The sequence below is a fragment of the Streptomyces sp. NPDC002640 genome (assembly GCF_053592575.1).
The window spans coordinates 57,672-113,976 of the sequence record NZ_JBSFVZ010000004.1 but is presented as its reverse complement, the minus strand read 5'-3'; the positions used below and the strand labels follow the sequence as shown (position 1 = coordinate 113,976).

General features: G+C 73.4%; 52 protein-coding genes, 1 tRNA gene and 1 pseudogene (2 of these 54 only partly in view). 39 read left to right on the top strand and 15 right to left on the bottom strand.

Annotated elements, in window-relative coordinates; genetic code table 11:
- On the top strand, nt 1–2,037 hold the 3' portion of the coding sequence (locus tag ACWD3O_RS07140) for a [protein-PII] uridylyltransferase (RefSeq protein WP_451415102.1). It extends 447 nt beyond the left edge of the window; 2,037 of the gene's 2,484 nt are visible here — the last part of the coding sequence; the start codon falls outside the window, past its left edge; it ends in the stop codon at nt 2,035–2,037.
- A 174-nt stretch (nt 2,038–2,211) separates the two neighbouring features.
- Nucleotides 2,212–3,768 carry a signal recognition particle protein gene (gene ffh, locus ACWD3O_RS07135; RefSeq protein ID WP_451412080.1) on the top strand — a complete coding sequence of 519 codons (1,557 nt, stop codon included), beginning with the start codon at nt 2,212–2,214 and terminating at the stop codon, nt 3,766–3,768.
- 77 nt (nt 3,769–3,845) lie between these two features.
- Here the strand turns inward: ffh and ACWD3O_RS07130 are convergent, their stop codons facing one another.
- Nucleotides 3,846–4,682: an SAM-dependent methyltransferase gene (locus ACWD3O_RS07130; protein WP_451415101.1), complete on the bottom strand. Its 837-nt coding sequence runs from the start codon at nt 4,680–4,682 to the stop codon at nt 3,846–3,848.
- A 588-nt stretch (nt 4,683–5,270) separates the two neighbouring features.
- Between ACWD3O_RS07130 and ACWD3O_RS07125 the strand changes: the two genes are divergently transcribed.
- The 16 genes and pseudogenes from ACWD3O_RS07125 (at nt 5,271) to ACWD3O_RS07050 (ending at nt 18,463) form a co-directional block, all read left to right on the top strand.
- On the top strand, nt 5,271–5,870 hold the full coding sequence (locus ACWD3O_RS07125) for a hypothetical protein (RefSeq protein ID WP_451412078.1): 600 nt from the start codon (nt 5,271–5,273) through the stop codon (nt 5,868–5,870).
- Between the two features lie 234 nt (nt 5,871–6,104).
- Entirely contained in the window at nt 6,105–6,533 is a 429-nt protein-coding gene (gene rpsP / locus ACWD3O_RS07120) for a 30S ribosomal protein S16 (RefSeq protein WP_151775467.1), read from the top strand.
- A 2-nt stretch (nt 6,534–6,535) separates the two neighbouring features.
- Nucleotides 6,536–6,775, top strand: a complete 240-nt coding sequence (locus ACWD3O_RS07115) for an RNA-binding protein (RefSeq protein WP_108954184.1) — start codon at nt 6,536–6,538, stop codon at nt 6,773–6,775.
- A 148-nt stretch (nt 6,776–6,923) separates the two neighbouring features.
- Entirely contained in the window at nt 6,924–7,508 is a 585-nt protein-coding gene (gene rimM, locus ACWD3O_RS07110; RefSeq protein ID WP_451415100.1) for a ribosome maturation factor RimM, read from the top strand.
- Nucleotides 7,508–8,341 (top strand): tRNA (guanosine(37)-N1)-methyltransferase TrmD, encoded by an 834-nt coding sequence (gene trmD / locus ACWD3O_RS07105; RefSeq protein WP_451415099.1) that lies wholly within the window; start codon nt 7,508–7,510, stop codon nt 8,339–8,341. Before rimM ends, trmD begins: the two co-directional genes overlap by 1 nt.
- A 136-nt stretch (nt 8,342–8,477) precedes the next feature.
- A complete protein-coding gene (gene rplS, locus ACWD3O_RS07100) occupies nt 8,478–8,828 on the top strand; it encodes a 50S ribosomal protein L19 (protein WP_020138756.1) in 351 nt (116 codons plus the stop codon).
- Between the two features lie 45 nt (nt 8,829–8,873).
- Entirely contained in the window at nt 8,874–9,680 is an 807-nt protein-coding gene (gene lepB / locus ACWD3O_RS07095; RefSeq protein WP_451415098.1) for a signal peptidase I, read from the top strand.
- Nucleotides 9,673–10,805 (top strand): annotated as a pseudogene (lepB, locus tag ACWD3O_RS07090) (signal peptidase I); the annotation flags it as partial. The gene lepB (ACWD3O_RS07095) and the pseudogene lepB (ACWD3O_RS07090), both read left to right, overlap by 8 nt.
- Complete coding sequence (gene lepB, locus ACWD3O_RS07085; protein WP_451412074.1) at nt 10,696–11,550, top strand: signal peptidase I; 855 nt, start codon at nt 10,696–10,698, stop codon at nt 11,548–11,550. The pseudogene lepB (ACWD3O_RS07090) and the gene lepB (ACWD3O_RS07085), both read left to right, overlap by 110 nt.
- Nucleotides 11,551–11,682: 132 nt before the next feature.
- The gene (gene lepB, locus ACWD3O_RS07080) at nt 11,683–12,468 is read left to right on the top strand and encodes a signal peptidase I (protein WP_451412073.1); all 786 of its coding nucleotides are present in this window, start codon (nt 11,683–11,685) and stop codon (nt 12,466–12,468) included.
- A 277-nt stretch (nt 12,469–12,745) separates the two neighbouring features.
- Nucleotides 12,746–13,054 (top strand): DUF2469 domain-containing protein, encoded by a 309-nt coding sequence (locus ACWD3O_RS07075; protein ID WP_451412072.1) that lies wholly within the window; start codon nt 12,746–12,748, stop codon nt 13,052–13,054.
- Nucleotides 13,055–13,191: 137 nt separating this feature from the next.
- Nucleotides 13,192–13,677 (top strand): YraN family protein, encoded by a 486-nt coding sequence (locus ACWD3O_RS07070; RefSeq protein ID WP_451415097.1) that lies wholly within the window; start codon nt 13,192–13,194, stop codon nt 13,675–13,677.
- Between the two features lies 1 nt (nt 13,678).
- Nucleotides 13,679–15,298 (top strand): YifB family Mg chelatase-like AAA ATPase, encoded by a 1,620-nt coding sequence (locus ACWD3O_RS07065; protein WP_451415096.1) that lies wholly within the window; start codon nt 13,679–13,681, stop codon nt 15,296–15,298.
- Nucleotides 15,299–15,546: 248 nt separating this feature from the next.
- Nucleotides 15,547–16,704: a DNA-processing protein DprA gene (gene dprA / locus ACWD3O_RS07060; RefSeq protein ID WP_451415222.1), complete on the top strand. Its 1,158-nt coding sequence runs from the start codon at nt 15,547–15,549 to the stop codon at nt 16,702–16,704.
- Between the two features lie 260 nt (nt 16,705–16,964).
- Nucleotides 16,965–17,804 carry an RNA polymerase sigma factor WhiG gene (gene whiG, locus ACWD3O_RS07055; RefSeq protein ID WP_451412069.1) on the top strand — a complete coding sequence of 280 codons (840 nt, stop codon included), beginning with the start codon at nt 16,965–16,967 and terminating at the stop codon, nt 17,802–17,804.
- A gap of 80 nt (nt 17,805–17,884) precedes the next feature.
- Nucleotides 17,885–18,463, top strand: a complete 579-nt coding sequence (locus ACWD3O_RS07050) for a TetR/AcrR family transcriptional regulator (RefSeq protein WP_451415221.1) — start codon at nt 17,885–17,887, stop codon at nt 18,461–18,463.
- 148 nt (nt 18,464–18,611) lie between these two features.
- Here ACWD3O_RS07050 and ACWD3O_RS07045 read toward each other — a convergent pair whose 3' ends face one another.
- Nucleotides 18,612–19,244 (bottom strand): peptidoglycan DD-metalloendopeptidase family protein, encoded by a 633-nt coding sequence (locus ACWD3O_RS07045; RefSeq protein ID WP_451415220.1) that lies wholly within the window; start codon nt 19,242–19,244, stop codon nt 18,612–18,614.
- A 446-nt stretch (nt 19,245–19,690) separates the two neighbouring features.
- Between ACWD3O_RS07045 and rpsB the strand changes: the two genes are divergently transcribed.
- The 12 genes from rpsB (at nt 19,691) to ACWD3O_RS06985 (ending at nt 31,755) form a co-directional block, all read left to right on the top strand.
- Nucleotides 19,691–20,590, top strand: coding sequence for a 30S ribosomal protein S2 (gene rpsB, locus ACWD3O_RS07040; RefSeq protein ID WP_451412067.1), 900 nt, complete (start codon nt 19,691–19,693; stop codon nt 20,588–20,590).
- Between the two features lie 169 nt (nt 20,591–20,759).
- A complete protein-coding gene (gene tsf, locus ACWD3O_RS07035; RefSeq protein WP_451412066.1) occupies nt 20,760–21,596 on the top strand; it encodes a translation elongation factor Ts in 837 nt (278 codons plus the stop codon).
- Between the two features lie 191 nt (nt 21,597–21,787).
- A complete protein-coding gene (pyrH, locus tag ACWD3O_RS07030; RefSeq protein WP_451412065.1) occupies nt 21,788–22,552 on the top strand; it encodes a UMP kinase in 765 nt (254 codons plus the stop codon).
- Between the two features lie 189 nt (nt 22,553–22,741).
- Nucleotides 22,742–23,299 (top strand): ribosome recycling factor, encoded by a 558-nt coding sequence (gene frr / locus ACWD3O_RS07025; RefSeq protein ID WP_166020979.1) that lies wholly within the window; start codon nt 22,742–22,744, stop codon nt 23,297–23,299.
- Nucleotides 23,299–24,552, top strand: a complete 1,254-nt coding sequence (locus tag ACWD3O_RS07020) for a phosphatidate cytidylyltransferase (RefSeq protein ID WP_451415095.1) — start codon at nt 23,299–23,301, stop codon at nt 24,550–24,552. The genes frr and ACWD3O_RS07020 overlap by 1 nt, the downstream gene beginning before the upstream one ends.
- A gap of 123 nt (nt 24,553–24,675) precedes the next feature.
- Nucleotides 24,676–25,299 (top strand): hypothetical protein, encoded by a 624-nt coding sequence (locus ACWD3O_RS07015; RefSeq protein ID WP_451415094.1) that lies wholly within the window; start codon nt 24,676–24,678, stop codon nt 25,297–25,299.
- 248 nt (nt 25,300–25,547) lie between these two features.
- Nucleotides 25,548–25,622: transfer RNA gene (locus ACWD3O_RS07010), tRNA-Trp, on the top strand.
- A gap of 192 nt (nt 25,623–25,814) precedes the next feature.
- On the top strand, nt 25,815–26,921 hold the full coding sequence (rlmN, locus tag ACWD3O_RS07005) for a 23S rRNA (adenine(2503)-C(2))-methyltransferase RlmN (RefSeq protein WP_451415093.1): 1,107 nt from the start codon (nt 25,815–25,817) through the stop codon (nt 26,919–26,921).
- Between the two features lie 210 nt (nt 26,922–27,131).
- Nucleotides 27,132–28,214 (top strand): thiamine ABC transporter substrate-binding protein, encoded by a 1,083-nt coding sequence (locus tag ACWD3O_RS07000; protein ID WP_451415092.1) that lies wholly within the window; start codon nt 27,132–27,134, stop codon nt 28,212–28,214.
- Nucleotides 28,215–28,303: 89 nt separating this feature from the next.
- Entirely contained in the window at nt 28,304–29,905 is a 1,602-nt protein-coding gene (locus tag ACWD3O_RS06995) for an ABC transporter permease (protein WP_451415219.1), read from the top strand.
- A 2-nt stretch (nt 29,906–29,907) separates the two neighbouring features.
- Nucleotides 29,908–30,948, top strand: a complete 1,041-nt coding sequence (locus tag ACWD3O_RS06990; RefSeq protein WP_451415091.1) for an ABC transporter ATP-binding protein — start codon at nt 29,908–29,910, stop codon at nt 30,946–30,948.
- Between the two features lie 9 nt (nt 30,949–30,957).
- Complete coding sequence (locus ACWD3O_RS06985) at nt 30,958–31,755, top strand: maleylpyruvate isomerase N-terminal domain-containing protein (RefSeq protein ID WP_451415090.1); 798 nt, start codon at nt 30,958–30,960, stop codon at nt 31,753–31,755.
- Nucleotides 31,756–31,770: 15 nt separating this feature from the next.
- Here ACWD3O_RS06985 and ACWD3O_RS06980 read toward each other — a convergent pair whose 3' ends face one another.
- From ACWD3O_RS06980 to ACWD3O_RS06960, 5 genes are all read right to left on the bottom strand, one after another.
- On the bottom strand, nt 31,771–32,178 hold the full coding sequence (locus tag ACWD3O_RS06980) for a VOC family protein (RefSeq protein WP_451415089.1): 408 nt from the start codon (nt 32,176–32,178) through the stop codon (nt 31,771–31,773).
- Between the two features lie 131 nt (nt 32,179–32,309).
- On the bottom strand, nt 32,310–33,590 hold the full coding sequence (locus tag ACWD3O_RS06975; protein WP_451415088.1) for a hypothetical protein: 1,281 nt from the start codon (nt 33,588–33,590) through the stop codon (nt 32,310–32,312).
- Entirely contained in the window at nt 33,572–34,312 is a 741-nt protein-coding gene (locus tag ACWD3O_RS06970; protein WP_451415087.1) for an ABC transporter ATP-binding protein, read from the bottom strand. The genes ACWD3O_RS06975 and ACWD3O_RS06970 overlap by 19 nt, the downstream gene beginning before the upstream one ends.
- 264 nt (nt 34,313–34,576) lie before the next feature.
- Nucleotides 34,577–35,974 (bottom strand): aspartate aminotransferase family protein, encoded by a 1,398-nt coding sequence (locus ACWD3O_RS06965; protein ID WP_451412051.1) that lies wholly within the window; start codon nt 35,972–35,974, stop codon nt 34,577–34,579.
- Nucleotides 35,959–36,456: an Lrp/AsnC family transcriptional regulator gene (locus ACWD3O_RS06960; protein ID WP_451412050.1), complete on the bottom strand. Its 498-nt coding sequence runs from the start codon at nt 36,454–36,456 to the stop codon at nt 35,959–35,961. The genes ACWD3O_RS06965 and ACWD3O_RS06960 overlap by 16 nt, the downstream gene beginning before the upstream one ends.
- A 194-nt stretch (nt 36,457–36,650) precedes the next feature.
- Between ACWD3O_RS06960 and ACWD3O_RS06955 the strand changes: the two genes are divergently transcribed.
- Both ACWD3O_RS06955 and ACWD3O_RS06950 read left to right on the top strand, forming a co-directional pair.
- Nucleotides 36,651–38,090, top strand: a complete 1,440-nt coding sequence (locus ACWD3O_RS06955; RefSeq protein ID WP_451415086.1) for a gamma-aminobutyraldehyde dehydrogenase — start codon at nt 36,651–36,653, stop codon at nt 38,088–38,090.
- Nucleotides 38,091–38,226: 136 nt separating this feature from the next.
- Complete coding sequence (locus ACWD3O_RS06950; protein ID WP_451412048.1) at nt 38,227–38,769, top strand: hypothetical protein; 543 nt, start codon at nt 38,227–38,229, stop codon at nt 38,767–38,769.
- Here ACWD3O_RS06950 and ACWD3O_RS06945 read toward each other — a convergent pair.
- From ACWD3O_RS06945 to ACWD3O_RS06935, 3 genes are all read right to left on the bottom strand, one after another.
- Nucleotides 38,759–39,934, bottom strand: coding sequence for a serine hydrolase domain-containing protein (locus tag ACWD3O_RS06945; protein WP_451415085.1), 1,176 nt, complete (start codon nt 39,932–39,934; stop codon nt 38,759–38,761). The genes ACWD3O_RS06950 and ACWD3O_RS06945 overlap by 11 nt on opposite strands.
- A gap of 152 nt (nt 39,935–40,086) precedes the next feature.
- Complete coding sequence (locus tag ACWD3O_RS06940; RefSeq protein ID WP_451415084.1) at nt 40,087–40,794, bottom strand: glycerophosphodiester phosphodiesterase; 708 nt, start codon at nt 40,792–40,794, stop codon at nt 40,087–40,089.
- Entirely contained in the window at nt 40,779–41,855 is a 1,077-nt protein-coding gene (locus ACWD3O_RS06935) for an adenosine deaminase (RefSeq protein ID WP_451415083.1), read from the bottom strand. The genes ACWD3O_RS06940 and ACWD3O_RS06935 overlap by 16 nt, the downstream gene beginning before the upstream one ends.
- A gap of 122 nt (nt 41,856–41,977) precedes the next feature.
- Here ACWD3O_RS06935 and ACWD3O_RS06930 point away from each other — a divergent pair, with 122 nt between their 5' ends.
- Nucleotides 41,978–42,457: a DUF4190 domain-containing protein gene (locus ACWD3O_RS06930; protein WP_451412044.1), complete on the top strand. Its 480-nt coding sequence runs from the start codon at nt 41,978–41,980 to the stop codon at nt 42,455–42,457.
- Nucleotides 42,458–42,892: 435 nt separating this feature from the next.
- Here ACWD3O_RS06930 and ACWD3O_RS06925 read toward each other — a convergent pair whose 3' ends face one another.
- Nucleotides 42,893–43,453 (bottom strand): NADAR family protein, encoded by a 561-nt coding sequence (locus ACWD3O_RS06925; protein WP_451415082.1) that lies wholly within the window; start codon nt 43,451–43,453, stop codon nt 42,893–42,895.
- 296 nt (nt 43,454–43,749) lie between these two features.
- Between ACWD3O_RS06925 and ACWD3O_RS06920 the strand changes: the two genes are divergently transcribed.
- The 6 genes from ACWD3O_RS06920 to ACWD3O_RS06895 all read left to right on the top strand — a co-directional run bounded on the left by ACWD3O_RS06920 (nt 43,750) and on the right by ACWD3O_RS06895 (nt 50,013).
- Nucleotides 43,750–44,964, top strand: a complete 1,215-nt coding sequence (locus ACWD3O_RS06920) for an ABC transporter substrate-binding protein (protein ID WP_451415081.1) — start codon at nt 43,750–43,752, stop codon at nt 44,962–44,964.
- Between the two features lie 5 nt (nt 44,965–44,969).
- On the top strand, nt 44,970–46,214 hold the full coding sequence (locus ACWD3O_RS06915) for an ABC transporter ATP-binding protein (RefSeq protein WP_451415218.1): 1,245 nt from the start codon (nt 44,970–44,972) through the stop codon (nt 46,212–46,214).
- Complete coding sequence (locus ACWD3O_RS06910; RefSeq protein WP_451415080.1) at nt 46,211–47,158, top strand: ABC transporter permease; 948 nt, start codon at nt 46,211–46,213, stop codon at nt 47,156–47,158. Before ACWD3O_RS06915 ends, ACWD3O_RS06910 begins: the two co-directional genes overlap by 4 nt.
- A complete protein-coding gene (locus tag ACWD3O_RS06905) occupies nt 47,158–47,958 on the top strand; it encodes an ABC transporter permease (protein WP_451415079.1) in 801 nt (266 codons plus the stop codon). The genes ACWD3O_RS06910 and ACWD3O_RS06905 overlap by 1 nt, the downstream gene beginning before the upstream one ends.
- Before the next feature lie 30 nt (nt 47,959–47,988).
- Entirely contained in the window at nt 47,989–49,407 is a 1,419-nt protein-coding gene (locus ACWD3O_RS06900; RefSeq protein WP_451415078.1) for an NAD(P)/FAD-dependent oxidoreductase, read from the top strand.
- Between the two features lie 150 nt (nt 49,408–49,557).
- On the top strand, nt 49,558–50,013 hold the full coding sequence (locus tag ACWD3O_RS06895) for a hypothetical protein (protein ID WP_451415077.1): 456 nt from the start codon (nt 49,558–49,560) through the stop codon (nt 50,011–50,013).
- On the opposite strand, the gene ACWD3O_RS06890 is transcribed toward ACWD3O_RS06895, so the two are convergent.
- The 4 genes from ACWD3O_RS06890 to ACWD3O_RS06875 form a co-directional block, all read right to left on the bottom strand.
- Complete coding sequence (locus tag ACWD3O_RS06890; protein WP_451415076.1) at nt 50,000–50,662, bottom strand: phosphatase PAP2 family protein; 663 nt, start codon at nt 50,660–50,662, stop codon at nt 50,000–50,002. The two genes, ACWD3O_RS06895 and ACWD3O_RS06890, sit on opposite strands and share 14 nt — an antisense overlap.
- 403 nt (nt 50,663–51,065) lie before the next feature.
- The gene (gene gabT, locus ACWD3O_RS06885; RefSeq protein ID WP_451415075.1) at nt 51,066–52,406 is read right to left on the bottom strand and encodes a 4-aminobutyrate--2-oxoglutarate transaminase; all 1,341 of its coding nucleotides are present in this window, start codon (nt 52,404–52,406) and stop codon (nt 51,066–51,068) included.
- A 257-nt stretch (nt 52,407–52,663) separates the two neighbouring features.
- Nucleotides 52,664–54,436, bottom strand: a complete 1,773-nt coding sequence (locus ACWD3O_RS06880) for a PucR family transcriptional regulator (RefSeq protein ID WP_451415074.1) — start codon at nt 54,434–54,436, stop codon at nt 52,664–52,666.
- Between the two features lie 121 nt (nt 54,437–54,557).
- Nucleotides 54,558–56,305, bottom strand: partial view of an ATP-binding protein gene (locus ACWD3O_RS06875; RefSeq protein WP_451415073.1) — the 3' portion only. The gene runs 373 nt beyond the window's last position; the window shows 1,748 of its 2,121 coding nt (coding positions 374–2,121); its start codon lies beyond the right edge, outside the window — the gene reads right to left on this strand; it ends in the stop codon at nt 54,558–54,560.

The following is a 56,305-nucleotide window of genomic DNA, read 5'->3' as shown; positions in this document are numbered from 1 at the left end:
ACCACCGGCCTGCGCACCACCGTCCTCGCCGACTGGCGCAACCAGGCCCCCCGGCGCCTCCCGGAACTCCGCGAGCTCTGCGCTGAGCGGGCCGCACGCTCCGGCGAGCTCCGGTTCCTCCTGGAGCCCGACCTCAAGGAGGCCCACGGAGGCCTCCGCGACGCCACCGCGCTGCGCGCCGTCGCCGCCTCCTGGCTGGCCGACGCCCCCCGCGAGGGCCTCGACGCCGCCCGCCGCACCCTCCTCGACGTCCGCGACGCCCTCCACCTGACCACCGGGCGCGCCACCGACCGACTCTCCCTCCAGGAGCAGGACCAGGTCGCCGAACGCCTCGGACTCCTCGACGCCGACATCCTGCTGCGCCAGGTCTACGAGGCCGCCCGCGTCATCTCCTACGCCGGCGACGTCACCTGGCGCGAGGTCGGCCGGGTGCTGCGGGCCCGCTCCACCCGCCCCAGGCTCCGCGCCCTCCTGGGCGGCGGCCGGCCCGCACCCGAGCGCAGCCCGCTCGCCGAGGGCGTGGTGGAACAGGACGGCGAGGTCGGCCTCGCCCGTGCCGCCCGCCCCGACCGCGACCCCGTCCTGCCGCTGCGCGCCGCCGCTGCCGCCGCCGAGGCGGGGCTGCCGCTGTCCCGGCACGCGGTGCGCCGGCTCGCCGCCGACACCGCGCCCATGCCGGTGCCCTGGCCCGCCGAGGCCCGCGAACAGCTCGTCACCCTGCTCGGCTCCGGACCCGCCACCGTGGGCGTCTGGGACGCGCTGGAGGCCGAGGGGCTCGTCACCCGGCTGCTGCCCGACTGGGAACGCGTCCGCTGCCGGCCGCAGCGCAACGCCGTCCACGTCTGGACCGTCGACCGCCACCTCATCGAGACCGCGGTCCGCGCCTCCCGGAACATCCGCCGCGTCGGCCGGCCCGACCTGCTGCTGGTCGCCGCGCTCCTCCACGACCTCGGCAAGGGCTGGCCCGGCGACCACTCGGTGGCGGGGGAGACCATCGTGCGGGACGTCGCCGCACGGATCGGGTTCGACCGGCAGGACGTCGCCGTGCTGGCCACCCTGGTCCGGCACCACCTGCTGCTCGTCGAGACCGCCACCCGGCGCGACCTCGACGACCCGGCCACCATCCAGCTCGTCGCCGACGCCGTCGGCTCGCAGAACACGCTGGAGCTGCTGCACGCCCTTACTGAGGCCGACGCGCTGGCCACCGGGCCTGCCGCCTGGTCGTCCTGGCGGGCCTCCCTCGTCGCCGACCTGGTCGCGCGGGTCGCCGCGGTGCTGGCCGGCGGCACCCCGGCCGAGCCGGAGGACGCCGCACCCACCACCGAGCAGGAACGGCTCGCGGTCGAGGCGGTCGTCACGGACGGCCCCGTGCTGACCCTGCGGGCCCAGGCCGAGACCGGCGGGACCGGCGAGGACGGCGCGGGGCCCGACGCCGCCGCGGAAGACGCGGAGCAGCCGGAACCGCTGGGGGTCGAGCTGCGGATCGCGGTGCCGGACCGCGGCGGGGTGCTGCCCGCGGTGGCCGGGGTGCTCGCCCTGCACCGGCTGACCGTGCGCACCGCGGAACTGCGGACGCTGGAACTGCCGGACGTCGCGGCGGGGGCGTCCGTGCTGCTGCTCGACTGGCGGGTGGCCGCCGAGTACGGCTCGCTGCCGCAGGCCGCCCGGCTCCGGGCCGACCTGGTGCGGGCGCTGGACGGCTCGCTGGACATCGCGGCGCGGCTCGCCGAGCGGGACGCGGCGTACCCGCGCCGCCGCGGGGCCGTGCCGGCGCCGCCACGGGTGACGGTCGCGGCCGCGGCGTCCCGGCACGCGACGGTGATCGAGGTCCGGGCGCACGACGCGCCGGGACTGCTGCACCGGATCGGGCGGGCCCTGGAGGAGGCGGAGGTGCGGGTGAGGAGCGCGCACGTCAGCACGCTCGGCGCCAACGTCGTCGACAGCTTCTACGTCACCGACACCAAGGGCGCCCCCCTCGCGCCCGCGACCGCCACCACCGTGGCCCGCCACCTCGAAGCGGCCCTGCGCACCGCCTGAGCCCGGCGCGCGGGAACCCGCACGACGACCGCGCCCGGGCGGGAGACACCCGGCAGGGCACGGTAAGGGACCCGCAGGGTCCGGTACGGGACCGGCAGGGACCGGTACGGGTTCGGGGCGGATACCCTGGACACCACATTCATCCGCCCCCGACACCGAGGACCGACGAGCGCCGTGTTCGATACCCTCTCCGACCGCCTCAGCGCGACTTTCAAAAACCTCCGCGGGAAAGGCCGGCTCTCCGAGGCGGACATCGACGCCACGGCACGCGAGATCCGCATCGCGCTCCTCGAGGCGGACGTCGCCCTGCCGGTGGTCCGGGCGTTCATCAAGAGCGTCAAGGAGCGCGCCCTCGGCTCCGAGGTCTCGAAGGCGCTGAACCCCGCCCAGCAGGTCATCAAGATCGTCAACGACGAGCTGGTGACCATCCTCGGTGGTGAGACCCGCCGCCTGCGGTTCGCGAAGACCTCGCCGACCGTGATCATGCTCGCCGGTCTCCAGGGTGCCGGTAAGACCACCCTCGCCGGCAAGCTCGGCAAGTGGCTGAAGGACCAGGGCCACTCCCCGCTCCTCGTCGCCGCCGACCTCCAGCGCCCCAACGCCGTGAACCAGCTCAGCGTGGTGGCCGAGCGCGCCGGCGTCGCGGTGTACGCCCCGGAGCCGGGCAACGGCGTCGGCGACCCGGTCAAGGTCGCCGAGGACTCCATCGACTTCGCGCGCGCCAAGGTCCACGACATCGTCATCGTGGACACCGCCGGCCGCCTCGGCATCGACGCCGAGATGATGCAGCAGGCCGCCGACATCCGGGACGCGGTGAGCCCGGACGAGATCCTCTTCGTCGTCGACGCGATGATTGGTCAGGACGCGGTCAACACCGCCGAGGCCTTCCGCGACGGCGTCGGCTTCGACGGCGTCGTGCTCTCCAAGCTGGACGGCGACGCCCGCGGTGGCGCTGCCCTGTCGATCGCGTCGATCACCGGCAAGCCGATCATGTTCGCGTCGAACGGTGAGAAGCTGGACGACTTCGACGCCTTCCACCCGGACCGGATGGCCTCCCGCATCCTCGACATGGGTGACCTGCTCACCCTGATCGAGCAGGCGGAGAAGACCTTCGACCAGGCCGAGGCCGAGAAGATGGCCTCCAAGCTGGCCTCCAAGAAGGGCCAGGAGTTCACCCTCGACGACTTCCTGTCCCAGATGGAGCAGGTCAGGAAGATGGGGTCGATCTCCAAGCTCCTCGGCATGCTGCCGGGGATGGGCCAGATCAAGGACCAGATCAACAACCTGGACGAGCGCGACGTCGACCGGACCGCGGCGATCATCAAGTCGATGACGCCCGGCGAGCGCACCGACCCGCTGATCATCAACGGCTCCCGCCGGGCCCGCATCGCCAAGGGTTCCGGTGTCGAGGTCAGCGCGGTCAAGAACCTGATCGAGCGGTTCCTCGAGGCCCGCAAGATGATGTCCCGGATGGCCCAGGGCGGCGGCGTCCCGGGCATGCCGGGGATGCCGGGCATGGGCGGCGGAGCGGGCGCCGGCCGGCAGAAGAAGCAGCAGAAGAAGGCCAAGGGCAAGCAGCGCTCCGGCAACCCGATGAAGCGCAAGCAGCAGGAGCTGGAGGAGGCCCAGCGCCGCGAGGCCGCGGCGCAGGGCGGCAACGCCTTCGGCCTGCCGCAGCAGGGCGCCCAGGACTTCGAGCTCCCGGACGAGTTCAAGAAGTTCATGGGCTGACCGGCCGGACAGGCCGCACGGCGGCGCGGAAGCCGGGCGTTCCCCTCAGGGGACCGCCCGGCTTCCGCGTTTCCGGGCTACCGGGTGCGGGCCACCAGGTAACGGAAGACGTTGGGCATCCAGACCGTGCCGTCCGCCCGGCGGTAGGGGTGCAGGGCCTCGCGGAGCTCCTTGTCGACCTGCGAGCGGTCGGGGGCGGCGGCCGCGTCGAACAGGCCGGTGGACCACAGTCCGCGCACCGCGCTGTCGACGCCGGCGTAGCCGAACGGGCAGGACACCCGGCCGGAGCCGTCCGGGACCAGACCGGCCCGCCGCGCCACCTCCTCCAGGTCGTCCCGGCCGGTCGGCCGCCAGTTCCCCGGCGCGGGGGACTCCGCCGCTCGCGCCGCGGCCCGCAGCACCCCGTTGGTCGCGCACCGCTCCGGCGGCCCCCAGCCGGTCAGGACCACCGCGGCGCCCCGTTCGGCCAGCGGGGCGGCCTCGCGCAGCCGGGCCACCAGGACGTCGGCGTCACCGGCGCGGCAGCCGATCGGGGCCAGCGCGGTCACCACGGTGTACGCGTCCGGGCGGGCCGGCGCGCGGTCCGTCAGCCGCGCCCCGGGCCCGCCGGAGGCGTTCCCGGCGTCGGCCGTCAGCCGTTCCCGCGCCAGGTTGAGCCGTTCGGGTGAGTCGGGTTCCACGCCGGTGACGTCGGCGCCGCGGCCCGCGGCCATCAGCAGCGCCAGGCCGGATCCGCAGCCCAGCCCCAGGAGCCGGGTGCCGGGTCCCACGCCCAGCCGCTCGTGGACGGCCTCGTAGAGGGGGACCAGCATGCGTTCCTGGATCTCGGACCAGTCCCGGGCCCGGCTCCCCGGATCGGCGCCCGTGGTCCGGGCCGCATGGGGAGGGTGACGTCGTACGAGAGTGGATGTCATGTAGCGCCCCTGTCGCCGAAAGGTTGCCGCCTGTCTGTCCGGCCGCGCGTGCGCGGCCGTCGTGTGCGCCGCGCCCCCGTGGTGTGCCCCGGCTTCCCCCCGTATGCCAGGTAACTGCGCCGAGGCCGTGGCGTCCAGGGCATGTGGACACCGCAATGCCGGATGCGGGCGTATACGGCGAGATTTCACATACCGGTAACCCGCGGGGCAACCGGAGGGGGCCCTGACGCGTCGGTAAGGACGGGGAGTGCCCGGCGTACCGTCGGTGAATCCCCAGGAAGGCCGCGGGCGGCCCGTGAACCGGGACCCGGCGGCGGGCTCCGGCACTACGGGTAGTAACCTCCCGTCACGTCGGAATCGCGCCAAGATGATGCGCGCGCGGGGGCGTACGGGGACCGTTCGTGCGCCGGTACCGCCCGGTGCGTACAGGTGGCTACGTACCGCCTTGTGGCGAGACGTCAGGCTTCTGCGCAGATCAGCGCACCCGTCCTCGTCCGGACGCATCAGGGTTGACTGACGGGTACGTGCAAAATTATTTGAGATGCCCCGGAATAGGAACACTGAGGGCTCCGGCGTCGTTGTCATTACGTGAGCACGACACCACCTGTTCTCGCCGCCGAGCTGGCGCAGGCATGGGCCGACATTCAGCGGCACCATCCCGAGCTGCCGGACTTGGCCGCGCCCGAATCCCTGATCGGGGAGTCGTCGTCCGCCTGCGGACACGAACTCTCCTTCGAGCGACTCCTCCATGAGGCAGTCCACGGCATCGCCGCCGCCCGCGGAATCCGCGACACCTCGCGGGCCGGCCGCTACCACAACCGCAGGTTCCTGGCGATCGCCGAGGAGCTCGGGCTCGACCACTCCGAGGAGCCGCATCCCAGCAGCGGCTTCTCGCTGGTCACGCTCAAGCCCGAGGCGAAGCGCCGGTACCGGCCCACGATCGAGCGACTGCAGCGTGCCCTCAAGGCGCACAACGCTGCCGTGGCGTCGGACACGGCCGGCACCTTCCGGGGACCCGCGGCCCGGCACGGATCCTCGGGGGGAGGTGTGCGGGTCAAGGCCGTCTGCGACTGCGGCCGGAACGTGCGCGTCGTTCCCTCCGTCCTGGCGCAGGCGCCCATCGTGTGCGGGGGCTGCCAGAAGCCCTTCAGGATCCCCGAGCCCGAGCCGCTGGCCGCGGCGAGCTGAGGCGCGCGCGGGGCCCGCGCGGAGCCGGCGCGTCGTGGACGCCGGACCCGCGCGGGCCTCGTATGCCCCCATTCGGAGGCAGGCCCGGTCGTGTGGCAGAATGGCCAGCTGTACTCGACAGTCGCACAGGACCCCTCTCTCCTCCGGCTGACGCGTCCATCGGGCACTCGGTGCCGCAACCCCACGCGGCTTTCCGTCGCGCCCACCACGTCAAATCCAGGAGATTCCACTCCCGTGGCAGTCAAGATCAAGCTGAAGCGTCTGGGCAAGATCCGTTCGCCTCACTACCGCATCGTCGTCGCCGACAGCCGCACCCGCCGTGACGGCCGTGCGATCGAGGAGATCGGCAAGTACCACCCGACGTACAACCCGTCGGTGATGGAGGTCGACGCCGAGCGTGTCGCCTACTGGCTGTCCGTCGGCGCCCAGCCGACCGAGCCGGTTCTCGCCATCCTCAAGAAGACCGGCGACTGGCAGAAGTTCAAGGGCGAGCCCGCCCCGGCGCCGCTGCTGCAGCGTGCCGAGAAGCCGGCGCGTCCGTCCTTCGAGGCCCTCGGTGGCGACGACGAGGGCAAGGGCGAGGCCATCACCCAGAAGAAGAAGGCCGAGAAGAAGGACGAGGCCGCCGCCGAGTCCGCTCCGGCTGAGTCGACCGAGGCCTGAGCATGCTCGAGGAGGCTCTCGAGCACCTCGTGAAGGGCATCGTCGACAACCCTGACGATGTGCAGGTCGCCTCGCGCGACCTGCGTCGCGGTCGCGTGCTCGAGGTCCGGGTCCACCCGGACGACCTCGGCAAGGTGATCGGCCGCAACGGCCGCACCGCACGCGCCCTGCGTACCGTCGTGGGCGCCATCGGCGGTCGCGGCGTCCGTGTCGACCTGGTCGACGTGGACGACGTCCGCTGACACACGCAACACCGGCTCGGGCCGGGGAAGGCCTTCGGGTCCTTCCCCGGCCCGACGTCGTTCCCGCCCGGCGGTCCGCATCCGCGGTCCCGCCCGCGGTCCGCGCCGCAGTCCTCACCCGCAGTCCCGACCCAGGAGAGCAAGCACAGTGCAGCTGGTAGTCGCACGGATCGGCCGCGCCCACGGCATCAAGGGCGAGGTCACCGTCGAGGTACGTACCGACGAGCCGGAGCTGCGGCTCGCGCCCGGCGCCGTCCTGGCCACCGACCCGGCCTCGGCCGGTCCCCTGACCATCGAGACGGGCCGGGTGCACAGCGGCCGGCTGCTGCTGCGCTTCGAGGGCGTACGGGACCGCACCGGCGCCGAGGCCCTGCGCAACATCCTCCTCATCGCGGACGTCGACCCCGACGAACTGCCGAAGGAGGAGGACGAGTACTACGACCACCAGCTCATGGACCTGGACGTGGTGACCGTGGACGGCGAGGCGGTGGGGCGGATCACCGAGATCTCCCACCTGCCCTCCCAGGACCTCTTCGTGGTCGAGCGCGAGGACGGCAGCGAGGTCTACGTGCCGTTCGTCCAGGAGATCGTGGTGGAGATCGACCTGGAGGAGCAGCGGGCGGTCATCGACCCGCCGCCCGGCCTGATCGACGACCGGGCCGAGGTCGCCTCCGCCCGGGACGCGGAGGCGGGCGAGGCGTCCGCCGAGGAGCGGAAGCGGGACGAGGCCTGATGCGTCTCGACGTCGTCACCATCTTCCCGGAGTACCTGGAACCGCTGAACGTCTCCCTGGTCGGCAAGGCCCGGGCCCGCGGACGGCTCCAGGTCGGCGTCCACGACCTGAGGAACTGGACGTACGACCGGCACAACACCGTCGACGACACCCCCTACGGCGGCGGTCCGGGCATGGTCATGAAGACCGAGCCATGGGGCGATGCGCTGGACCAGATCGTCGCCGACGGGTACGAGGCCGGTGCCTCCGGTCCGGTGCTGGTCGTGCCCACGCCCAGTGGCCGGCCGTTCACCCAGGAAGTGGCCGTGGAACTGTCCGAGCGGCCCTGGCTGATCTTCACCCCGGCCCGCTACGAGGGCATCGACCGCCGGGTGATCGACGAGTACGCCACCCGCATGCCCGTGTACGAGGTCTCCATCGGCGACTACGTGCTGGCCGGCGGTGAGGCGGCGGTGCTGGTGGTCACCGAGGCCGTGGCCCGGCTGCTGCCCGGCGTGCTGGGGAACGCCGAGTCGCACCGCGACGACTCCTTCGCCCCGGGCGCCATGGCCAACCTGCTGGAGGGCCCGGTCCACACCAAGCCGCCCGAGTGGCGCGGCCGCGGCATCCCCGACGTGCTGCTCAGCGGCCACCACGGGAAGATCGCCCGCTGGCGGCGCGACGAGGCGCTGCGCCGCACCACCACGCACCGGCCCGACCTGATCGAGCGCACCCGCCCCGAGGCCTTCGACAAGAAGGACCGGGAGATGCTCTCCATCCTGGGCTGGGCACCCGACCCCCAGGGTCTGCCGTACGGGCGGTTTTGGCGCCGCGTCGAAGACGTGGAAGAATAGGCGGCTGTTGTGCGTGGCCCGGCGCGCGCCCCTGCCACAGGGGGACACGGCGCGGCGTTCCGGTCACGACGACGCTCTTCCGATGAAAACTAGCTCCCGTTGGTGACCTGTGGCATCAGCGAAGAAGGCAGACGAAATGTCTCACCTGCTCGACTCCGTCGACGCCGCGTCGCTGCGCAGCGACATCCCGGCCTTCCGCCCGGGTGACACCGTCAACGTCCACGTCCGCGTCATCGAGGGCAACCGCTCTCGTGTGCAGCAGTTCAAGGGCGTCGTCATCCGCCGCCAGGGCGCCGGTGTCCGCGAGACCTTCACGGTCCGCAAGGTCTCGTTCTCCGTCGGCGTCGAGCGCACCTTCCCGGTGCACACCCCGATCGTCGAGAAGATCGAGCTGGTCACCCGCGGTGACGTCCGTCGCGCGAAGCTGTACTACCTCCGTGAGCTGCGCGGCAAGGCCGCGAAGATCAAGGAGAAGCGCGACAACTGATCTCGCGCGGGTGTCGTCCCGGGGGCCGGATAGCATCTGCCCCCTATGGACACCGAAGCACAGCACCTGGAGCGCGACCGCTCCTCCCCGCACGTGCCCGAGGAATCCCCTCGGCCACGGTCCGGGGAGGCGCGGTCGCGCTTCGCTGTTCCCGGGCACGCCCGGCGGGACGCGGACGCCGACGCCCGGCCCGACGTCGACGCCCGGCCCGACGCGGACGCCGCGCCGGAGGAGGGCGAGGGCGGTGGGGGCCGGCTCCGGGACTGGCTGCCGGGCGGCAGCCTCACCCTCACGGCGGGGTCCTGCCTGGTCTTCCTGCTGCTGGTGACCCTGTTCGTGGCCCAGCCGTTCACCATTCCCAGCACCTCGATGGAGCCCGGACTGCGGACCGGCGACCGGGTGCTGGTGAACAAACTGGCCTACCGCTTCGGCGACGGACCCGCCCGCGGGGACGTGGTGGTCTTCCAGGACGCCGAGGGCTTCGGCGACGGCCACTTCGTCAAGCGGGTGGTGGGCGTCGGCGGCGACCGCGTGGTCTGCTGCGACCGGGACGGGCGCCTGCGGATCAACGGGCGGGCGGTGGACGAGTCCGCGTTCCTCGGCGGCGACGCGCCGTCTGCGGTGCGGTTCGACGTGGTGGTGCCGGACGGCAGGCTGTTCGTCCTGGGCGACCACCGGGCCGCCTCCAGCGACTCCCGGGACCACCTGGGCTCGCCGGGCGGCGGCATGGTGTCCGTGGAGGACGTCACCGGGCGGGCCGACTGGATCGTCTGGCCGGCCGGGCGGTGGACACGCGTCGAACCCTCCCGCGCCTACACCGGCGTCCCCGCGCCGGACGGGGCCCATGGGTAGGCGCGGACGCCCGCAAGGGGCGGGAGGGGGAGGGGAGGCGGCGCCTTTGCCGGGGCGCGCGGAACGGCGCCGGCTGCGCCGCAAGGTGCAGCGCCGCCGGCGGCGGGCGGTGCTCAAGGAGATACCCCTGCTGGGCGGCGTGGCGCTGGCGATCGCGCTGCTGCTCAAGACCTTCCTGTTCCAGGCGTTCGTGATTCCCTCCGGCTCCATGGAGCAGACCATCCGGATCGGCGACCGGGTGATCGTGGACAAGCTCACCCCGTGGTTCGGCGCGAAGCCGGAGCGGGGCGACGTGGTGGTGTTCCGGGACCCCGGCGGCTGGCTGCGGGCGGAGGAGGTCGCCGAGATCACCGACGAGTCCGCGGTGACCCGCCGGATCAAGGAGGGCCTGGCCTTCGTGGGCGTGATGCCCTCGGCCGACGAGCAGGACCTGATCAAGCGCGTGGTCGGCGTCGGCGGCGACCGGGTGGTCTGCTGCGACGACGCGGGCAGGATGACGGTGAACGGCACGCCCCTCGACGAGGACTACCTGTTCCCGGGCGACGAGCCCTCCGTGAAGCACTTCGAGGTGACGGTGCCGGAGGGCAGCCTGTGGGTGATGGGCGACCACCGCTCGCACTCCGCGGACTCCCGGGTCCACCTGGACGGGCCCCACGGCGGCGCCGTGTCCGAGGACCTGGTCGTGGGCCGGGCCGTGGCGGTGGCCTGGCCGATCGGGCACTGGACGCGGCTGACCAGGCCGGAGACGTTCGCGTCCGTCGGGCCCTCCGCCGGGTCCTCCGCCGGGCCGTCTACCGGGTCGTCCACCGGGTCGTCCACCGGGTCGTCCGACGGGGGGTAGGCGTCCCGGGGCCCGGCTCGCATAGGGTGGCAGCACCCGCGGGCCGGCAGGCCGGGCGACACGGACCAACGGATTCCGGCGACCACCGAGCCCTGGGGAACTCCCGCTCGTTAAGGGAGTGGTGGGCCCGCGCCGGGCAGCGGGCGGGCGGCGGTACGGAGTGAGGAGTTCGGTGTGGGGGATGCGGCGGTTGGCGCACGTTCCGGTGGCGGCGACGGGTGGCGGAGGCGTTCCCCGGAACCCGACCCGCAGGACCGGAGCGAGGGCGTGACGCCCGGCAGCGACCCCGAGGGCCCGGGCGGTCCGGCGGACGCCCACAGCGAGGGCGAGGGCAGGCGCCCACGGCGCGGCGGCTCGAACCAGCAGATGCGGTCGTTCTGGAAGGAACTGCCCCTGCTCGTCGTGATCGCGCTGGTGCTGGCGCTGCTGATCAAGACGTTCCTGCTGCAGGCGTTCTCCATCCCCTCGGACTCCATGCAGAACACCCTGCAGCGCGGTGACCGGGTACTGGTGGACAAGCTCACCCCGTGGTTCGGCTCGGAGCCGGAGCGCGGCGAGGTGGTCGTATTCCACGACCCGGACAACTGGCTGGCCGGCCAGCCGGTGGAGCAGCCCAACGCCTTCCAGCAGGTCCTCACCTGGGTGGGCCTGATGCCCTCCGCCGAGGAGCGGGACCTCATCAAGCGCGTCGTCGGCGTCGGCGGGGACACCGTCGAGTGCCGGGGCAACGGACCCCTGGTGGTCAACGGCGTCGCACTCGACGAGCCGTACGTCTTCCCGGGCAACACCCCCTGCAGCAACGACGACGCCGGCCAGTTCAAGGTCAAGGTGCCCGAGGGCTACCTGTGGGTGATGGGCGACCACCGCCAGAACAGCAAGGACTCCCGTTACAACCAGGACGACGCCAACAACGGCATGGTCCCGGTCGAGGACGTCGTGGGGCGGGCCGTGGTGAAGGCCTGGCCGATCGACCGCTGGGGCACGCTGCCGGTGCCGGACACCTTCGACCAGCCGGCGCTCGACAAGTAGCGCGAGGCGAACGACCGCGCGGCCCGCCCCTCCGGCTCCGGAGCGGCGGGCCTTGTCGTCGCGGGGGTGGTTCGCCGGGGCGGTTCGCCGGGGGGTGCCCAGGCCGCGTACCGCCGGGTAGGGTGCGGGGCCATGAGCAGCGAGAGCGGCACGAGCGGTACCGGCACGGCCGTGGCGAGGCGCGGCGGAGGCGCCGGGAGCGGCTCGCCCGCGGGGGGACGGCTGGGGCAGCGGCTCTCGGGCCTGGTGGTCGCCCTGGGAACCGTCCTGTTCCTCGGCGGCTTCGGCTGGGCCGCGCTGGTCTACATGCCGTTCACCGTGCCCACCGCCTCGATGCACCCCACCATCGCCGCCGGCGACCGCGTGCTGGCCGAGCGGGTGGACGGTTCCGAGGTGCGCCGCGGTGACGTGGTGGTGTTCGAGCAGGAGGAGTGGGCGGATGCCCCGCTGATCAAGCGCGTGGTCGCGGTCGGCGGCGACACCGTCGCCTGCTGCGCCGAGGGCGGGCTCACGGTGAACGGCGAGCGGATCGAGGAGCCGTACGTGGGCGACGACCCGTTCGCCGCGGCGGCCTCCTTCTCGGAGGTCACCGTCCCCGAAGGCCGGCTGTTCCTGCTGGGCGACGACCGCACGGGCTCCCTGGACTCCACCGCACACCTCGCCGAGAAGGCCGCCGGCACGGTCTCCCGGGAGGCCGTGAAGGGACGGGTGGACGCCGTGGTGTGGCCCATGGACGGCATGATCGAGCCCGCCCCCGGCTTCCGCGCGCTGGGCGACGAGCCCTCCCCGCAGGGACCGCTGCCCCTTCAGACGACCATGGCGGTGGCCGGCGCGGTGATGATCTTCGCCGGGGCCGCCTACGGACCGGTGGCGGGGGCGCTGGCCCGGCGCCGGGGCACGGGCGCTGCCGGCGACTGACCGGCCGGCGGCCGCGGCGAGCGGTACTGCCTGGTCAGGCCCGATACGACCCGGATCATCCCGGACGGTGCGACTTTCGCGCACGCGCGGTGCTGGACGTGTGGGGAACTCGGGCGGTCACATGAGACGGTGTATCCCACGGGACTCGCCGGGCTGCCGAGCAGGCCGCTCGACGAAGATCCCCCGCCGGGCCGGAGACCCTTGAGCCGGAAATCGCCTAGGGGCTCGTGGGACTGACGCACAATGGTGGGACCGCACGGCTGAAGGGGAACATGCCATGAGCGCCGAGGACCTCGAGAAGTACGAGACCGAGATGGAGCTGAAGCTCTACCGGGAGTACCGAGACGTCGTCGGGCTGTTCACCTACGTGATCGAGACCGAGCGACGGTTCTACCTCACCAACGACTACGACATGCAGGTGCACTCCGTCCAGGGTGAGGTCTTCTTCGAGGTCACCATGGCCGACGCCTGGGTGTGGGACATGTACCGGCCAGCCCGCTTCGTCAAGAAGGTACGCGTTCTCACGTTCAAGGACGTGAACATCGAGGAGCTCAACAAGACGGATCTGGAGCTCCCGGGCAACTGACCTGTGGACAACCGCCGCGAGCCGCCACGGAGCCTCACCCGAAAGGGTGGGGCTTCGCGCGTGTTCACCGGGTCCCTCCACCAAGATCCACATCGCTTCCGGGCCGGGCCCATCGTGGGCTGCGGAGGTGGTGCCGGATGGGCGCACGAGAAGACGAAGGACGAACGGTCACCGCGACGGAACCCAGGACGGGACGGCGCGCGAGGGCCGAGGCGGGTGCGGCGGGGCTCAGCGGGGTCCGTGCGGGCGGGGCGCGTGGCGCGCTCGGTGCGTGGGGCGAGGAGCTGGCCGCACGGCGGCTGACCGAGGCCGGCATGACGGTCCTGGACCGCAACTGGCGGGGCGGCCGGACGGGCGAGATCGACATCGTCGCCCGGGACGGCGACGCGGTGGTGGTCTGCGAGGTGAAGACCCGCCGGGCTCCGGCGGACGGGCAGGCCGCCTTCGAGCACCCGATGGCCGCGGTGACGCCCGCGAAGGCCGCCCGCCTGCGCGGCCTGGCCGAACGCTGGGTGCAGGAACACGGCGGCGCACCGCCGGGCGGCGTCCGCATCGACCTGGTCGGCGTGCTGCTGCCGCGCCGCGGCGCCCCCCGGGTGGAGCACGTGCGGGGGGTGGCCTGAGATGGGCTTCGCGCGTACCTGTTCGGTCGCCCTCGTCGGCGCCGAGGGCGTGGTGGTCGAGGTACAGGCCGACCTGGAGCCCGGCGTCGCCGCGTTCACCCTGGTGGGCCTGCCCGACAAGAGCCTCACCGAGAGCCGGGACCGTGTGCGGGCCGCCGTGGTCAACTCCGGGGCGCCCTGGCCGCAGAAGAAGCTCACCGTGGGCCTCAGCCCGGCGTCGGTGCCCAAGGCGGGCAGCGGCTTCGACCTGGCGGTGGCGTGCGCGGTCCTCGGAGCGGCCGAGGTGATCGACCCGCAGGTGCTGGCCGAGCTGGTGATGATCGGCGAGCTGGGGCTGGACGGGCGGGTCAGACCCGTCCGGGGCGTCCTGCCGGTGGTGCTCGCCGCCGCGGAGGCCGGATACCAGCAGGTCGTGGTGCCCGAATGCGCGGCACCGGAGGCGTCCCTGGTACCCGGGGTGTCGGTGCTGGGCGTCCGCAGCCTGCGGCAGCTGATCGCGGTGCTGACGGACTCGCCGGTGCCCGAGGAGGAACCCCTCGCGGAGGGCCGGCCCGACCCGATGCTGGCCGGACTGCGCCTGCCGGGCGCCGCGGCGGCCGTGGGAGTGCCCGGCGGCGGCTTCGCGGACCAGGGCCACGACCTGGCCGACGTGGCGGGCGGGCTGCGGGCCCGCGCTGCCCTCGAGGTGGCCGCCGCCGGAGGACACCACCTGTTCCTTTCCGGCCCCCCGGGCACGGGCAAGACCATGCTGGCCGAACGCCTGCCCACGCTGCTGCCGCCGCTGGACCGGCAGGAGTCCCTGGAGGTCACCGCCGTCCACTCGGTGGCCGGTCTGCTTCCGCCGGGGCGGCCGCTGATCGACCAGCCGCCCTACTGCGCCCCGCACCACTCGGCCACCATGCAGGCCCTGGTCGGGGGCGGCAAGGGCACGGCCCGGCCCGGCGCCGTCTCGCTGGCCCACCGCGGCGTGCTCTTCCTGGACGAGGCGCCCGAATTCAGCCGGACGGCGCTGGACGCGCTCCGGCAGCCGTTGGAATCCGGGCATGTGGTGATCGCGCGGAGTGAGGGCGTGGTGCGCTTTCCGGCCAAGTGCCTGATGGTGCTGGCCGCCAATCCGTGCCCGTGCGGCCGGTTCTCCCGCAGCGACGAGGCGTGCGAATGCCCGCCGCACGCGGTGCGGCGCTACCAGGCGCGGCTCTCCGGGCCGCTGCTGGACCGGGTCGACCTCAGGGTGGAGGTCGGGCCGGTGAAGCGCTCCGAGCTGACCGCGCCCGGGCAGGGCGGGGAAACCTCGGCGACCGTCGCCGCCCGCGTCCGGGCCGCCCGGGAGCGTACGGCGGCCCGGCTGGTCGGCACACCGTGGCGGACCAACGCCGAGGTGCCGGGCCGTGAGCTGCGCGGACGGTGGCGGGCCGCCCCGGGTGCCGTGGACCGCGCCGAACGCCTCCTGGAGCGCGGCACGCTCACCGCGCGGGGCCTGGACCGGGTGCTCCGGGTGGCCTGGACGGTGGCGGACCTGGTGGGCCACGACCGCCCCGACGCCCAGGACGTCGCCTTCGCCCTGGAGCTGCGCACCGGCTTCCCGCTGGGGGCGGCCACGACGATCGGGGAGCTGGTGTGAGCGGCGAGGCGGCGCGGGTGGAGGCCGGCGCGGGCGAGCAGCTGGACCTGCTTGCGGTGGAGGCGAGGGCGAGGGTGAGTGCGGGGACCGGAACGGCAGCCGCGGCGGAAGCCGGAACGGCAGCCGTGGCGGAAGCCGGAGTGGCAGCCGCGGCGGAGGGTGTGGCAGGAAATGCCCCGGCCGGGGCCGGTGTGGCAGGTGGGACCGGTGTGGCTGGTGCTGCCGCCGTGCGGGAGGCGGCGGCCCTGATGGAGGGACCGCCGGGGCCCGAGGAGAGGTGGGCGCGGACCTGGCTCACCCGCGTGCTGGAGCCCGGGGACGAGACGGGCGGCCGGTGGGTGCGCGAGATGGGCCCGGTCGGCCTGGTCCGGCGGCTGCGGGACCAGGACCGGCCGCTCCCCGGGGCGGGCGCCAGGCGCTGGGCGGGGCTGTGCGCGCGGGCCGCGGCCGCCGACCCGGCGCGCGACCTGGCCGCCGCGGCGGACGCCGGAGCGCGGTTCGTGGTGCCCGGCGACGCCGAGTGGCCCACCCAGCTCGACGACCTGGGCGACGCCCGGCCACTGGGGCTGTGGATCCGCGGGCGCCCCGGCCTGCGGATGTGGGCACTGCGGTCGGTGGCCGTGGTCGGCGCGCGGGCCTGCACCGAATACGGCGCCCATGTCTCGGCCGCCCTGTCCGCCGAGCTCGCCGAGCGTGGCTGGGTGGTGGTCTCCGGCGGGGCGTACGGGATCGACGGGGCAGCGCACCGGGGTGCGCTGGGGGCGGGCGGGGCCACGGTGGCCGTGCTGGCGTGCGGGGTCGACCGGCCCTACCCGCGCGGACACGCCCGGCTCATCAACAGGATCGCGGAACAGGGGCTGGTGATCGGTGAGTTGCCGCCCGGCGACCACCCCACGCCCTCCCGCTTCGTGCTCCGCAACCGGGTGATCGCCGCGCTGACCCGCGGCACGGTCGTCGTCGAGGCCGCCCGGCGCAGCGGGTCCCTGGCCACGGCACGGGCCGCCCGCCGGCTCGGACGCTTCGTGATGGGCGTCCCCGGGCCGGTCACCAGCGGGCTGTCCACCGGGGTCCACCAGTTGCTGCGGGAGGAGGCGGTGCTGGTCACCGACGCCGCCGAGATCGTCGAGCTGGTCGGTGCGATGGGGGAGTTCAAGGAGGTTCCGCAGGGCCCGCTGCTGCCGAGGGACCTGCTCGAGGCCGGCGCCCGCCGGGTGCTGGACGCACTGCCCGCCCGGGGCGTCGTCCACGTGGCGGAGATCGCGCGGGGGGCGGCGACCACGCAGGACGACGCGGTCGCCAGGCTCTACGAACTGCGCTCCCTGGGTCATGTCGAACGACACGGCGACGGATGGCAGTTGACGCGTCATGCGGTGATCTCGGCGCGGGCCGGCGCAGGGCCGCCCTGAGGGTCCGCTCGGCCGTCCGGGTGGTCCCGACGCCCTTGTGTACACCCGGAGTTGGGCCTTCCGGGTGGTAACTCGGGGTGAGGCCCGTGGCTCCGGTTCACGGTCGGGCGGGCGATGGAGGAACGTATCTGCGGATGCGTGCCGATTCGTCCTTCACGGACTGCGATGCTCCAGTCGCGCTACGCTCACGAGGATCCCCGGCGCTCCGGTTGCGCCGGAGCGCGAGACCGGTACCACGGCAGAACGGCACAAGGCGACGAATGCCCCAGCACACCTCCGGGCCCGACCGGGCGGCGGCGGTCACCCCCGCGGCCCGGGGCAGCGTGCGGCCTCCCGCTCCCTCGACCGTCGACGAGCTGTGGCGGACCTACAAGGCGACCGGGGACGAGCGGCTGCGGGAGCAGCTCATCCTGCACTACTCGCCCCTGGTCAAATACGTGGCCGGCCGGGTGAGCGTGGGGCTGCCGTCCAACGTCGAGCAGGCCGACTTCGTCTCCTCGGGCGTCTTCGGACTGATCGACGCCATCGAGAAGTTCGACATCGAACGCGAGATCAAGTTCGAGACATACGCGATCACCCGGATCCGCGGGGCGATGATCGACGAACTGCGCGCGCTGGACTGGATCCCGCGTTCCGTGCGGCAGAAGGCGCGCAACGTCGAGCGTGCCTACGCCACCCTGGAGGCGCGACTGCGGCGGACGCCGACCGAGGCCGAGGTGGCCGAGGAGATGGGCGTCACCGTCGACGAACTGCACGCCGTCTTCAGCCAGCTCTCGCTGGCGAACGTGGTCGCCCTGGAGGAGGTGCTGCACGGGGGCGGTGAGGGCGGGGGCCGGATGAGCCTGATGGAGACCCTGGAGGACACCGCCGCCGACGACCCCGTCGAGGTCGCCGAGGACCGCGAACTGCGGCGGCTGCTGGCGCGGGCCATCAACATGCTCCCGGACCGGGAGAAGACGGTGGTCACGCTCTACTACTTCGAGGGCCTGACCCTCGCCGAGATCGGCAACGTGCTCGGGGTGACGGAGAGCCGGGTGAGCCAGATCCACACCAAGTCGGTGCTCCAGTTGAGAGCCAAACTGGCCAGTTTCGGGCGCTGACAACCGGTGCGGCAGGCGGAGGCACGTTTCCGCGCGTCCCTCCGTAGAGTGGTGACGTGCCAAGGATTCGAGCGGCCTCCGTGGCCGAGCACCGGTCGATGCAGCGAGCCGCACTGCTGGACGCTGCGCGGTCCCTGCTGTCCGAGGGCGGTACGGAGGCGCTGACCTTCCCCGCGCTCGCCGAACGCACGGGGCTCGCGCGGTCGTCCGTGTACGAGTACTTCCGCTCGCGCGCGGCCGTGGTCGAGGAACTCTGCGCCGTCGACTTCCCGGTCTGGGCCGCCGAGGTCGAGGCGGCGATGGCGGCGGCCTACGGGCCGGCCGCGAAGGTCGAGGCGTACGTGCGGCGGCAGCTGGCGCTCGTGGGGGACCGGCGCCACCGGGCGGTCGTGGCCATCTCCGCGGGCGAGCTGGACCAGGGTGCGCGGGAAAAGATCCGCGCGGCGCACGGGGAACTGGTGACGATGCTCGGCAACGCGTTGCGCGAGCTGGGGCACGAGCGGCCGGGGCTGGCGGCGATGCTGCTGCAGGGCGTGGTCGACGGCGCGGTCCGGCGGCTCGAACTCGGCGCCGCCGAGGACCCCGCCGAGATCACCGACGCCGCGGTCCGCATGGCCCTCCACGGCGTCCTCGGGACCACCCCCGACCGCGAGGCCTGACACCCGCGCAACCACCCGGCCCCGCCCCACCCCGCCCGCCCCGTAAGTGACCTTCGAACTCGCGACCACCCCCGCCCCTCCCTGCCGGTGAGCTGCGGAAACCGCGCGATCCGCGGAACCCGCGTGCCCCGCGGCTACGGCAGTCCCGTCACGGCCAGGTCTTCGGCAGGGGCAGGTCCGGAGGGACCGGCAGGAGGCGGGGCGGGGGTGGGGCGAGGAGCCACGGGGGGAGGAGCATGAGGGGGTCGAGGTAGGCGGCGCCCCGGCGCAGGCCCCAGTGGAGGCAGGGGGCCGCGCCGCAATGGGGGTCGGCGAGCAGGGACCCCAGCGCCGCTCCGGCGGACACCGCGTCGCCCTTGCGGACCGCGGGGTCCAGTGACTGGAACGTGGTGCGCAACGGCGGCTCCCCCGTGCCGGAGAGTTCCACGGAGACCACCCCCCGTCCCGCGACCCGTCCCGCGAAGGACACCCGCCCCGCGGCCACGGACCGTACCTCCGCCCCCACGGCGGCGGCCAGATCCACCCCCCGGTGACCGGGCCCGTACACCGAGGCCGGCGGTTCCCACCCCCGCAGCACCGTCGGCCGCGTCTCCGTGGGCCACCCCCGCGCGATCCGCGGCACCTGAGCCGGTGCCGCCGTGACCGCGGGCGCCGGTTCCGCGGCAGGCGGTGAGGCACCGGGACGAGGGGCACCGGAACGAGGGGCGGGATCAGGGGCGCCGGGGCCAAAGGCGCCGGGCCCAGGGGCGGCTGCCGCCCCCAGCAGCGCCCCGGCCAGCATGAACAGCGTCCAGCCGGTCGCCCGTCCGGCGCGTGCGGCGGCGGCACCGGTGGGCCCCGTGGCCCCCGCGGTGCGCCCGGTGGTCCGTCCGGTCGTGCGCCGTGCGGCGGACCGCACGGCTCGCGCAAGGGCGCGGCAGGTCGTGTTCCGTCGGTTCTCTCGCATGCCCGAACCGTGCCGAATCCGGGCGGAAACCACGCGGGCCTGTGGACTACTCGCCGGTTGTGGACGGCGGCGTCACTCGGGGCCCCGGCGGTCCCGTACACTTTCTGAGGCGATCCGGGTCACCGGGTCGACTTCGCACGCCTCGATGAGGACCCCCGGCGCAAGCCGGCGGTCCGGGTCGGCGCCCCTCGGTCCTTCATGGCTGGGCGTCGTACGCGGGCGTCAGGCGCGGGCACCGTCCGGTACCCGCGGCACAACCGAGAATCTCAAGGAGAACGGCCATGGCCGTCGTCACGATGCGGGAGCTGCTGGAGAGCGGCGTCCACTTCGGTCACCAGACCCGTCGCTGGAACCCGAAGATGAAGCGCTTCATCTTCACCGAGCGCAACGGCATCTACATCATCGACCTGCTCCAGTCGCTGTCGTACATCGACCGCGCCTACGAGTTCGTCAAGGAGACCGTCGCCCACGGCGGCACGGTCATGTTCGTCGGCACGAAGAAGCAGGCGCAGGAGGCCATCGCCGAGCAGGCCACCCGCGTCGGCATGCCCTACGTCAACCAGCGCTGGCTGGGCGGCATGCTCACCAACTTCTCGACCGTCTACAAGCGTCTGCAGCGCCTCAAGGAGCTCGAGCAGATCGACTTCGAGGACGTCGCCGCGTCGGGTCTGACCAAGAAGGAGCTCCTGGTCCTCTCCCGCGAGAAGGCCAAGCTGGAGAAGACCCTCGGCGGTATCCGCGAGATGCAGAAGGTGCCCAGCGCCGTCTGGATCGTGGACACCAAGAAGGAGCACATCGCGGTCGGCGAGGCCCGGAAGCTCAACATCCCGGTCGTCGCCATCCTCGACACCAACTGCGACCCCGACGAGGTCGACTACAAGATCCCGGGCAACGACGACGCGATCCGCTCCGTCACCCTGCTCACCCGCGTGATCGCCGACGCCGTGGCGGAGGGCCTGATGGCCCGCTCCGGCGCCGCCGAGAACAAGGGCGAGAAGGCCGCCGGCGAGCCGCTCGCTGAGTGGGAGCGCGACCTGCTCGAGGGCGACAAGAAGACGGACGCCGAGGCCGAGAAGCCGGCCGAGGCCCCCGCCGCCGAGGAGGCCCCCGCGGCCGAGGCCCCCGCCGAGGAGGCTCCCGCCGCCGAGGCCGAGAAGCCCGCCGAGGGCGAGCAGGCCTGACGCCCGGTCCCCGGGCCGCGAGGTCCGGGGCGGCGATGCCCGTACGGCTGATCGTGTGACCACACGGCGGGCGGCGCCCACCGCGCCGCCCGCCGTGCCGGTCGTAGCAGATCGGCGGTCCGGGCCCGTAGATCTTCAATTCGCACTCCGAGAAGAGAAGCACAGACTCATGGCGAACTACACCGCCGCTGACGTCAAGAAGCTCCGCGAGCTCACCGGCGCCGGCATGATGGACTGCAAGAAGGCTCTGGACGAGGCCAACGGCGACGTCGACGCGGCCGTCGAGGCGCTCCGCATCAAGGGTCAGAAGGGCGTCGCCAAGCGCGAGGGCCGTTCCGCCGAGAACGGTGCCGTCGTCGAGATCATCGCCGACGACAACTCCGCCGGCGTCATCGTCGAGCTGAAGTGCGAGACGGACTTCGTCGCCAAGGGCGAGAAGTTCCAGGCCGTGGCCAACGCCATCGCCGAGCACATCGTCAAGACCTCCCCGGCGGACATCGACGCGCTGCTCGCCTCCGAGATCGAGGCCGGCAAGACCGTCCAGGCGTTCGTGGACGAGGCCAACGCGAACCTGGGCGAGAAGATCGTCCTGGACCGCTTCGCCCAGTTCAAGGACGGCTACGTCCTGGCGTACATGCACCGCACCATGCCGGACCTGCCCCCGCAGATCGGTGTCCTCGTCGAGCTCGACAAGGAGAACGCCGAGGTCGCGAAGGGCATCGCCCAGCACATCGCCGCGTTCGCGCCGCAGTGGCTCTCCAAGGAGGACGTCCCCGCCGACGTCGTCGACAAGGAGCGTCGCATCGCCGAGGAGACCACCCGCGCCGAGGGCAAGCCCGAGGCCGCGATCGCCAAGATCGTCGAGGGTCGCGTCAACGGCTTCTTCAAGGACGCCACCCTGCTGGGCCAGCCGTACGCGCTGGACAACAAGAAGTCCGTCCAGAAGGTTCTGGACGAGGCCGGTGTCACCCTGAAGCGCTTCGCGCGCATCAAGGTCGGCATCTGAGTCAGTACCGTGATCGGCGGATCCGACCGCTAAGGTCGGAAGCAGTCGTCCGGGTACGCCGCCGCGCACTCGCGCGCGGCGGGCGACAACAGATCTGACGAGGGAGGCCATTGCCGCATGGGATGCGAACGACACCCCACCGGCAATGGCCTTCTTCGTGTGTGTGCACTGCAAACGAAGTGAGACTCCCCATGACCACGACCACGAAGGCCGAGAAGAGCGACGACGGCAAAGCACGCGGCCGGTATCTGCTGAAGCTGTCCGGCGAGGCGTTCGCCGGCGGCGGCGGACTCGGCGTCGACCCGGACGTGGTGCATGCCATCGCGCGCGAGATCGCCGCCGTGGTCCGGGACGGTGCGGAGATCGCCGTCGTCATCGGCGGCGGCAACTTCTTCCGCGGCGCCGAGCTGCAGCAGCGCGGCATGGACCGCGCCCGCTCCGACTACATGGGCATGCTCGGCACGGTGATGAACTGCCTCGCCCTCCAGGACTTCCTGGAGAAGGAAGGCATCGACTCGCGCGTCCAGACCGCCATCACCATGGGCCAGGTCGCCGAGCCCTACATCCCCCTGCGGGCCGTGCGCCACCTGGAGAAGGGCCGTGTGGTCATCTTCGGCGCCGGTATGGGCATGCCGTACTTCTCCACCGACACCACCGCCGCCCAGCGTGCCCTGGAGATCGACGCCGAGGCCCTGCTGATGGGCAAGAACGGCGTCGACGGGGTCTACGACTCCGACCCCCGCACCAACCCGACCGCGGTCAAGTTCGACTCGCTGGGCTACGGCGAGGTCATCACCCGCGACCTCAAGGTCGCCGACATGACCGCCATCACGCTCTGCCGCGACAACGACCTGCCGATCCTCGTCTTCGAACTCCTGGCGGAGGGCAATATCGCCAGGGCCGTCAAGGGTGAGAAGATCGGCACGCTCGTGGGCGACCCGGGCCGCCGGGACTGACCGGCGAACCAGCTCACCCGGCCTGCGCCGGATGAGCGCCCCGTGCCCCGGTCGGGCGACGACCTGGCCGGGGGATGGACAATGTCCTGCCGGTCCGGAACCGTGCAGGAAGAAGACGCGACGCAACCGCCCGCCGGCGCAGGACAGGATCGGCGGACGGGCCTACTTCAAGACACGCAGGAGCAAGTGGTGATCGAAGAGACCCTCCTCGAGGCCGAGGAGAAGATGGAGAAGGCCGTCGTGGTCGCCAAGGAGGACTTCGCCGCGATCCGCACCGGCCGTGCGCACCCGGCGATGTTCAACAAGATCGTGGCCGACTACTACGGCGCGCTGACGCCGATCAACCAGCTGGCCTCGTTCTCCGTGCCGGAGCCGCGCATGGCCGTGGTGACCCCGTTCGACAAGAGCGCGCTGCGCAACATCGAGCAGGCGATCCGCGACTCCGACCTGGGCGTCAACCCGAGCAACGACGGCAACATCATCCGCGTGACGTTCCCCGAGCTCACCGAGGAGCGCCGTCGCGACTACATCAAGGTCGCCAAGACCAAGGGCGAGGACGCCAAGGTCTCGATCCGTTCCGTGCGCCGCAAGGCCAAGGACGCCATCGACAAGCTGGTCAAGGACGGCGAGGTCGGCGAGGACGAGGGCCGTCGCGCCGAGAAGGAGCTGGACGACACCACCGCCAAGTACGTCGCCCAGGTCGACGAGCTGCTCAAGCACAAGGAAGCGGAGCTGCTCGAAGTCTGATGAACGACTCTTCCTGGGGGGCGCCGCCGCAGGCAGGACACGGGTGGCCGTCCGAGCACGAGCAGAGGTATGGAACGCCCGGCGGCCCCGTCCAGGGAGCTGTTCCGACGGGTCCGGCGTACGATGCGCATGCGGCACACGCGCCGCGTGACGCGTATGCGGCGCCGGTGGCGCAGGACGCCCGTGTGGCCCCCGGGCCCCACGGTGCCTACGGGCAGCCGTACGGCGCGCCCGCGCAGGGGGCGGTCGTGTCCGCTCCGCACGCGCCCGCTGGGCATGTGCCCGTGCAGCCCGGGGCATTCGTGCCCCAGGGTGACGCCGTTCAGCACACCCGCCCCTTGCCCGTCGTCAGCGAGAAGCCGCAGGAGCCCATGTCCGACGCCTCCCAGCCGCCCCCGGCCGCCCCGCACGGGCCCGAGGAACCGCGGCAGCGGAAGAAGAAGAGCGCGGGACGCGACCTCGGCGCGGCGATAGGGGTCGGCGTCGGGCTGGGCGTGGTGGTCCTGGTCGCGCTCTTCGTGGTGAAGGCCGTGTTCGTCGGCGTCGTGGTGGCTGCCGTGGGCGTCGGCCTGTGGGAGCTGACCTCGCGGCTGTCGGAGCGCAAGGGGATCAAGGCGCCGCTGGTGCCGCTGGTCGTCGGCGGCGGGTCGATGGTGGTCGCCGGTTACGCGGCCGGACCCGAGGGCGCCTGGCTGGCGACCGCGTTCACCGCGCTCGCGGTGCTGGTGTGGCGGATGAGCTCGCCGCCGCAGAACTACCTCCGGGACGTCACGGCCGGCCTGTTCGCCACGTTCTACGTGCCGTTCCTGGCGACGTTCGTCTCCCTGATGCTGACCGCGGACGACGGTCCGCAGCGGGTGCTGACGTTCCTCCTGCTGACGATCGTCAGCGACACCGGCGCCTACGCCGTGGGCTGGCGGTTCGGCACCCACAAGCTGGCGCCGCGGATCAGCCCCGGCAAGACCCGCGAGGGCCTGCTGGGCGCGATGGGCTTCTCCATGGCCGCCGGTGTGCTGTGCATGACGCTCCTGGTGGACGGCGGCGCCTGGTGGCAGGGCCTGCTGCTCGGTCTGGCCGTCGCGGTCAGCGCGACGCTGGGCGACCTCGGCGAGTCGATGATCAAGCGAGACCTCGGCATCAAGGACATGGGCGCGCTGCTGCCGGGCCACGGCGGCATCATGGACCGCCTGGACTCCCTGCTCCCCACCGCCCCGGTGGTGTGGCTGCTGCTGGAGATCTTCGTCGGCAGCTGATCTCCCCGGAAGACCCGCACCCCACCCCTCTCGAACGTATGATCGCGACGATCGTGCACGTTTCGGGAGGGGTGGACGCGTATGTGGGGGCGGCGCAAGGAAGGTCTCCGGACCGTCCAGGCGATGGTCGACGAGCTGGGCGAGGAGCGGCGGAACGTCGACGGCCTGCTGAACAGGCTGGACGACGAGGTCAAGCGCGTCGAGGGCCTGCTCGGCCGCGGCGACGGGATCCCCCGCGGGGTCGTCGAGACCCTCCTCGACGAGGCGAAGCGCACCTTCGACCGTGCCGAGGAGGAGGGCGAGCGGCAGCACCGGACGTTCCAGGACATGGCCCGCGCCGCGGCCGCCGACCGGCGGGTGGACGCGCGGGAGATGGCGGCGCTGCAGAGCGAGTTCGACGACGGGACGAGCGCTCTGCGGGAGCTCTTCGAGGAGGCGGAGGCTCTGCTGGCCGCCCTCCAGGGGCTGCGCGGGAAGCTGGAGGAGCTGCCGGAGAAGCTGCGGCCGGTGCGTGGGCGCATCCACGCCGCGCTGGAGGCGGCCCGGCGGGACCTCGAGACCCTGCGGCGCGGGGGCGCGAGCGGGTTCGGCCACGAGGCGGAGCTGACCCGCCTCACCGAGCGCCTGGCCACGCTCGAACAGGGCGGTTACCACCCGACCCCGGAGCGCGGACCCGTCCGGCACTTCACGGACCTCGAGGCGGAGGTCGCCGCCCTCCGCGACGCGATGGCAGCCCCGGGCCACTGAGCGGGTCGCCGGGCAGGGGGGGGCGGGCGGCAACGCCCCCTACGGCGCGCGTCTCCCGTGCCGCCTCCGCGGAGCCGGCCGTGCCTCCCGGGGGCCGTCGCGTGCCGGCAGCCGACCGGTGGGCCACGGGGCTGTTCTTCCGCCTGTTCGACCAGTACCGAGCCGAGCGCGAAGACCGCGGCGCGATGAGATTTCCCTACCGGAGCCAGGTCTCTCCCGCCATGCGATGGGCTAGCATCCCCGCGGGCGAAGCCGTAGCGCAGAGGTCGTCGCGCGCGGTCTCCAAAATCGCGAGGACGCCGGTTCGAATCCGGCCGGTTTCGCCCGTGCCGACCTGGCTCCTCCGGCCCCCGGAACCTCCGTCCGCAGGGAGGTCCTCCGGCACACCACCCACGACCACCAGGTCAAGGTCCGGCTCGATGAGCGGCCGCTGGCCGACGAGTGACCTCGCTGGGCCGCCCCTGGTCCGTCCGAGGAGCGGGTCACGGAAGTTGATCTGCGACACTGGTACAGCCATGCCTAAGCCCGGAGAACTTACTTTCGTCGCCCCGCGCGGAGCCAAGAAGCCGCCGCGGCACCTCGCCGACCTCACGCCCGCCGAGCGCAAGGAAGCGGTGGCCGCGATCGGCGAGAAGCCGTTCCGCGCCAAGCAGCTCTCGCAGCACTACTTCGCGCGGTACGCGCACGACCCGGAGCAGTGGACGGACATCCCCGCCGCCGCGCGGGACAAGCTGCGGGAGGCGCTGCTCCCGGAGCTGATGACCCCGCTGCGGCACCTGTCCACGGACGAGGGCGCCACCCGCAAGACGCTCTGGAAGATGTTCGACGGCACGCTCGTCGAGTCGGTGCTGATGCGGTACCCGGACCGGGTGACGATGTGCATCAGCTCGCAGGCCGGGTGCGGCATGAACTGCCCGTTCTGCGCCACCGGCCAGGCCGGGCTGGACCGGAACCTGTCGACGGCGGAGATCGTCCACCAGATCGTCGACGGCATGCGCGCGCTGCGTGACGGGGAGATCCCCGGCGGCCCGGCGCGGCTCAGCAACATCGTGTTCATGGGCATGGGCGAGCCGCTCGCCAACTACAACCGGGTGATCGGTGCCATCCGCCGGCTCACCGACCCGGAGCCCGACGGCCTCGGCCTGTCGCAGCGTGGCATCACCGTGTCCACGGTCGGCCTGGTGCCCGCCATCAACCGGTTCGCCGACGAGGGCTTCAAGTGCCGCCTGGCGATCTCGCTGCACGCCCCCGACGACGAGCTGCGCGACACGCTGGTCCCGGTGAACACCCGCTGGAAGGTGCGGGAGGTGCTGGACGCCGGCTGGGAGTACGCCGCGAAGTCCGGGCGCCGGCTGTCCATCGAGTACGCGCTGATCCGCGACATCAACGACCAGGCATGGCGCGGCGACCGGCTCGGCCGGCTGCTCAAGGGCAAGCCCGCGCACGTCAACCTGATCCCGCTGAACCCGACGCCGGGCTCCAAGTGGACCGCCTCGCGGCCCGAGGACGAGAAGGCGTTCGTCGAGGCGATCGCCGCGCACGGCGTGCCGGTCACGGTGCGTGACACGCGCGGTCAGGAGATCGACGGGGCCTGTGGTCAGCTCGCCGCCACCGAGCGGTAATCTGGCCACACCACACATCCGAATAGCGATTATCCGACAGGGGAGCGCCACAGCGCTGAGAGTGCGGGACCGACCGCAGACCCTCTGAACCTCGCCCAGGTCATTCTGGGTAGGGAGTTCGGGCACCTCGAGCTGTTGCGCCCTGCCCGGGAACGGTCCGCCGTTCCCGGGCAGGGCCGCGTCTCTTCCTGGTCACCCAGGAGGAAAACCGTGTACACGCACAGGAAGTCCGCCGCCGCGACGGCGGCCGTTCTCGCCCTCGCCCTCGCCGCGTGCGGCGGCTCCGGTGATGCCGGGGACGACGCGCAGGAGTCCGGCGGGAAGACCGTGACCCTGATCAGCCACGACTCGTGGGCCGCCTCCAAGGAGGTGATCGCCGAGTTCGAGAAGACCTCCGGGTACAAGCTCAAGGTCCTGGAGGACGGCGACGCCGGGCAGGCCCTCAACAAGGCCGTGCTCACCAAGGACCACCCGCAGGGCGACGTCCTCTTCGGCGTGGACAACACGCTGCTCTCCCGCGCCCTCGACAACCAGCTCTTCGACCCGTACCAGGCCGAGGAGTCGGCGCGGATCGGCGAGGAGTTCCGGGTCGAGGGGGACGCGGCCACGCCGGTCACCACCGGCGACGTCTGCGTGAACTACGACAAGGCGTACTTCGAGAAGGAGGGCCTCGAGCCGCCGAACAGCTTCGACGACCTGGTCAAGCCCGCGTACAAGAACCTGCTGGTCACCGAGGACGCCGGCACCTCCTCGCCCGGCCTGGGCTTCCTCCTGGGCACCGCCGCCGAGTACGGCGACGACGGCTGGCAGGACTACTGGAAGAAGCTCCGCGCCAACGGCGTGAAGGTGGTCAGCGGCTGGGAGCAGGCGTACAACGAGGAGTTCTCCGGTTCCGCCGGCGGCAAGCAGGCGGGCGGCGACCGGCCGCTGGTCGTCTCCTACGCCTCCTCCCCGCCGGTGGAGGTCATCTACGCCGACCCGCAGCCCGAGGAGGCGCCCACCGGCGTGGCCACCGGCACCTGCTTCCGCCAGATCGAGTACGCGGGCCTGCTGAAGAACGCCGCCAACCCCGAGGGCGGCAAGGCGCTGCTGGACTTCCTGGTCTCCAAGACCTTCCAGGAGGACCTGCCGCTCAACATGTTCGTCAACCCGGTCCGGGGCGACGCCGCGCTGCCGGAGGCGTTCACCGAGCACGGCGCCGTCGCCGAGGACCCGAAGACGCTGGCGCCCGAGAAGATCGCCGCCAACCGTGACGAGTGGATCGACCGGTGGACCTCGCTCGTCGTACGGTGACCGACACCAGCACCGGCACCGGCACCGGCACCGGCACCGGCACCGGCACCGGCACCGGGCTGCGGAGCAGCGTGGCGCGGCTCGGCCTGATGGCTGTGCCCGTCGCGTTCTTCGCGGTCTTCTTCGCCCACCCCGTCGTCGCCATCGTCCTGCGCGGACTGCGCGGCGAGGACGGGGCGTGGCGGATCGGGGAGGCCGCGCGGGTGCTGGGGCGGCCGGAGGTCCGCGAGGTCCTCTGGTTCACGTTCTGGCAGGCGCTGGCCTCCACGGCGCTCACCCTGCTGATCGCGCTGCCCGCCGCCTACGTGTTCGCCCGGCTGCGCTTTCCGGGTCGGGAGCTGCTGAGGGCGGTCGTCACCGTGCCGTTCGTGCTGCCGACGGTGGTGGCCGGCACCGCCTTCCTCGCCGTGATCGGACGCGGCGGACTCACCGACACCTGGTGGGGGGTCCGGCTGGACGGCACGGTGTGGGCGATCCTGCTCGCACACGTCTTCGTGAACTTCGCGGTGGTGGTCCGCACGGTCGGCGGGCTGTGGGCCCAGCTGGACCCGGGGCAGGAGGAGGCCGCCCGCATGCTCGGGGCCTCCCGGTTCACGGCCTGGCGCACGGTGACCCTGCCGGCCCTCGGGCCCGCGGTGGCCGCCGCCGCTGTGATGATCTTCCTCTTCACCTTCACCTCCTTCGGCATCGTGCAGGTCCTCGGCGGACCCGGCGTCTCCACGCTGGAGACGGAGATCTACCGCCGGACCGCCGACCTGCTCGACCTGTCCACGGCCGCGGTGCTCAGCCTGGTCCAGTTCGCCGCGGTGGGCGGCGTGCTCGCCGTGCACGCCTGGACGGTGCGCCGGCGGGAGGCCGCCCTGCGGCTCGTCGACCCCGCCACCACCGCGCGGCCGCCGCGCGGGGCCGGGCAGCGGCTGCTGCTCGCCGGGGTCCTGCTGGTGACCGCGGTGCTGATCGTGCTGCCGCCGGCGGTGCTGGTGCAGCGGTCCCTGGCGGCCGGGTTCGGCTACTACCGGGCGCTGACCGAGTCCGACGGCGGCGCGTTCCTGGTCCCGCCGATCGAGGCCGTGGGGAACTCGCTGGAGTACGCGGTGGCGGCCACCGCGATCGCGGTGCTGATCGGCTCCCTCGCGGCCGCCGCCCTCGCCCGGCGGGACGCGGGACGGTGGGTGCGCGGCTTCGACGCGCTGCTCATGCTGCCCCTGGGCGTCTCCGCGGTCACCGTCGGCTTCGGCTTCCTGATCGCGCTCGACGAACCGCCGCTGGACCTGCGCGCCACCTGGATCCTGGTCCCGCTGGCGCAGGCGCTGGTCGGCGTGCCGTTCGTCGTGCGGACCATGCTGCCCGTGCTGCGCGCGGTCGACCACCGGCTGCGCGAGGCCGCCGCCGTGCTGGGCGCCTCGCCGTGGCGGGTGTGGCGCGAGGTGGATCTCCCCCTGGTGCGGCGGGCGCTGCTGATCGCCGCCGGGTTCGCCTTCGCGGTGTCCCTCGGCGAGTTCGGGGCGACGGTGTTCATCGCACGGCCCGACAACCCGACCCTGCCGGTGGCCGTGGCCAAGCTGGTCGGCCGGCCCGGCGACCTCAACTACGGCCAGGCCATGGCCCTTTCGGTGATCTTGATGGTGGTGTGCGCGGCGGCCCTGCTCGCCCTGGAGCGGCTGCGCGGCGACCGGACGGGAGAGTTCTGACGATGCTGCTCACCCTGGAGGGCGCCACCGTCCGGTTCGGCGGCCGGGCCGCCCTGGACGCGGTGGACCTGGCGGTCGCCGAGCACGAGATCGTCTGCGTGCTGGGCCCCAGCGGCAGCGGCAAGTCGACCCTGCTGCGGGCCGTCGCCGGCCTGCAGCAGGTGGACGACGGACGGGTGCTGCTGGACGGCCGGGACCAGGCGCGGGTGCCCGCGCACCGGCGCGGCGTGGGCCTGATGTTCCAGGACCACCAGCTCTTCCCGCAGCGCGATGTGGCCGGCAACGTCGCCTTCGGGCTGCGGATGCACGGCGTGGGACGAACGGAACAGGCCGAGCGGGTCGGGGAGTTGCTGGAGCTGGTCGGGCTGCCCGGCGCCGGGCGGCGGGCCGTCGCCACGCTCTCCGGTGGCGAGCAGCAGCGGGTCGCGCTGGCCCGCGCGCTGGCCCCCCGCCCCCGGCTGCTGATGCTCGACGAGCCGCTGGGCCAGCTCGACCGCACCCTGCGCGAGCGGCTGGTCGTCGAACTCCGCGAGCTGTTCGGCCGGCTGGGGACCACGGTGCTGGCCGTCACGCACGACCAGGGGGAGGCGTTCGCGCTGGCCGACCGGGTGGTGGTGATGCGGGACGGCCGCATCGCGCAGTCCGGCACGCCGCTGGAGGTCTGGCAGCGGCCCGTGGACGCGTTCGTGGCGCGGTTCCTCGGCTTCGAGAACGTCGTCGGGGCGAGGGTCACCGGCACGGTCGCGGACACCCCGTGGGGCGAGGTGCCGGTGCCGGAGGGCTCCGGCCAGGGCGAACGCACCGTCCTGGTGCGGCCGCTGGGCGTCCGGGTGGCCGCGGGGACGGACGGGCGGACGGTGTGCACGGTGGCCGCGCGCACCTTCCAGGGCGCCCAGGTCTCCCTGCGGCTGCGGCCCGAGGACGGCGCTCCCGAGCTGGAGGCCGTGTGCCCGCTGCGGGACGCGCCCGCGCCCGGGGACCGGGTCGGGGTCTCCTTCGACCCGGACGAAATCGTGGTGCTGGAGGGGACCGAGGGCGCCTAGGGTGCGGGGATGACCACCGACGTGTACGCCCGCCGCATCGCCCATGTGGACCAGCAGGTCGAGCAGGTGAGGTCGCTGGTGACCTCCGGCGCGGACCTGGCCGCGCGGGTGCCGACCTGCCCGGACTGGACGCTGGAGGAGCTGGTCCGGCACGTGGGCGGGGCGCTGCGCCGGTCCGGCCGGCTGGTCGCCACCCGGGCCACCGAGGACCTGCCGGACGAGGCGGTGCCGCTCTTCGACGGCCCCCGGGAGCGGGGCGACGCCCGCGCACTGGACGCGTGGCTGGAGGGGGCCGGCCGGCTGCTCGCCGACGCGTTGCGCGGGGCGGAGCCGGACACGCCGGTGTGGTCGTGGTTCACGGACCACACCGCCGGTTTCTGGGCCCGCCGGATGTGCAACGAGCTGGCCGTCCACCGTGCCGACGCGGCCCTCGCCGCGGGACGGCCCTACGCGGTGGCGCCGGAGGTGGCCGCCGACACGGTCGAGGAGTGGCTGGAGATCGTCCGGTTCGCCCAGCGGGACCCCGACGACCGGGACGGCGCCGCGTTGCGGGCCGGCGGCCGCACCCTCCACCTGCATGCCACCGACGCCCCCGCGGGGCTCGACGCCGAGTGGCTGATCGAGCTCGCCGACGAGGGCGTCGTGTGGAGCAGGGCGCACGCCAAGGCGGACGTGGCCCTGCGCGGGCCGCTGGCCGAGGTGATGCTCGCCGTCCACCGGCGGGCGGCCCCGGACTCGGGCTCGCTGGAGGTGCTGGGCGACCGCGCGCTGCTGGACCTCTGGCTGGAGCACACCAAGTGGGGCTGACGCCCCCCGGCCCGGTCAGCCCTCCACGGCCGCCGGGTCCATCCACACGACCTCGAAGGTGTGGCCGTCGAGGTCCTCGAAGGCCCGGCCGTACATGAAGCCGTGATCCTGCTTCTCGCGCGGCTCGGTCGCGCCCAGGGAGACCGCCCGGTCGACCAGCTCGTCGACCTCCTGACGGCTCTCGGCGCTCAGCCCGATCAGCACCTCGCTGGTCCGGGTGGAGTCGGCGATCTCCTTGTGGGTGAACTGCGCGTACTTCTCGTGCGCGAGCAGCATCACGACGATCTGCTCGGAGATGACCACCGAGCCGGTCGTCTCGTCGGAGAACTGCGCGTTGATGGTGTAGCCGAGCTCGGTGAAGAACTTCTTCGAGGCGTCGATGTCACGGACGGGCAGGTTCACGAAGATCATCTGCTGGTACATGGGTGGCCTTCCTCGGTAAGCGGTGGAGGTATCTGCTGCGGACGTAGGGAAGACCGCGCGAGGGCGCCGGACTCATCGCGAGTCCGGCGCCCTTCTGCGCGAATTTCCTCGGAGGAGGCAGCCGTTCGGGGTCAGCCTCCCGGGGTCAGGGAGGCCAGTTCCGCGACCAGGACGGTGAGCGGACCGAAGACCGCGAGCAGGACACCCGCGCGCAGGGCAGCACAGGCCCGGAGCGTGGTGGCCGGGGCGCCCACCCGCAGCAGGGCGAGCATGGTGTCCGCGCGCACCTGCCGCACCTCGATCGCGGCCGTCACCAGGGTGGCCGCCGTGCAGCCGGCCACCAGGACCGCGCCGAGTCCGCCCAGCGGGCCGAGGACCGGACCGCCCAGGTCGTAGCGGAGGACCAGCGCGTACGCCAGGGCCGCGACCGCCGCGACGACGCCCAGCGGACGCCCGACGCGGGATGCCTCGGCCATCAGCACCCGGCCGGCCAGCAGCCGGACCGCGCCGGGACGGGCGGCCTGGAGCAGCCTGCCGCACAGGTGGGTGAGGCCCGGCCCGATCAGCGCCAGCCCCAGCGCGGTCAGCGCCCAGCCGGCCAGCAGGCCGGCCGGCACCAGCGACAGGTCGGGGGTGAGGGCGACGCCGGCGCGGTTGGCGTAGCCCGCCACGCCGATCCCGGCGACCAGGACGGCCACGCCCCAGGGCAGCCCGTCGGGGCTCGCGGTGAGCCTCGGCGGGGCGGCCTCGGCGTCGGCGGCGGCCGTGACGGGAGGGGAGGCAGGGGCGGCAGGGCCCGCCGGGGTGGCCGCGAGGACGTCCTCGTCGTCCGCCGCCGGGGCGGGGGCCGGGCGCCGCGCCCCGGCGATCCGGCGGCGGGCCGCGCCGCGCAGGCCGCCCTCCTCGCGGGGCCGCAGCGACAGCGCGGTCGCCGCGGAGGCGAGCAGCGGGACCAGGGCGAGCAGCGTCAGGGTGGCCGGCAGCGGGAGCGGCCGGCCCGCCGCGAGGAGGGCGCCCGCGTCCCCGTCGAACGGCATCCCGGTGAGGTCGCCGCGCAGGTGCAGGAAGAACATCAGCGCCAGCATCGAGCCGAGGACGCAGCTCAGCGCCGTCGTGGTGACCGAGAGGACCATCATGCGGCCGGGGCCGAGCCCGATCGCCGACAGTCCCGGCCGCGGCCGGGTGCCGGGGTCGGTGCGGGCCACCGCCACCGCCAGGTACACGGTGGCGGCCACCGGCGCGGCGCACCAGGCGAGCCGCACGGAGGCGGCGGCCGGGGCCTCGGGGTGGGCCAGGGCCTGGCCGAGCGAGGACAGCAGCAGGAACCCGGTGCCGCCGGAGGCCGCCGCGACCATCAGGCGGCGGAGCTGGACGGCGGCCCCGGAGCGGCGGCCTAGACGGAGAGCGAGCACGAGGCGCGCCCCTCCGTACCGGCAGCCGGGGGCAGCTGCGCGTTGCTGACACGCCGTCCGTCGAGGAGGTGGACGACGCGGTCGGCCAGCGCGGCGGCCTCCAGGTCGCCGGTGGCCAGCACCACGGTGATGTCGTGGGAGCGGGCCGCCGTCATCAGGGTCCGCAGGACGTGCACCCGGTCGGCGCGGTGCAGCGGCGCGGTCGGCTCGTCGGCGAAGAGCACGGTGGGGGAGGGGGCGAGGGCACGGGCGATCGCCACCCGCTGGCGCTGGGCCTGGTTGAGCTCCAGCGGGTTCCTGCGGGCCAGCGCGCCGACGTCGAGGCGTTCCAGCCAGTCCAGGGCCCGCTCCCTGGCCTTGCGGCGGCCGGCGCCGCGCAGCATCAGGGGGAGGGCGGCGTTCTCCCAGACGTTCAGCTCCGGGACCAGACCCGGTTCGGGGTCGACCCAGGTGAAGCGCTCGCGGCGCAGGCGTTCACGGGCCAGCGGGCCCATCGTGTGCACGGGGGCGCTGTTGAACCAGACCTCTCCCCGGGTCGGCGTCAGCATGCCCGACAGGCAGCGCAGCAGGGTCGTCTTGCCACTGCCGCGCGGGCCGCCGACGGCGAGGATCTCGCCGTCCCGGACGCCCAGCGATACGCCGTTCAGCCCGGGCGTACGGTCGCGATGCGTGAAGTGCAGGGCTCGGGCCCAGAGCACGTCGTTGTCCGGCGGGGCCTCCACGGGCGTCACCTCGGTTCAGATCGCGTTTTCATCCTGCGTGTCCCCCGTCCGGGGGAACGAAGGCCGACCCGATCGGTCACTGCGCACGCTAGGGAGAACCCGGCCCCGGCCGTGCGAGGCCGGGGCTCCGAGGGCCCGTGTCTCACCCGTCCGGCCCCGGACGGCGAGGCGGTTGTCACACGGTCAGCTCATACGCCCGCCCCACGCGCCCGCCCCCTCACGGGCGGGTGCCGTGAGGGGGCGGGCCGGAGCGGTGGGGTGGGGTCAGAGCTTGGTCCAGGCCTCCGTGAGGGTGGCGCGGAGGATCTGCTCGATCTCGTCGAAGGTGGTCTGGTCGGCGATCAGCGGCGGGGCGAGCTGGACGACCGGGTCGCCGCGGTCGTCGGCCCGGCAGTACAGGCCGTTCTCGAAGAGCTTCTTGGAGACGAAGCCGTAGAGCACCCGCTCCGTCTCGTCCGCGTCGAAGGTCTCCTTGGTGTTCTTGTCCTTGACCAGCTCGATGCCGTAGAAGAACCCGTTGCCGCGGACGTCGCCGACGATCGGCAGGTCGTGCAGCTTCTGCAGGGTGCGCAGGAAGGCGCCCTCCTGGTCCAGCACGTGCTGGTTGAGCTTCTCCGACTCGAAGATGTCCAGGTTGGCCATCGCCACCGCCGCGGAGACCGGGTGACCGCCGAAGGTGTAGCCGTGCAGGAAGACGTTGTCGCCCCGGTAGAACGGCTCGGCCAGGCGGTCCGAGACGATGCAGGCTCCTATCGGGGAGTAGCCCGAGGTCATGCCCTTGGCGCAGGTGATCATGTCCGGCTGGTAGCCGAACTTCTCACAGCCGAACATGGTGCCCAGGCGGCCGAAGGCGCAGATCACCTCGTCGGAGACGAGCAGCACGTCGTACTGGTCGCAGATCTCCCGGACGCGCTGGAAGTAGCCGGGCGGCGGCGGGAAGCAGCCGCCCGCGTTCTGCACCGGCTCCAGGAAGACCGCGGCGACCGTGTCGGGGCCCTCGAAGAGGATCTGCTGCTCGATCTGGTCGGCGGCCCAGCGGCCGAAGGCCTCCGGGTCGTCGCCGTGGAGCGGGGCCCGGTAAATGTTGGTGTTGGACACCTTGTGGGCGCCCGGCACCAGCGGCTCGAACGGGGCCTTCAGCGCGGGCAGTCCGGTGATGGAGAGCGCGCCCTGCGGGGTGCCGTGGTAGGCGGTGGCGCGGGAGATCACCTTGTGCTTGGTGGGCTTGCCGGTCAGCTTGAAGTACTGCTTGGCCAGCTTCCAGGCGGTCTCCACCGCCTCGCCGCCGCCGGTGGTGAAGAAGACCTTGTTGAGGTCGCCCGGGGCGTGGTGCGCCAGCCGCTCGGCCAGTTCGACCGCCTGGGGGTGGGCGTAGGACCAGACGGGGAAGAACGCGAGCTCCCGGGCCTGGCGGGCCGCCGTCTCGGCCAGCTCGGCGCGGCCGTGGCCCGCCTGGACCACGAACAGGCCCGCCAGGCCGTCCAGGTACCGCTTGCCGGTGTCGTCGTAGATGTGGACGCCCTCGCCGCGCACGATCGTCGGAACGGGGGCGTTCTCGTACGACGACATGCGGGTGAAGTGCATCCACAGGTGGTCGTAGGCGGCCTTGCTGCGGTCCTTGCTGCTGGGATCCTGGCTGTTCACGGCTATCGGGTTCCCCACATGTAGGTCTGTTTCTTGAGCTTGAGGTAGACGAAACTCTCGGTCGAGCGCACTCCCGGCACGGCGCGTATCCGCCGGTTGATCACCTCGAGCATGTGATCGTCGTCCTCGCAGACGATCTCCACTATCAGGTCGAAGGAGCCGGCGGTCATGACCACGTACTCCGCCTCGTCCATGGCGGAGATCGCGTCGGCCACCGCCTCGATGTCGCCCTCCACGTGGACGCCGACCATGGCCTGCCGGCGGAAGCCCACGGTCAGCGGGTCCGTCACCGCGACGATCTGCATCACGCCCTGCTCCAGCAGCTTCTGCACGCGCTGGCGCACCGCCGCCTCGGAGAGGCCGACCGCCTTGCCGATCGCGGCGTACGGCCGACGGCCGTCCTCCTGGAGCTGCTCGATGATCGCGAGGGACACGGAGTCCAGGTGCGGCGTGCCACCGCTGGTGTCTGCGTTTCGACTGGCCACGCTGCCACTCTGCACGACAGATCGGTCGCGGGGCAAGAGTGAAGCGATGAAATCCGTTGTCTGAAGCATCTTTCGCTGCGGATTTCGCAGAAATCACCAGGTTGGGGGTGTCGGAAACGCGGGGGTCCCGACTAGGGTGGGCGTCTCGACCTACGAGACGTTCCGCACGGGACGACCCCGCAACCCCCGCACTGATCAGGAGGCCGGCAGTGAGCACCGAACTGCGTCGTCTGCGCAACTACATCGACGGTGAGTTCCGGGACGCCGCCGACGGACGGACCACCGAGGTGGTCGACCCGACGACGGGCGACCCCTACGCCACCGCCCCGCTGTCCGGGCAGACCGACGTCGACGCCGCCATGGCGGCCGCCGCGGCGGCCTTCCCCGCCTGGCGCGACGCCACGCCCGCCGAGCGCCAGCGGGCCCTCCTGAAGATCGCCGACGCCGTCGAGGCGCGTGCCGAGGACCTCATCGCGGCCGAGGTGAGGAACACCGGCAAGCCGGTCGGGCTCACCCGCACCGAGGAGATCCCGCCGATGGTCGACCAGATCCGCTTCTTCGCGGGCGCGGCCCGGATGCTGGAGGGGCGCTCGGCCGGCGAGTACATGGAGGGCCTGACCTCCATCGTCCGCCGCGAGCCGGTCGGCGTGTGCGCGCAGGTCGCCCCGTGGAACTACCCGATGATGATGGCCGTCTGGAAGTTCGCCCCGGCCCTCGCCGCGGGCAACACGGTCGTCCTCAAGCCGTCCGACACCACGCCGGAGTCGACCGTGCTGCTCGCCGAGATCCTCGGCGAGGTCCTGCCCAAGGGCGTCTTCAACGTCGTCTGCGGCGACCGCGAGACCGGCCGGATGATGGTCGAGCACCCCACCCCCGCGATGGCCTCCATCACCGGCTCGGTCCGCGCCGGCATGCAGGTCGCGGGCTCCGCGGCCAAGGACCTCAAGCGGGTCCACCTCGAGCTCGGCGGCAAGGCGCCGGTCGTGGTCTTCGAGGACGTGGACATCGAGAAGGCCGTCTCGTCCATCGCCGAGGCCGGTTACTTCAACGCCGGCCAGGACTGCACGGCGGCCACCCGCGTGCTGGTCCACGAGTCGGTGCACGACGAGTTCGTCGCCGCGCTCGCCAAGACCGCCGCCGAGACGAAGACCGGCCAGCCGGACGACGAGGACGTGCTCTACGGCCCGTTGAACAACGCCAACCAGCTCGCCCAGGTCGCCGGGTTCATCGACCGCCTCCCGGCCCACGCCAAGGTCGAGGCCGGCGGTCACCGGGTGGGCGACAAGGGCTACTTCTGGGCCCCGACCGTGGTCTCCGGCCTCAAGCAGGACGACGAGATCGTCCAGAACGAGGTCTTCGGCCCGGTCATCACCGTGCAGTCCTTCACCGACGAGGCCCAGGCCGTCGAGTACGCCAACGGCGTCGACTACGCGCTGGCCTCCTCGGTGTGGACCCGTGACCACGCGCGGGCGATGCGGATGTCCAAGACCCTGGACTTCGGCTGCGTCTGGATCAACACCCACATCCCGCTGGTCGCCGAGATGCCCCACGGCGGCTTCAAGAAGTCCGGCTACGGCAAGGACCTGTCGGGCTACGGCTTCGAGGACTACACCCGCATCAAGCACGTCATGACCTCGCTCGAGGGCTGACGGCACGACGCGGCCACGAAGGGGCCCCGGGCGGTGGAGACCGCCCGGGGCCCCTTCGCGTTCCCCGGACCTGTGAGCGGCCCCCGGGTCCGGCGGCAGTATTTGAACATGTTCAAGAATGGCGTACGCTGCTGCCGTGAGCGACAGAGCTGCCCTGCTGCGGGGCATTCGGTGCTGGTTGCTGTTCTTCGTCGTGTGCCTGGTGCTGAGCGGGATCACCGCCTTCCCCCTGGTCCACGAACTGCGCTGGGCGGAGCAGGCGTTGTCCGTGCTCCCCGCGCCCGACGGGCTGACGGAGTGGGTCACCCGGGTCCGCCGCGGCCTGGACCGGGCGGACGCCGAGTATCCGTTCCTGCTGTACGGGACGGACTGGCTGGCCTTCGCGCACCTGGTGATCGCGGTGGCCTTCTGGGGGCCCTACCGGGACCCGGTCCGCAACATCTGGGTGATCGAGTTCGGGATGATCGCCTGCGCCGGCATCATCCCCCTGGCGCTGATCTGCGGGCCGATCCGGGGCATCCCCTTCTTCTGGATGCTGATCGACATGTCGTTCGGGGTGTTCGGGGTGATCCCGCTGCTGATCCTGCGCCGCCGGATCAAGCGGCTGGAGGCCCTGACCGTCGCCGCGGCCGGGGAGGGCGTGGCGACGGCGGCCGGGCCCGTCGCGGTCAGCGGTTGAAGGCGGGGAAGGCGAAGCGCTGGGCGATGGCGTTGCCGTCGCCGCGCGCGTCGGTGGAGTTCACCGAGTACACGACGGTGCGGGAGAGGTCGCGGGTGGCCGCCACCACGGTGTGGTAGCCGGGGCGGGAGCCGGTCTTGCCCCAGATCTCCCGCCCGCCGACCGCGAAGCGCTCCAGGCCGAGCCCGATCGTCGCCTTCTCCCCCTCCTCGTTCCTGACGTCGGGGATCTCGAACATCTGGTCCAGGTAGGGCCGGGGCACCAGCTCGCCCCGGAAGAGCGAGACCATCAGGGTCTCCAGGTCGGCCGTCGACGAGATCAGGTCGCCGGCCGCGAAACGGTCCGTCATGTTCCACTCGGTGACGTCCGTGAGGCGGCCGTCGATGCGCTCGTAACCCCGGTTGTGCGGGCCGTGGACGCGCGGGTCGCCGTTCACCGGGAAGGAGCTGTCCCGCATGCCCAGCGGACGGAAGACCCGCACCTCGGCCTGGTGGGCGAAGGTGTCGCCGGTGACCGCCTCGACGAGCAGGCCGAGGACGACGTAGTGGATGTTGGAGTACCGCTGCACCGTGCCGGGGGCGGGGCCAGGGCCCGCCGCGACCGACCCGGCGACCACCTCCTGGGGGGTGAGGGTCTCGAAGCGGTGCTCCCACATCTCCTCGGTGGTGTCGCCGAAGGAGGCGCCCGGCCTGAGGCCGCTGGTGTGGTTCAGCAGCTGCCGCACGGTCATCGGCTCGAACGAGGCCGGGAAGAGCCCCGGAAGGTACCGCTGGACGGGCCGGTCGAGGCCGATCCGTCCCTCGGCGGCGAGCTGGAGCACCAGCGAGGCGGTGACCACCTTGCTGGTGGAGCCGGCGCGGAACCGGCCGTGCGCCGACGCGGGGGCCTGGCTGCGCAGGTCCCGCACCCCGGCCGTGCCGAGCCAGGCGCCGTGACCGCCCACGCGGACCTGCGCGGCCGTGGCGTCGTCGTCGGGCAGGTCGCGAATGGCCTCGCAGAGCGCCTCGGCGTCCGGGCCGGGGGCCAGGGTGACGCAGGAGGCGCGCGGGTGGGGCGCGGCGGTGGCCGCCCCGGCCGAGGGGAGCACGAGGCCCAGGGTCAGGGCGGCGGCGACGGCGACGGCGGCGGTGCGTGCGGTCCGTGCGGTGCGGGCGGTGCGGGGCATGCGGTTCTCCTCAGGACGACGGGTGCGCATCGGGCACGGTCATCCTGCTCGCGGCACGGACCCGGACGGATCATCGCCGAGGAGGGCGGCGACCCCGTAACCGCCCTGACAGCAGCGGCAGTCGGGGCCGGGGATCAAGGTCAGGTCGGCCCCTAGGGGGTGTGCCGCCCCGCGTCCCGCAGAGCGGCGAGGACATCGATCCGGTTGGTGGTGACCGCGTCCACGCCCGCGGCGGCGAGCCGTCGCATGGAGCGCCGGGTGTCCGCGGTCCACGCCGAGACCAGGTAGCCCCCGGCGTGCAGCCGGGCGACCAGATCGCCGGTCAGCAGCCCGAACCGGTAGTTCAGCCACCGGGGTCGCACCGCCGCCAGCAGGGCGGGGCGCGGCGGGACCGAGGTCGTCCAGGTCAGGGCGAGTTCGGCCGACGGGGAGGAGGCCCGCACGGCGAGCAGGGTCGCCGACGCCCCCGACCAGTACACGCGCTCCTCAGCCCGCGCCCGCCGCACCGCCTCCAGCACCCGGTCCGGGCCGCCCGGCCGGCGGGCGACGTCACCCGGCAGGTCGAGCAGCACGCGGTGCCCGGCGGTGGCCTCCAGCGCGCGGGCCAGGGTGGGCACCCGGTCGCCGGTGAGGTCGCGCAGCTCCGCCGCGGTGAGCGAGGCGACGGGGCGGTCGTGGCCCCACAGCCGCTCCAGGGTCCGGTCGTGCAGCAGCACCGGGACCCCGTCGCGGGTGAGGCGCACGTCCACCTCCACCGCGTCCGCGCCGCGCTCCAGCGCCGAGCGGAGCGAGGGCACGGTGTTCTCGCGGTGGCGGTACGGGTCGCCGCGGTGGGCGACCGCGATCAGGGGGCGAGCCATGCGTCGGTGTGGGCGTCGATCTCCGCGACGATTGCCGCCTTGCCGGCCGGGTCGAGGAAGGACGCCTCCACGGCGTTCTTCGCCAGCTCGGCCAGGCCCCGCTCGTCCAGGTCCAGCAGCCGGGCGGCGACCGCGTACTCGTTGTTCAGGTCGGTGCCGAACATCGGCGGGTCGTCGGAGTTGACCGTCACCAGCACGCCCGCCTTCACGAAGTCCCGGATCGGGTGCTCGTCCAGCGTGCGCACCGCGCGGGTGGCGATGTTGGAGGTCGGGCAGACCTCCAGGGCGATCCGGTGCTCGGCCAGGTGCTCCAGCAGGTGCGGGTCGCGGGCGGAGCTGGTGCCGTGGCCGATGCGCTCCGCGCCCAGCTCGCGCAGCGCGTCCCAGACCGTCTCCGGGCCCGTGGTCTCGCCCGCGTGCGGGACGGAGTGCAGCCCGGCCGCGCGGGCGCGGTCGAAGTACGGCTTGAACTGCGGGCGGGGCACCCCGATCTCCGGGCCGCCCAGGCCGAACGAGATCAGGCCCTCGGGACGGATCGCGTCGTCCGTCGCGAGCCGGACCGTCTCCTCCGCGGAGACCAGGCCGGCCTCGCCGGGGATGTCGAAGCACCAGCGCAGCACCGTGCCGAACTCCGCCTCGGCGGCCCGGCGGGCGTCCTCGATGGCGTCCATGAACGCCTTCTCGTCCATGCCGCGGCGGACCGAGGAGTACGGGGTGACGGTCAGCTCGGCGTAGCGCACCTGCTGGCGGGCCATGTCCCGGGCGACCTCGTAGGTCAGCAGCCGGACGTCCTCGGGGGTGCGGACCAGGTCCACCACCGACAGGTACACCTGGATGAAGTGCGCGAAGTCCGTGAACGTGAAGTAGTCCGCCAGCGCCTCGGGATCGGTGGGCACACCGGAGTCCGGGTGTCGGGCGGCCAGTTCCGCGACGATCCGGGGAGAGGCCGAGCCGACGTGGTGGACGTGCAGCTCGGCCTTGGGCAGACCCGCGATGAAGGCGTGCAGGTCACGGGTGACGCCGGCGTCGAGGGTGCGGCGGACGTCGGGCTGGTCGGTCATGGGTCCTCCCTGGGGTCCGCATCATCGTAGGGCGGGGCCCCGCGAGGCGTTGCCGGGGCCATAGGATGGCGCGTCCGCGTACGGCCGGCGTGCGCGGCGCAGCAGGAGGGGACAGCCACCGCATGGCCGACAACACCGCCGACAACCCGTACGCCGGGGGCACGCCCGACCCGTGGGCGAAGCCCGCGGAGGGCATGCCGCCGCAGCCGGGGGCGGTGCCGCCGCCCCCCGCCGCCGCGCCGAACCCGTTCGGTCCGCCGCCGCACGCGCCGCAGGGCTTCGGACCCGTGGTCCCGCCGCAGGTCACCCCGCAGTGGGCCGGGATGCCGCCGCAGCCGTCCAACGGCATGGGCGTGACCGCCCTGGTGCTCGGCATCTGCTCGCTGGTCTTCATCTGCTTCTGGGTGCTGGGCGTCGTCCTGGGCGTGCTGGCGATCATCTTCGGGGCGGTCGGCCTGCAGAAGGTGAAGCGCGGCGAGGCCACCAACAAGGGCATGGCCATGGCCGGCCTGGTCTGCGGCATCTGCGGCATCGCGCTGCCGGTCACGCTGATCGTCGTGGTGGGCGCGTCGGTCGGCCTGATGGGCGCGGGCGGCCTCTGACCGCGTCGGCCGGTGCGGGTCGCCCGGCGTGACCTCGGCCGGTCCGGGCGCGACCTCGGCCGGTCCGGGCGCCGGGCGCGACCTGGGCCGGCCCGGGGCGCCGGGCGACATCGGCGGCGGGCGCCCCGGGTCGCCCGGCCATTCCGGCGGCCGGGCAGGGCGCCGGGGGACACCGGTCGCGGGGCGGTCCAGGATGCCCGGCGGCCAGGGGCGCCGGGCGAGGCCGACGGCCCGGGGCGCCAGGTGGCACCGGCGGCGCGGCAGGACGCCAGGGGGCATCGGCGGCGGGGCGGTCCAGGGCGCTCGGGGACTTCGGCGGCGGGGCGGGGGCACCGGGTGGCACCGGCGTCCGGGAGCGGGCAGGGTCCTCCCGGCCCCGGTAGGTCGGCCCGCCCCGTCCCCGCGGGGCCTCCACCGGCGGAGGCCCGGGGCCGCTCAGCCGCCGAGCCGCTGCCGGGCCTCCATCAGCGCGAAACCGAGCAGGTTGAGGCCCCGCCAGCGGTCGGGGTCGAAGGCGCCGTCGTCGGTGGCGGCCAGGCCGATACCCCACACCCGGTCGAGCGGGCTGGCCTCTACCAGGACCCGCTGCCCGGTGCCCAGCAGGAAGCCCCGCAGCTCCTCGTGGGCGGCGAACTTGTGCACGCTGCCCTCCACGACGATGCCGAAGCGCTCGCGCTCCCACACCGCCTCGTCGAAACCGCGCACCAGCCGCCCCAGCTTCTTCGCCTGGGCGGGGCCGGCGGCCTCGCGTACGCGCCGTTCCGTCTCCGCGTCGCCGAAGAGCCGGGCCTTGGCCGCCATCATCCAGTGCTCCGCCGTCGCGTAGGACTCGCCGTCCACGGTGAACGGGGCCGGCCACCACTGGCTCAGGCAGCCCGCGCCGACGCCGCCGTCCCGCTGCGGGCGGTGCCCCCAGAAGTGCAGGTACTTGACCGGCGTGCCCGCGCGCAGCAGACGGGCCAGGTCCTCACGGCTGCGTACCTCGGTCGTTCGCATGCCCGCCACTCTGGCACGCGCCCCCGACACGGCGCTTCCGGGTTTCCGTGCCCGGGACGCCACCGTCCGACAGATTCCGTCGATTAACCAAAAGGCAACAACGGAATCCCTTGTTGGTCACCCGTCGCTCTGTCAGGATCGGCAACCAGCCCCGGCCTCGTCGGCATCCGTGCATCACGCCGCGTCCCTCCGGCCGCCGCCCCGGGCGGCCAGGAGGAAGCCAGGTCCGCCGCCGCGGCGGCCGAGTCTCCCGTCGGTTCCTCCCGAAAGGGCACACCCGAAAGGGCACCACGCGCATGGAGCAGTACTCGCCCGACCGTCCCTCCCCGGCCCGGAGGGCCGCCCTCTCCCGACGCTCACTGCTGCGCGCCTCCGCGGGCGGCGCGCTCGCGACCGGCGGCATCGGCGCGCTCGCCGCCTGCGGCATCCCGCCGGCCGGCAACACGCGGGGAGCGGCCGTCGCCGACGACCACTCGGCCGAGGAGAAGACCGTCAGCTTCTCCAACTGGACCGAGTACATGGACGTCGACGAGAGCGAGACCCGCCACCCCACCCTGGAGACGTTCACCCGGCGGACCGGCGTCAAGGTCACCTACACCGAGGACATCAACGACAACAACGAGTTCTTCGCCAAGATCAAGCCGCAGCTGGCCGCCGGCCAGGACACAGGCCGCGACCTGATCTGCGTCACCGACTGGCTCGCCGCGCGCCTGATCCGCCTCGGCTGGGTGCAGAAGCTGGACCCCGCCAACCTGCCCACCGCGTACGCCAACCTCTCCCAGCAGTTCCGCAGCCCGGACTGGGACCCGGGCCGCGCCTACTCGTATCCGTGGACCGGCATCTCCACCGTCATCGCCTACAACAAGAAGGCCCTGGACGGCGTCGAGGTGCGCTCCATGTCCGACCTGCTGGACAACCCACGCCTCAAGGGCCGCGTCGGCCTGCTCACCGAGATGCGCGACACGATGGGCATGACGCTGCTGGACATGGGCAAGGACCCCGGCGACTTCACCGACGACGACTACGACGCGGCCGTCGCCCGCCTCCAGAAGGCCGTCGACAAGGGCCAGGTCCGCCGCTTCACCGGCAACGACTACACCGCCGACCTCACCAGCGGCGACTTCGCCGCCTGCCTCGCCTGGGCCGGCGACGTCGTCCAGCTCAAGGCCGACAGCCCCGAGATCGACTTCGTGGTGCCGGACAGCGGCTACATGACCTCCACCGACAACCTGCTGGTCCCGGCCAGGGCACGGCACAAGACCAACGCCGAACGCCTCATCGACCACTACTACCAGCCCGCCAACGCGGCCCGGCTGGCCGCGTACATCAACTACGTGTGCCCGGTGGACGGGGTCAAGGACGAGCTCGCCGAGCTCGACCCCGAGGCGGCGGAGAACCCGCTGATCCTCCCCGACCGGGAGATGGCCGAGAAGTCCCGGGCCTTCCGCTCGCTGGACGACAAGGAAGAGACGGCCTACGAAGCCGCGTTCGCGAAGCTGACAGGGGCGTGACCACGATGGACAACGGGACCACCTCCGGCGGCGACGTCCGCCTCACCGGCATCAGCCGGACCTACGGCGCCTTCACCGCCGTCCACCCGCTCGACCTGACCGTGCCGGAGGGCTCCTTCTTCGCCCTGCTCGGCGCCTCCGGCTGCGGCAAGACCACCACCCTGCGCATGATCGCCGGACTGGAGGAACCCAGCACCGGCACCGTCCACCTCGGCGACCAGGACGTCACCCGGCTGCCCCCCTACAAGCGGCCGGTGAACACCGTCTTCCAGTCCTACGCGCTCTTCCCGCACCTCGACGTCTTCGAGAACGTCGCGTTCGGCCTGCGCCGCCGCGGCATCCGGTCCGTGAAGAAGCAGGTCGACGAGATGCTCGACCTGGTCCAGCTCGGCGAACACGCCCGCCGCAAGCCGCACCAGCTCTCCGGCGGCCAGCAGCAGCGCGTCGCCGTGGCCCGCGCGCTCATCAACCACCCCAAGGTGCTGCTGCTCGACGAGCCGCTCGGCGCCCTCGACCTCAAACTGCGCCGCCAGATGCAGCTCGAACTCAAGCGGATCCAGACCGAGGTCGGCATCACCTTCGTCCACGTCACGCACGACCAGGAGGAGGCCATGACCATGGCCGACACGGTCGCCGTGATGAACGGCGGCCGCGTCGAACAGCTCGGCGCCCCCGCCGACCTCTACGAGAACCCGGCCACCACCTTCGTCGCCAACTTCCTCGGCACGTCCAACCTCGTCGAGGCGGAGGTCGCCTCGGCGTCCGACGACGAGATCCTGGTCCACGCCGGCGGCGCCAAGCTGGGCGTCCCCGCCGCGCGCTGCACCGGCCCCACCGCCACCGGCGCCCGGCTGCTGCTCGGGGTCCGGCCGGAGAAGGCGGCCCTGACCCCCGCCGACCGCGCCGGGGACATACCCGAGGGCCGCAACCGGGTCACCGGCGTGATCACCGAGGCCAGCTTCCTCGGCGTCTCCACGCAGTACCTGGTCGACAGCCCCGCCGGGAAGGGCCTCGCGGTGTACGCGCAGAACGTCGACCGGGACCCCGGCCTGGTGCCCGGCACCGAGGTGGTCCTGCACTGGAGCCGCGCCCACACCTTCGCCCTGGACGCCGCCCAGGACATCGACGCCGGGACCGGGCCCGCCGTCACGGACACGCCGGCCGCGCAGGCCACGCCGGCCGTGCCCGCCCGGGGCGCCACACCCACCGCGCCCGCCGCTACCACGAGGAAGGAGGCCGCGACCGGATGAGCCCCACCACCCTCACCGAGGCCCCGCCGCCCCCGGCGCCCACCGCCCCCGCCGCCGGGGCCAAGGCGCGGCCGCCGCGCCGCCGCGGCCGGCGCGTCCCCTACCTGCTGCTCCTGCCCGGCCTGCTCTGGCTGCTGGTCTTCTTCGCCCTGCCGGTGCTCTACCAGGCCTCCACCTCGCTCCAGACCGGCTCGCTCGAGGCCGGCTACGAGGTGACCTGGCGGTTCGCCACCTACGCCGAGGCGCTGGCCGAGTACTGGCCGCAGTTCCTGCGCTCGGTGGCCTACGCCGGCACGGCCACCCTGCTCTGCCTGCTGCTCGGCTACCCGCTGGCCTACCTGATCGCCTTCCGGGCCGGACGCTGGCGCAACCTGATCATGATCCTGGTGATCGCGCCGTTCTTCACCAGCTTCCTGGTCCGCACCCTGGCCTGGAAGACGATCCTGGCCGACGGCGGCGTGCTGGTCGACACCCTCAACACGCTGCACGTCCTCGACGTGACCAGCATGCTCGGCCTCACCGAGGGCGAGCGCGTCCTGGCCACCCCGCTGGCCGTGGTCTGCGGCCTCACCTACAACTTCCTGCCGTTCATGGTCCTGCCGCTCTACACCTCGCTGGAGCGCATTGACCCGCGCCTGCACGAGGCCGCGTCGGACCTCTACGCCCGCCCCGCGACCGTCTTCCGCAGGGTCACCCTGCCGCTGTCCATGCCGGGCGTGGTGGCCGGAACACTGCTGACCTTCATCCCGGCCGGCGGCGACTACGTCAACGCCGACCTGCTGGGCTCCACCGACACCCGCATGATCGGCAACGTCATCCAGACGCAGTTCCTGCGCGTCCTGGACTACCCGACCGCCGCGGCGCTCTCCTTCATCCTGATGGCCGTGATCCTGGTGGTCGTCAGCGTCCACATCCGCCGCTCCGGGACGGAGGATCTCGTCTGATGGGCCTTCTCACGTGGCTCCGGCGGCACCTGGTCGTGATCTTCGGCCTGCTGACCCTCGCCTACCTGCTGCTGCCCAACGTCGTCGTGACGGTGTTCTCCTTCAACGACCCGGCGGGACGCTTCAACTACACCTGGAACGAGTTCTCCGCCGACGCCTGGACCAACCCCTGCGGCGTCTCCGGGCTCTGCGACTCGCTGGCGCTCAGCCTCCAGCTCGCCTTCTGGGCGACGCTGGCCGCGACCGTGCTCGGCACCATGATCGCCTTCGCCCTGGCCCGCTACCGGTTCCGGGGGCGCGGCGCGGTCAACTCGCTGATCTTCCTCCCGATGGCGATGCCCGAGGTCGTGATGGCCGCCTCGCTGCTCACCCTGTTCCTCAACATGGGCGCGCGGCTGGGCTTCTGGACGGTGCTCATCGCTCACATCATGTTCTGCCTCAGCTTCGTCGTCACCGCCGTCAAGGCGCGCGTGATGTCGATGGACCCGCGCCTGGAGCAGGCCGCGCAGGACCTCTACGCCGGACCGGTGCAGACCTTCCTGCGCGTCACCCTGCCCATCGCCTGGCCCGGCATCGCGGCCGGCGCGCTCCTCGCCTTCGCGCTCTCCTTCGACGACTTCATCATCACCAACTTCACCGCGGGTTCCACGGTGACCTTCCCCATGTACGTCTGGGGATCGGCGCAGCGCGGAACCCCGGTGCAGATCAACGTCGTCGGCACGGCCATGTTCCTGATAGCCGTGCTCGTCGTCGTGATCTCCATGGCCGTGGGCAACGGCCGAAAACGCACAAAGGCGTAATCCGACACACCCTGTGGGGAGTTGAGATTCATGGCCCCTGGAGCCATGAACCGCTGGACCAAGTCTCTCGCCGAGGCCCGACCGGCCGCCTTCTGGCTGGAGGACCCCGGCAGGCCCCGCCCCGAGCCCGCGCTCACCGCCGCCACCACCTGCGACCTGCTGGTGGTCGGCGGCGGCTACAGCGGACTGTGGACCGCCCTGGTCGCCAAGGAACGCGACCCGGGCCGCGACGTCCTGCTGCTGGAGGGCAAGGAGATCGGCTGGGCCGCCTCCGGACGCAACGGAGGCTTCTGCGCCGCCTCCCTGACCCACGGACTCGCCAACGGGCTCTCCCGGTGGCCCGGCGAGATCCGCACCCTCGAGGAACTGGGCGCCCGCAACCTCGACGCCATCGAGGACACCGTCGCCCGCTACGACATCGACTGCGAGTTCGAGCGCACCGGGGAGATCGATCTCGCCACCGAGCCGCACCACCTCGGCGAACTGCGCGAGCTGTACCGGACGCTGGAGGAGCACGGCCTCGCCGACGACGTCGAACTCCTCGACGCCGACGCGGTGCGCGCCCGGGTCGACTCCCCGGCCTTCCTCGGAGGCCTGTACGACCGCCGGGGCGTCGCCCTGGTCCACCCCGCCAAGCTGGCCTGGGGGCTGAAGGATGCCTGCCTGCGACTCGGCGTCAGGATCCACGAGAACAGCCCCGGCCTCTCCCTGCGGCAGGGAGGGGCGGGCATGACCGTGACCACGCCCTACGGGTCGGTGCGGGCCGGCAAGGTGGCGCTGGCCACCAACGTCTTCCCGAGCCTGCTGCGCCGGGTGCGGCCCTACACCGTGCCGGTCTACGACTACGCCCTGGTCACCGAGCCGCTCTCCGAGGAACAGCGGGCCTCGATCGGCTGGCGGGGCAGGGAGGGCCTGGCCGACCTCGCCAACCAGTTCCACTACTTCCGGCTGACCGCCGACCACCGGATTCTGTGGGGCGGCTACGACGCCGTCTACCGCTACGGCGGGCGGGTGCGGGCCGAGTACGACAACCGGCCCGAGACCTTCGCCGCGCTCGCCGAGCAGTTCTTCACCTGCTTCCCGCAGCTGGAGGGGCTGCGCTTCACCCACGCCTGGGGCGGGGCCATCGACACCTGCTCGCGCTTCGCGCCGTTCTTCGGCACGGCGCACCGGGGCCGGGTCGGCTACTCCGTCGGCTACACGGGGCTGGGCGTCGGCGCCACGCGGTTCGGCGCGGAGGTGGTGCTGGACCTGCTCGACGGCGAGGCGACCGAGCGGACCGCCCTGGAGATGGTGCGGTCCAAACCGCTGCCGTTCCCGCCGGAGCCGTTCGCCTGGACCGGCATCGCGCTCACCCGCTGGTCGCTGGCGCGGGCGGACGTCAACGGAGGCAGACGCAACGTCTGGCTGCGGGCGCTCGACCGGGTCGGACTCGGCTTCGACAGCTGACGCCGGTCGACCACGGCTGACCGCGACTGACCGCTGTCACCCGAAAGGGTGACTGTGGGGAAGTCGCGTAATGACCGGCGCGCGACCTCCTCTCTCCCACCGGACGGTGCCGCACGGCTGGCGGCACCCGGGGAAAGAGGAGGTCCGCGGATGAACGGGACGGCTGCGGTGCGGCGGGCGGTCGAATGGCTGGTGGCGGTCGCCCCCGACCCGGCCGCCTGCCGGCGGGAGTGGGAGCGGCGCGCCGACGGCGTGGCGCTGCTGCCGGCCGGGAGGGCGTGGGACGTGCTGATACTGCCGGGCGCCCTGGGGCACGCCACGCTGGCCGTGCTGCGGCGCTGCCTCGACCGGCCGGGGCCGGTCCTGGCCGGGTTCGACGAGGACCGGGTCGGGTTCCTCGTCCCGCCGGGGACGGCGGGGCGGTGGCTCGGCACGGGGGTCCGGGCGGCGGGAAGGGGCACCTGGATCGTCGTCCCGCACCCCGGGCGGCGGGGCGGCGGCCGCGTGCGGTGGCTCGTGCCGCCCGACGGCACGGGCCTGCTCACCGACCCGGCGCTCCTGGAGATCGCCATGCACGAGGCCGCCGCGAACCTCAGCGAGGGCTGACCCCCGCGGCGGACGCCGCCCGGCCCCGGCCACCGGCACGGGGCGCGGTGAGGGCGGCGAGACCGGCGGTGAGGCTGCCGACGACGTCGAGGGGCCAGTGGTACCCGTGGACCACCAGCCCCACCGCCGTGGCCGCGACCAGGGCCGCGGCGGCGGCGCACGCGGCCAGCCGCACCCCGCGCCGGCGGAGCCAGGGGAGGAGCAGGACCGCGGCCACCCCGTAGAAGACGACGGCCGTGGCGGCGTGACCGGACGGGTAGAAACCCGTGTCCGGAGCCATCGGCGGCGGTCCCGGCCGAGCGAACAGCGCCTGGAGCGGTCCCACCACCAGCGGCACCGCCACCGCCGCCCCGCCGGCCACGGCGAGGGCCGCCCACCACCGCGTCCGCCCCGCCCGGCGGGCCCGCAGCGCGGCGTACCCGGCGGCGGCCACCAGCACCGGCAGCGCCACCTCCACGTTGCCCAGGTCCGCGAGGAACCCGGAGAACCCGGAGCGCTCGATCACCGCCCGCCCCAGCCGCTCGTCGGCCCGCGCCAGCGGCCCCTCCACGGCGACCTGCCAGGTCACCAGCGCGAACAGCACGAGCAGCAGCGAGAACGGCAGCCACCGCGTGGCGGCGTGGCGGGGGCGCGGGGGAGTGGTCGGCACGCCACCAGGGTGCCGGACATGCCGAAGGGCCGGCACAAGGGGGGATGTGTGCCGGCCCTTCGGAGGACCGCCGTGAAGTGACGGCCCGGATCGGGTGCCGTGCGCCCCGGGGGGTTTGGGGCGGACGGCCGTCCGATCGGTGAGGAGAACCCGGAGGCGTCAGGTCTCCGGGCGTGCGCGAGGCACGGTCAGGCCGAGGCTGGGGAAACCCCGACCCGGACGATCCGCGGCGAACCGCGGATGCAGGGTGTCTCTCATCCGCACCGAACTTACGGCACGACCGGAGGCCGGGACAGACACCCGCCCCTCCCGACATCCACCCCGCACACCTTCTTCACAGGCTCTCCCGGCGCGGGGGTCCCACGCCTCCCGGAGAGACCCCTCGCGGAGAGCCCGCCGGTGCTCAGCGCGCGGCGAACGCCTGCTCCAGGACGTCGAGGCCCTCGTTCAGCAGTTCGTCGCCGATCACCAGCGGCGGCAGGAAGCGCAGCACGTTGCCGTAGGTGCCGCAGGTGAGGACCAGCACGCCCTCCTGGTGGCAGGCCTTGGCGACGGCGCCGGCGACATCCGCGGCCGGCTCCTTGGTCGCGCGGTCCTTGACCAGCTCGATGGCGATCATGCCGCCGCGGCCGCGGATGTCGCCGATGACGTCGAACTTCTCCGCCATCGCCCGCAGGCGGCCCTTCATGAGCTCCTCGATGTCCCGGGCGCGGGCGTTGAGGTCGAGCTCCTTCATCGTCTCGATGGCGCCCAGCGCGGCGGCGCAGGCCACCGGGTTGCCGCCGTAGGTGCCGCCCAGGCCGCCCGCGTGCGCGGCGTCCATGATCTCGGCGCGGCCGGTCACCGCGGCCAGCGGCAGACCGCCGGCGATGCCCTTGGCGGTGGTGATCAGGTCCGGGACGATGCCCTCGTCCTCGCAGGCGAACCACTGGCCGGTGCGGCAGAAGCCGGACTGGATCTCGTCCGCCACGAAGACGATGCCGTTGTCGGAGGCGAACTCGCGGATCGCGGGCAGGAAGCCCTTGGCCGGCTCGATGAAGCCGCCCTCGCCGAGCACCGGCTCGATGATGATCGCGGCCACGTTCTCGGCGCCGACCTGCTTGACGATCTGGTCGATCGCCTGGGCGGCGGCCTCCGGGCCGGCGTTCTCGGCGCCCGTGGGCCAGCGGTAGCCGTAGGCCACCGGCACCCGGTACACCTCGGGGGCGAACGGGCCGAAGCCGTGCTTGTACGGCATGTTCTTCGCCGTCAGCGCCATGGTGAGGTTGGTGCGGCCGTGGTAGCCGTGGTCGAACACCACGACCGCCTGCCGTTTGGTCCAGGCGCGGGCGATCTTGACCGCGTTCTCCACGGCCTCGGCGCCCGAGTTGAAGAGGGCGGACTTCTTGGCGTGGTCGCCCGGGGTCAGCTCGGCCAGGGCCTCGGCGACGGCCACGTAGCCCTCGTACGGGGTGACCATGAAGCAGGTGTGGGTGAAGTCGGCGAGCTGGGCGGAGGCGCGGCGGACCACGGCCTCGGCGGAGGCGCCGACCGTGGTGACGGCGATGCCGGAGCCGAAGTCGATGAAGCGGTTGCCGTCGACGTCCTCGATCACGCCGCCGTCCGCGCGGGAGGCGAACACCGGGAGGGTGGAGCCCACGCCCTGGGCCACCGCGGCGGCCCGCCGGGACTGCAGCTCGATCGACTTCGGGCCGGGGACGGCGGTGACGAGGCGACGCTCCTGCGGCAGCGAGGATGTGGTCATGGGGGACTCCCTGGGGTCGTGCGGACGGTCGGGGGTTGTCGCCCTGCGGCGGTGCCGCTGTGTCGCCGGCGGCTCTGCCGTGGTGTCGCTGCCGGCTCTGCCGCCAGGCGGACGCTTCCCTCCTTGCTCGCAGGCTAGGGCCCACGGAGCGGGGTGAGCATGCTCCACGGGGGAGCGTTCGGCGCGTCGCCTTGTCCGCCGAGGCGCAGTGCGGGGGCGGAGGTGCGGCTGGAGGGCTCGGGCTCGGCCGCGGGGGCTCAGCCGTCGCCGCCGTGCTTGCCGCCCTGTCCCGTGGGACGGCCGGGCCCGTTGCCGTGGCCGGCTTTGCCGCCGTGGGAGGCTCCGCCGCCGTGGGCGGTCCCGTCGGCCTTGCCGGTCCCGCCCTTGCCGGTCCCGTTGCCGTGGCCGTTGCCGGTGGCCTTCAGGGCCAGCCAGAGCTCCATCCGCACGTCCGGGTCGTCCAGGGAGCGGCCCAGGATCTCCTCCACCCGGCGCATCCGGTACCGCAGCGTGTGCCGGTGGACGCCCAGGTCGGCGGCGGCCGCGTCCCACTGCCCGTGCCGGGAGAGCCAGGCGCGCAACGACGCCACCAGGTCGCCGCGTCCGGTGGCGTCGTGGTCCCGCAGCGCCCGCAACTGGCCCTCCGCGAAGGCGCGCACGGCGTCGTCGGCGAGCAGCGGGACGACCGAGCCGGCCGCCAGGTGCTCGTGCTCGACCAGCACCCGGCCCCGGCGCCGGGCCACCGCCAGGGCCTGCACGGCCTGCTTGTACGCCGAGGCCACACTGGTCGGTCCGGCCGGGGCGGAGACCCCGAAGGCCGGGGCGGCGGCGCCGCGCTCCGTGGCGGACTCCAGGGCCGCCGCCTGCTCCGCACAGGCGGCCAGGGCGGCACCACCGTCCGCCGCCAGCACCACCAGCCGGCCCTGCTCGGCCTCCGGCACCACCAATACCGGCTCACCGGCCCACGCGGCGGCCGCCTCCAGCGCGGCGGGCAGCTCCTCGCCGCGCCCCTCGACGACGACCACACGGAACGGGGCGTCCAGCAGCCCGCCGTACAGGTCGCCGGCGACCGTCCGGGCGTGCTGGGCCTCGCCGGAGAGCAGCATGTGCAGCACGGCGGCGCCGATCCGCTGCTCCGCCTCGTGGAGGGAGCGGGAGCGCTCGGTGGTGAGGGTGAGCAGCGCGATGGCGGAGTGCACCGCGTAGCGCTCGGCGGTGCCGAGCGGGGCCGCGGTGCCGACGGCGAGCGCCGAGCGCGGGCGGCGTCCGGTGCCGAGCGTGTGCAGCTCCACGCGGTCCTCGCCCTGGCCGCCGCCCCGGACGCCGCCGTCACTCCGTACGCCGCCGTCGCTCCGGTCGCCCGCCGCGCTGCGTTCGTCCTCCGCCACCTGGCCGGCGATCACCGCGGTGGCCGGGGTCTGCCGGTCGCGCAGCCGCTGCACGTCGGGGGTGAGGCGGGCGGCGCGGCGTCCGGCCCAGTCGGGGGCCGCGGCCACCACGGCGCCGGACGCGTCGTAGAGCGCGGCCCAGCCGTCGACCTGGGAGGCCAGGGCGGCCAACAGCCCCTCCGGGCCGTCTCCCAGCGCCCGGCGGGTCAGCTCCCGCTGGGCGGCGAAACCGGCGGTCACCGCGCGGTACTGGTCGGCGGCGATGGCCGCGGAGACGGCCTTGCTGATGGCCAGGAACGGTGTGGCCCGCGGCACCTCCAGCAGCGGGAGGCCGTGCTCGACGGCGGCGTCCACCAGGGGCTGCGGGGTCTTCTCGTAGTTGACCCCCACCCCGAAGCCGAGGGCGACCACACCGGCTCCGGCGAGGCGGCGGACGTACCGGTCGGCCTCCGCCGGGTCCTCGGCGTCCACCTTCAGCGCGGTGGTCAGCAGGAGTTCGCCGCCCTCCATGTAGGGCACGGGGTCCGGCAGCTCGCTCACGTGCGCCCACCGCACGGGGACGTCCAGCCGGGTCCCCTCGCCCGCCCGGAGGGTGAGGCGGAGGGCGGAGTGGTGCAGGAGGGAGGCGAGGGTGGGCGGCATGATGATCCTGTCGTGCGTTTGGCCGGACTGGAGCAGTCCCCACCTCGATTCTGCCGCACTGTCCGCCTCGACCGGGCCTTTGCGGTGCTTCCGGCCCGGTCGGAGCGGCGGGGCGGCCCGGTTACCCGCGGAGGTCCGTCAGCAGCGGAGGGGTGTGGTCGCCCGTCGGGGTGGTGAAGGAGATGACGGCGTGGCCCGGGGGCACACCGTGGGCCAGGTCCGAGGCGGACCAGCGTTCCCGCTCGACCTGCCGCACGGTGACCGCCCGCGCGGTGGGCGCGTGCCCCGTGATCACCCTCCGCAGGGCGTGCACCGCCTTCCCGGCCGGCGTCTCGGCGACGATCTGCCGGTCGGTGACGTCCCGCGCCTCGGTCCACTCCTTGCCCCAGACCTCGGCGAAGTCCTGCCCGTCCCACGGCGTGAGCCCGGAGAGCGCCACCCGGCACCCCACCGACCCCAGCAGCGGCCCGCGCAGCGCCCGCGGCACGTCGTCCAGCGTGCGCAGCGCCAGGACCACGCCGGCGTTGACCGACCGCAGCCGCTGCACCGCCCGCACCGCCTCCCCGGTGACCACGCCGGCCGCCTCGTCCAGCACCAGGCAGGCGAAGAGCGACCGGTCCTGCCGGACCGCCACGCTCGCCGCGAACTGGGCCAGGACCAGCCGCGCCAGGATCCGGGAGGCCTCCGCGTGGCCGTGCCGCGGCAGGTCGACGCGGACCCGCACCGGGTGGTCCAGGGCCCGCGGCGAGAACGGCCGGGTCCGCCCGGTGGTGTCGAAGAAGCCCGCGAAGGCCGGCCGGTCCAGCAGCGCGATCCGGTCGGCCAGCAGCGGCGCCGCGTCCCCGTGCCGCCCCGCCTGCCGCTCCCGCGCGTCGAGCTCCCGCACCAGCGAGCCGTGCGCGGGATCCCGCCCCAGCGCCTCGCGCAACGCGGCCAGCGGGGCCGGGTCGCCGTCCAGCAGCGCCCGCAGCTCCGGCACCGACGGGAACCGGTCGTGGACGGCGCGGAACGGGCCGAGCAGCTGGGCCAGCACCGTCGCCGCGCGCCGCCCGCCCTCCGCGGGACCCTGCGGATCGGCGAGGTCCCCGGCCAGCGCCTCGGCGAGCACCGCGGCCGCCTCGTCGGGGTCGGTGGCGCCGCCGTACAGGTCCAGGTCGTGCGGGGAGCCGGGGTCGCCGATCCGGATCACGACGTCGTAGGCGTCGGTGGCGCCCAGCCCCGCCCCGTCGGTGCCGACCACCACCACCGCGGCGCGGCCCGCCAGGGCGTGCAGGGTGAGCGACTCGGCCACCGGGCGGATCAGGGACGACGTCTTGCCCGCGCCGGACGGGCCGACCGCCACCAGCGAGGTCGCCAGCAGGTCGGGGGCGAGCGCCACCCCGGCCTCGCGGTAGGCGTACGGGTTGCGCGGGTCGTCGGCGGCGGCGCCCACCCGCACCTGCCCGGTGAGCAGGTCGTGCCGGGCGGTGCGTACCGGGAGGTCGCGGGCGCCGGACGGGTGCGGGCAGGCGGCGGCGCCGTCCCGCAGCACGGCGTCGGTGAACGTGCCCAGCGGCAGCCGGCCGGCGCGCACGCTCTGCCAGGCGCGGGTCAGGCGGACGTGGTCGATGTCCCGCATCACCCCGGCCCGGGCGTCCGCGGCGAGCCGGTCGGCGGCGGCCACGGCCTCCGGCGACCCCGCGCCCCGCAGCTCGGCCCAGAGCGCCGGGTCCTCCTCGGTGGCCGGGACGGCGGCCGGCTTCCGGGCCCGCCAGGCCGACGGTCCGACGCGGCGCCACAGCTCGGGCCAGCGGCCCATCCGGGCCACGAAGGCCAGGATCAACCCGGCGACCAGCAGGTAGTACAGGTCCGCCAGCCGCGAGGCCCACA

What these genes read in the sequence shown, in the direction of transcription:
- ACWD3O_RS07130 (WP_451415101.1), bottom strand. Translation starts at nt 4,682, where the DNA reads ATGACATCCACTCTCGTACGACGTCACCCTCCCCATGCGGCCCGGACC.
- ACWD3O_RS07115 (WP_108954184.1), top strand. Translation starts at nt 6,536, where the DNA reads ATGCTCGAGGAGGCTCTCGAGCACCTCGTGAAGGGCATCGTCGACAAC.
- trmD (WP_451415099.1), top strand. Translation starts at nt 7,508, where the DNA reads ATGCGTCTCGACGTCGTCACCATCTTCCCGGAGTACCTGGAACCGCTG.
- rplS (WP_020138756.1), top strand. Translation starts at nt 8,478, where the DNA reads ATGTCTCACCTGCTCGACTCCGTCGACGCCGCGTCGCTGCGCAGCGAC.
- lepB (WP_451415098.1), top strand. Translation starts at nt 8,874, where the DNA reads ATGGACACCGAAGCACAGCACCTGGAGCGCGACCGCTCCTCCCCGCAC.
- lepB (WP_451412073.1), top strand. Translation starts at nt 11,683, where the DNA reads ATGAGCAGCGAGAGCGGCACGAGCGGTACCGGCACGGCCGTGGCGAGG.
- ACWD3O_RS07075 (WP_451412072.1), top strand. Translation starts at nt 12,746, where the DNA reads ATGAGCGCCGAGGACCTCGAGAAGTACGAGACCGAGATGGAGCTGAAG.
- ACWD3O_RS07070 (WP_451415097.1), top strand. Translation starts at nt 13,192, where the DNA reads ATGGGCGCACGAGAAGACGAAGGACGAACGGTCACCGCGACGGAACCC.
- ACWD3O_RS07065 (WP_451415096.1), top strand. Translation starts at nt 13,679, where the DNA reads ATGGGCTTCGCGCGTACCTGTTCGGTCGCCCTCGTCGGCGCCGAGGGC.
- dprA (WP_451415222.1), top strand. Translation starts at nt 15,547, where the DNA reads ATGGAGGGACCGCCGGGGCCCGAGGAGAGGTGGGCGCGGACCTGGCTC.
- whiG (WP_451412069.1), top strand. Translation starts at nt 16,965, where the DNA reads ATGCCCCAGCACACCTCCGGGCCCGACCGGGCGGCGGCGGTCACCCCC.
- ACWD3O_RS07045 (WP_451415220.1), bottom strand. Translation starts at nt 19,244, where the DNA reads ATGCTGGCCGGGGCGCTGCTGGGGGCGGCAGCCGCCCCTGGGCCCGGC.
- rpsB (WP_451412067.1), top strand. Translation starts at nt 19,691, where the DNA reads ATGGCCGTCGTCACGATGCGGGAGCTGCTGGAGAGCGGCGTCCACTTC.
- tsf (WP_451412066.1), top strand. Translation starts at nt 20,760, where the DNA reads ATGGCGAACTACACCGCCGCTGACGTCAAGAAGCTCCGCGAGCTCACC.
- pyrH (WP_451412065.1), top strand. Translation starts at nt 21,788, where the DNA reads ATGACCACGACCACGAAGGCCGAGAAGAGCGACGACGGCAAAGCACGC.
- ACWD3O_RS07020 (WP_451415095.1), top strand. Translation starts at nt 23,299, where the DNA reads ATGAACGACTCTTCCTGGGGGGCGCCGCCGCAGGCAGGACACGGGTGG.
- ACWD3O_RS07015 (WP_451415094.1), top strand. Translation starts at nt 24,676, where the DNA reads ATGGTCGACGAGCTGGGCGAGGAGCGGCGGAACGTCGACGGCCTGCTG.
- rlmN (WP_451415093.1), top strand. Translation starts at nt 25,815, where the DNA reads ATGCCTAAGCCCGGAGAACTTACTTTCGTCGCCCCGCGCGGAGCCAAG.
- ACWD3O_RS06995 (WP_451415219.1), top strand. Translation starts at nt 28,304, where the DNA reads ATGGCTGTGCCCGTCGCGTTCTTCGCGGTCTTCTTCGCCCACCCCGTC.
- ACWD3O_RS06990 (WP_451415091.1), top strand. Translation starts at nt 29,908, where the DNA reads ATGCTGCTCACCCTGGAGGGCGCCACCGTCCGGTTCGGCGGCCGGGCC.
- ACWD3O_RS06985 (WP_451415090.1), top strand. Translation starts at nt 30,958, where the DNA reads ATGACCACCGACGTGTACGCCCGCCGCATCGCCCATGTGGACCAGCAG.
- ACWD3O_RS06980 (WP_451415089.1), bottom strand. Translation starts at nt 32,178, where the DNA reads ATGTACCAGCAGATGATCTTCGTGAACCTGCCCGTCCGTGACATCGAC.
- ACWD3O_RS06945 (WP_451415085.1), bottom strand. Translation starts at nt 39,934, where the DNA reads ATGCCCCGCACCGCCCGCACCGCACGGACCGCACGCACCGCCGCCGTC.
- ACWD3O_RS06940 (WP_451415084.1), bottom strand. Translation starts at nt 40,794, where the DNA reads ATGGCTCGCCCCCTGATCGCGGTCGCCCACCGCGGCGACCCGTACCGC.
- ACWD3O_RS06935 (WP_451415083.1), bottom strand. Translation starts at nt 41,855, where the DNA reads ATGACCGACCAGCCCGACGTCCGCCGCACCCTCGACGCCGGCGTCACC.
- ACWD3O_RS06930 (WP_451412044.1), top strand. Translation starts at nt 41,978, where the DNA reads ATGGCCGACAACACCGCCGACAACCCGTACGCCGGGGGCACGCCCGAC.
- ACWD3O_RS06925 (WP_451415082.1), bottom strand. Translation starts at nt 43,453, where the DNA reads ATGCGAACGACCGAGGTACGCAGCCGTGAGGACCTGGCCCGTCTGCTG.
- ACWD3O_RS06920 (WP_451415081.1), top strand. Translation starts at nt 43,750, where the DNA reads ATGGAGCAGTACTCGCCCGACCGTCCCTCCCCGGCCCGGAGGGCCGCC.
- ACWD3O_RS06915 (WP_451415218.1), top strand. Translation starts at nt 44,970, where the DNA reads ATGGACAACGGGACCACCTCCGGCGGCGACGTCCGCCTCACCGGCATC.
- ACWD3O_RS06910 (WP_451415080.1), top strand. Translation starts at nt 46,211, where the DNA reads ATGAGCCCCACCACCCTCACCGAGGCCCCGCCGCCCCCGGCGCCCACC.
- ACWD3O_RS06905 (WP_451415079.1), top strand. Translation starts at nt 47,158, where the DNA reads ATGGGCCTTCTCACGTGGCTCCGGCGGCACCTGGTCGTGATCTTCGGC.
- ACWD3O_RS06900 (WP_451415078.1), top strand. Translation starts at nt 47,989, where the DNA reads ATGGCCCCTGGAGCCATGAACCGCTGGACCAAGTCTCTCGCCGAGGCC.
- ACWD3O_RS06895 (WP_451415077.1), top strand. Translation starts at nt 49,558, where the DNA reads ATGAACGGGACGGCTGCGGTGCGGCGGGCGGTCGAATGGCTGGTGGCG.
- gabT (WP_451415075.1), bottom strand. Translation starts at nt 52,406, where the DNA reads ATGACCACATCCTCGCTGCCGCAGGAGCGTCGCCTCGTCACCGCCGTC.
- ACWD3O_RS06880 (WP_451415074.1), bottom strand. Translation starts at nt 54,436, where the DNA reads ATGCCGCCCACCCTCGCCTCCCTCCTGCACCACTCCGCCCTCCGCCTC.